Here is a 57,671-nt window from a genome sequence, read left to right as displayed (position 1 = left end):
GCCAGGAACTCCAGCTTGACCGTCAGCCGGGTGCAGCCGTGGAACGTGAACCGCTCGGTGAACCCCGAGTTGCCCGCGAACGACTGGACCTTGGCCACATCGCCGTAGATGAAGACGTTCTCCCAGGGGATCAGCACCTTGTCGAGCACGAAGACGGTGTCGTTCTCGTCGAAGCGTGACGAGAGCGGATAGTCGAACGGGCTGCCGGTCATCGCCGCCGAGGCACCGTACGACGGGCGGCAGATCATCTTCACGCCGGACGCGTCGAGCGGCACGGTGGCCACCAGCGCGAATTCCCGCTTGGCCACCGGCAGCCCGTAGTGGGCCAGGAACGTGGCATGCGACAGCGGCGCGCCGGTGGCGACAACCTTGGCGCCGCTGACCACCAGCCCGGCGTCCGTCTCTTTCTCCACGTGCACGAAGACGTCGCCGACCTCGTCGATGCGCCGTGAGCGATCCACCGGCGGATGCACGATGGCGTGGCTCCAGTAGAGGACCTTCTCCTGCGCACGGCGGTACCAGGCGCGGGCGTTCGCCTCGAACGGGGCGTAGAAATCGGCGTTCGCACCCAGCGTGCCCAGAAACGACGCCTTGTAGTCCGGGCTGCGGCCCAGCCAGCCGTAGCTCATCCGGGCCCACTGCCGAATGGCGACCTGGTCGGCCACCAGGTCTGCGGCGTTGTGCGGCGTGGTGAAGAAACGGTGCGTCCAGCCGGCGCCGCCGCCGTCGAGAGGCGCCGTCAGCAGGTCGCGCTGCAGCGGGTCGTGCAGCGAGTCGTACAGCCGGGCCGTCATCCGGATCGGGTTGTAGAACGCGGGATGGGCGGTGACATCACGCACGCGGTCGCCGTAGAGATAGACCTCGCGGCCGTCGCGCAGGCTCTCGATGTACTCCGCGCCGGTCAGCGGACGGGTGGCGGCCGTCATCGCCCGGTCTCGCGGTAGGTGGGTCCGAGCCGGCGCGGCATGGCGATCTCCTTCAGTCGTGGGTAGGCCGTCGACGACCGCGCACAGGCCGGGCGGGTCCGCGCCGCGGCGTCGACCGGCCCGCTGCCGTTGCCGCGGCGGCGGGCCGGTGGCCCACGTGAATTCTCGTTTCCGCGACACGGCCGGGCACCTTCGCCAGTGCCCTGTCGTCTGCGCCCGCCACGCACACCGCCGTGGTAGAGCAACCTCGGATGCGCTGCGGACAGCCCGGCGACCCGACGATGGCAAGGCGGCGTCGCCGTGCTCCGTTCCGAAGGCGCATTGGGGAGTGTGGATCGAATTGAACGACAACGACGTGTCCGGCGAGCCGACGGCCTGCCGGGTGTGCGGCGGGCCCGTGCGCCGCTGCCTGGATCTCGGGCGCCAGCCGGTGTCGAACGCCTTCCTGCTGCCCGAGCAGATCGCCGATGAGGCGTTCTTCCGCCTGGAGGTGGGCATCTGTACGCGCTGCACGCTGGTGCAGCAGCTGGACGTGGTCGCGCACGAGCGGATGTTCAGGCCGGACTACCCGTACCGCTCGTCGACCTCGGCCCGGCTGCGCCGGCATTTCGCCGATGTCGCGCGGACGCTGCACACCACCGAGCTGACCGGCCCGGACGACCTGGTGGTCGAGGTGGGCAGCAACGACGGGATCATGCTGCGGACGCTGAGTGATGCCGGCGTACGCCACCTCGGGGTGGACCCGTGTGTCGGTGCCGGCGACACCGCGGCCCAGGGCGGGGTCCGCATCCGGATCGACTACTTCAACGAGCGCAGCGCCGCGGAGATCCGTCGTACCGACGGGCCCGCGAAGGTCATCTTCTCGGCGAACACCATCAGCCACATCGCCGACCTCGGGTCCGTGTTCGGCGGTGTCGACGCGTTGCTCACTGCAGATGGTGTCTTCGTCTTCGAGGACCGCTATCTCGCCGACATCATCGCCCACACCACCTTCGACCAGATCTACGACGAACACGTGTACCTGCTCGCGGTGCGCTCCGTCAGCGAGGTGGCCGCGGTGTTCGGCTTCGAGCTGATCGACGCGCAACGGCTGGGCGTACACGGCGGGTCCATGAGGTACACCGTCGCGCGCGCCGGCGCGCGGCCGCGCACCGCCCGGGTGGATCAGCTGATCGGCGAGGAACGCGCGCTGGGGCTGGGAGACCCGGCCACGTTCGCCGGTTTCGGTGCCCGGCTCGACGTCATCGGCAAGGACCTCGTCGCGCTGCTCACCGAGCTTCGCTCGGCCGGCATGCGGGTCGCCGGGTACGGCGCGACGTCGAAGAGCGCGACGGTGACCAACTACTGCGGGATCGGTACCGACCTGGTCCCGGTCATCTACGACACCACTCCGGAGAAGCAGGGCCGGCTCACTCCCGGCGCGCACATCCCGGTGGAGTCGGCGGCGCGTTTCACCGACCCGTATCCGGACTACGCGCTGCTGTTCGCCTGGAACCACGCCGAGGAGATCATCGAACGGGAGCGCGAGTTCCGCGACCGCGGTGGTCGCTGGATCCTCTACGTGCCCGACGTGCATCTGCTGTGAAGCGATAGGAACGGGGCCTCCGAGAATGATTCGGGGGCCCCGTTGCTGTCGTGTGACGGCTCAGGCCACCGTTGCCGGCGATCGCGGCCTGGCGTCGTCGCCGATCCGTGACTCGTGCTCGGTCACGGTCTCCGGGATCCCCCGCATGGCCAGCCGTAGCAGCGGTGCCGCCATCAGCGACGTCACAATGGCCAACAGCACGATCGTGGTGTACGTCGCGACGTCGAGCACCCCCAGGCGCAGCCCGGTGCTCGCGACCACCACCTCGACAACGCCACGCGCGTTCATGCCCGCGCCCAGAGCCAGGCCCTCGCGGCCACCGAGGCCGCCGAATCGCGCGCCGACGTAGGCCCCGGCGAACTTGCCACCGATCGCCACGGTGAGCACCACTGCTCCGGCCAGCGCGACCTTCGGCTCGGCCAGCGCGGTGAGGTCCATCCGCAGCCCGGCCGTGGCGAGGAAGATCGGGGCCAGCACCGCCATCACCATCGTGCGCAGCGCAGCCAGCTTGGTGTGGTCGGCGGCGCCGGGCGCACCGACCAGCAGTCCGGCCACGAAAGCGCCGAAGATCGGTTCCAGGCGCAGGGCGTGGGCGATCGTGGCGCCGCTCAACATCACCAGCACTGCTGCAGCCACGCTCGCCCCGGCGCCGTCGGCCGCCGCCGCGCGCCGCATGATCAGCCTCACCAGCACCCGCCCGAGCGTTGCTGCAGCGGCCGCGAACCCGATCGGAGCGAGCACCGCGAACGTCATCCCGCCGAACGTGACCGCCCCTGTCGCGGCCGCCGCCAGGATGGACAGCAGCAGCCAGCAGACGGTGTCGTCGACGGTGCCCGCGGTCAAGATCACCTGCCCGATCCGCCGGTGCAGCAGGTCCATGTCGGCGAGCGTCTTGGCGATCACCGGCAGGGCGGTGACCCCCATGGCGACGCCCAGGAACAGCGCGTAGATCCACCGGTCGGTGCCGCCTTCGCTGCCCACGGGGGTGGGCAGCAGCAAACCCAACCCCACCCCGAGAGACATGGGGATGGCCAACCCCCACAGACTGACCGACAGCGCCGTGCGGCGGTACCGGCGCATCGTGTCGGCCTGCAGGTGGCTACCCGTGACGCCGACCAGGAGCAGCACGCCGAGCTGGGCGACGCCGTCGATGACGTGCATCGTGGCGGCGTCACCCGGCAACAGCGCATGGGCCACCCCCGGCAGGAACTCGGCCAACAACGACGGGCCGAGCAGCACCCCGGCCATCAGCTCACCGACCACGGCCGGCATACCCAGCCGCCGGGCCAGGGCGCCGAGCAGCCGCGCGGTGAGCAGCAGCACCACCAGGCCGACCAGGAACCGCAGCATCGTGTGCGAGTCCATCGGTGCCGGAAAACCCGCCGTCATCCGGCGGGCTCCTGTGGCACCGCCGGGCAACGCGCTGGGTCTCCGGCGGGGCTGCTGTGCCCGGCCCGCCACACGCCGGCCTGCCGCGCGGCGGCGAAGGCCGACCAGCCGACCAGCTCCACCAACTCCCTGTCGCGGCGTTCCCCGCGGCGGAAGTCGGCCACCATGGCGTCGGAGACCCGGTACGAGGACACGGCGGCTGTCAGCGCGAGACGCCCGGCTGCACGGTCCCAGGGCCGCAGCTCATCGACGGCGTCGTCGCATTCGGCGCCGGTCAGTGGCCGGGCCCGCCCGGCCCACGCCGTCAGCCGCTCGATGACCATGTCTCGTACGTCCGGTGGCACCGCGTGCTCCCCGGCACGCTCGAACGCGGCCGTGGCACGGGCGTACGCCTCCGCCAGGGAAGCGCGCTCGCGCAGCCAGCTCATGTCCGCCGGCAGCAGGGCGGGCGCCAGCAGGTCCAGGTCGGCACCGGGTGGGCCGGCCCGGCGTGCCAGCCGGCCCATCACCCGGGCGCCGACCCAGCGTCCGGCCCGGCCGGATCCGGCCGGCAACGGCGACGGCTGCAGGAAGACGTTGACCATGCGGTTGAGGTATTCGAAGGCCACCGCGACGGCGTTGCCCTCGGCCAGCTGCAACGGAGTCCACCCCGCCGGCGCGGCGTGCGGCCCGCCCTCGTGCGCCCAGCCCGCCACGGACCGCAACTCGCCGTCGGCCACCTCGCGCAGCCGGCCTTCGGCGACCGCACGGGCGTCGGGACCCGACAGCAGGCCCTGCAACGCGCTGCCGTGCACGTCGACGCAGTACGGGCACCGGTTGCGCAGCGACACCCCGGCGGCGATCGCCTCCCGAGCGGCCCGCGGCAGCGCCCCGGTGACCAGCAGCGATTCCCGCAGGACCAGCCAACTGGCGGCGATCAGATCCGGCGCGGGCGAGTGCAGCGCTATCGGCGGGGCCAGCATGCCGAAGTCCTGTTCCACACGCCGGTAGACGTGGCCCACGACGCCACCGGCACCCTGGGGCTTCGTCGCCTGCACGTGCCTGATGTGGGTCATTGTCACGTACCGCGACGCCCCGGCCAGCAGACCCATGGCCGTGGTGGTGCCCCGCTCAGCCACGGCTCGCCACCGCCACGGTGGGTGCCGCGCTCGGCGACGGCGCGCCGTAGGTCACCTTCACACCGCGCTGCTGCGCCGCGCGCACCAGGCCGGGGACGGCTCGCTCGGCCAGCGCGGCGATGGTCAACGCCGGGTTCACGGTCAGCGCGCCCGGCACCGCCGAACCGTCGGTGACGAAGATGCCTGGGTGCCCCCGCAGCTCGTGCCGGTCGTCGAGGGCGGATGTCTGCGGATCGTCGCCGATACGGCACGACGAGAGCGGGTGCACCGTGTACGCGCCCACGAGGTCGTTCGACCACGGCGCGACCCGGGCGATGCCGTCGCGTTCGAGGATCTCCTTCACGTCGGCGTCGGACAGCGCCCAGCCGCGCCGGGTGTTCTCGGTCGGCTGGTAGCTCAGTGCGCCACGGCCCAGCATCTGCTGGGCGATACGTTCGGCGTTGCCGGTTGCGGGCGGCGGGCCGAACACACCCTCGTTGTCGTCCTCGGTCATCGCGAAGACCGTCAGCCAGGACTGCCACTCGCGCAGCATGTCCTTCTTCTCGCGGCCGAACCACGTCGGTCCGCTCGCTCCGGGCGCCTGGGCCAGGATCGTGCCCAGACCCGGCGGGAAATACAGCTGTTCCAGGGAGAAGCGGCTGTACTCGGGCAGCGCCGGGTCGAGCTTGTCCCAGGAGGCGACGCACGGACCCTTGCCGAGCTGGTGTGCGCGGTACGCGAGCCCGTCGCCGCGGTCGAGGCCGAGCACCTCCCGCGCCCGTTCATCGTTGATGACGGCGGTGTTGAGCCGCTCGCCGTTGCCGGAGAAGTAGCGGCCGACCGCGTGCGGCATCGGGCCGAGCTCAGCCTCCGAGCGCTGCAGGATCACCGGAGTTGCCCCGGCGCCGGCGGCCAGCACGACGAGTTTCGCCTCGATCGTGCCGCCCGGGCTGCTGAGCCGGTAGTCGGTGTCGTCGACGAGGTTGTAGTGCACCCGGTAGCCGCCGTCACCGGTCCGGCTCAGCCGCTGCACCTCATGCAGCGGCCGGATCTCGGCCCCGTTGGCGACCGCGGCCGGCAGGTAGTTCAGCAGCAGCGAGCGCTTGGCGTCGAACTTGCAGCCGGCCATCATCCAGTTGCAGTTGGTGCACTTGGGTTTGTCGATGGCCGAGGGCACCGGGTTGGCGGTACGCCCGGCGTGCGCGCAGGCCGCAGCGAACAGCCCGCCGGCGTACGGCACGTCGCGCCAGTCCTGCGCGGTCACCGGCAGCGCCTCACTGACCCGGTCGTACCAGGGATCCATTGCCGTCCGGTCGATCGCGGCGGGCCACATCCGGCGCCCGATGCTGCCGTGACGCTCGAACACGAAACCGGGAGCGCGCGGCATCGTGGCGAAATACACGACGCTGCCGCCGCCCACGCAGTTACCCGCGAGCACACTCATGCCGTCGCCCACGGTGAAGTCGAAGATGCGGGTGTAGGACGAGCCGAGCTTGAAGTCGTGGTCGAAATCGTCTGCGGTCAGCCAGGGCCCGCGCTCGAGCACCAGCACGCTGGCACCCCCGGCGGCCAGGTGGTAGGCGGTGATGGCGCCGCCGAAGCCGCTGCCGACCACGACGACGTCGAACTTCTGCGTGGCAGTCATGCCGGGCTCCCGGTGGAGGTGGTGTCGGGGTGCGGGTCGGCCAGCGCCCGCTCGTAGGAGAACCGCGGGAACCGCCAGAGCCCGTCGGGCTCGGGGGCCGCGAACCCGATCAGCGAAAGGCCGGGATGGCCCTGCGCGAGGGCGTCGGTCGTGGACAGGTGCGGTGCGCTGTCGAAGGCCATCGTGCAGAACAGGGCCGCGCCGAACCACACCTCGCGCTCAGGGTGCCCGGGATCGGTCAGGTCCTGCACCAGGGCGGTGCGCTCGTCGAACGACAGCGCGACGAATGCCGGGACCGTCGGGTCGAGGCGCACGTCATGCTTGCGGGCGTAGTCCCCGGCGTGCATGTTGAGCAGGCCGGCCATCCCGTTGAGCGCATCGGCCAGGCCCAGCGCAGGATCGGCGAGGACAGCCAGCGCGCCGGCAGCCACCGCGCCGTCCTCCGCGGTGACCCCGCTGATCGCGCGGTCACCGGGGAACCGCTGTGCACCGGGGATGATGGTGTCGGCGAACGCCTCCAGGGTCTGTGTCGGTACCGAGTCGACCGGTCGGTCGTCGTCCATGGCAGGTCTCCTTCCTCCGGAAACGGGTAGGTCAGCGGCCGGCGGCCGCGGCGAACTGGCCGGGGCGGCGGCCCTCGCCGGCCGGGCCGCGATAGGCCTGGGCCACGCTGAGCCAGTGCTCCGCGAGCGGGCCGGACGCGAACAGTCCCAGGTCGTCGCGGTGTCGGCGGCGAGTCACCAGCAGGCACAGGTCGACGGCCTCGCCGGTGATCGTCTCGGCGTCGTCGGCGCCGATGACCCAGCGGTCGCCGGAGGGCGCCAGCAGTTCGAAGCGTGGGCCGGCCGCCGGCACCAGCAGACCCCGCGCGTGATAGCCGAAGTCCCAGGTGAGCGCGGCGAACTCGGCGATGTGCCGCAACCGGTCGGTGTGCCGGCGGGTGACGCCGAGCGCGTCGGCGATGTCCTGGCCGTGGGCGAAGATCTCCATCATCCCGGCGGCGGCCAGGACGCGGGCCGGCAGTGGGCGGACCAGCCACGGTACGACGCTGTCCGCGGGTACGGCCGCGAGTGCCTGCACGGCCGCCGCCGACTCCACCCGCCAGCGGTTGAGCAGGGCGTCGGGCTCGTCGAGGAAACGCTGCAGTGCGGCGCTCACGTTGGCATTGAAGTCCGGTCCGAGGTGCGCCATCGAGTCGCGGAAGGCCTGCGGGCTCGCGGCTGCGGTGGCCGCCATGCGGAAGACCGCGCACAGATGGGCCACCTGGTGGCGGATCGTCCAGCCCGGCGCCGGGGTGGGCTCGGCCCAGCCCGCGGGTGTCAGATCCGCCATCAGGCTGGTCAGCTCTGCGCTGTCGGCGGCCAGATCGTCGAACACAGTCGTCTTGTCGGTCATGGCGTCAGCGTGCCCAGGACGCCGATTCGGCGTCCTCTCTCACAGTGCGCCGGGGCTGCACTACGCACGGATGGAGAAGATTCGCCGACCGGGTTGCCACACGATGAAACGGCCGCGGACCCGTGGTGATGCCCTACTCGGTGAGGTTGGTCGATGCCCACGGTTGTCGGATCCTTACGCAGGCTGGCGCTGACGCCCGCATTCGAGGCAGTCGGTTTCGCCGCGAGGAAGTTCCCGGTGGCGCCCTCTCCCACGGTGACCGCCCTCGAACGGATTCCGCAGGCCGTCGTGTGCGGCTTCGAGTGGGGGATCGAGACCCGCGGCCAGCACGAACTGGAGCGCCGGCTCGACCTGCTGGAGGCCGGGGTGCGCGGCTTCGGCTACGAGGGCGCCACCATGGCCCTGACGGTCCGCGACGCGATGGCCGGCGGACGTGGCCGCCGCGCGCAGGCGCTGCTGACGGGGCCCGGTGTGCCGCACACGTTCCTCAACTACATCGGGATCGGCTTCGCCATGGCCCGGCTGCCGCGGGTGCTGTGGCGCGGTGTGCTGCCCGATCTCGGCGGGACCCCGTACTACCCGACGATGAGCTGGCTGGCCGTCGACGGTTACGGCTTCGACCGTGCCTACTTCGACACGCCGCGCTGGGTCGACGCCCAGCACCGGCCCCGGCCGTACCCCTGGGAAGGCGCACCCGGCTACTTCCTGCGTGCGGTCGACCAGGGCATCGGCCGTGCGCTGTGGTTCATCCACGGTGCGGCACCGGCTGCGGTCGCTGCCGCAGTCGCTCGTTTCCCCGGCGACCGTCGCGAGGACCTGTGGAGCGGCGTCGGCCTGGCGGCGACCTTCGCCGGGGGCAGCGACCTCACGGGGCTGACGGCCATGCGGCACGCCGCCGGGTCGCACGCGGCCGCCGCCGGGCAGGGCGCGGTCTTCGCTGCCCGTGCCCGGACCTTTTCCGGCACCGTCCCCGAGCACACCCACGCTGCCGTGAGTGCGCTGGCCGGGCTGAGCGTCGACGCGGCGTCCGCGCTGGCCGACGACGTAGCGGTCGGTGGTCTGGCGGCGGAGGGTCCCGACGTGCCGGCCTACGAGGTGTGGCGGCGACTGATCCGCACGCGTCTGCACGTTCCGACGGCGACATCACACGACGAGGAGCCTTACTGATGGGGTTGATTGCGAAGGTACGGCGGCGGGTGCTCACGCCGAACGTGTCCGACACCAAGATGGCGGTGCGGGGTTTCCACGTGAAGAACCCGGCCGCCTGCGACCTTCTGGAGACGATCGGCGCCAGCTTCGTCGGCGGGTACGCCCGAGCGGCCGAGGCCCGCACGGCCGCCGACGCGGAGCCCGGGTTGGACACCGTGGCGACCCGGTTCCGCGGTTTCGCCTATGAGGGCGCCGCCATGGGATTCGCCGTCCGCGACGCGTTGCCCTTCGGCGGTGGCCTGGTACGGCAGCTGCTCGACGGCGCCGGCGACCGGCACGTCTACATGGCGTACGTCGGCGTCGGCTGGGCCATGGCGCGCCTGCCCCGATTCCGGTGGGCGTCGCTGTACGCACCCGACCCGCTGCTGCACTGGCTCGTGATGGACGGCTACGGCTTCCACCAGGCGTACTTCCGCACCCAGCGATACGTGCACGAGCAGTACCGCGAGACAGACTTCCCGTATCCGCTGGGTGATACGCACCCGTACGCGAACCGCGGCATCGACCAGGGCATCGGCCGCGCGCTGTGGTTCGTGGGCGGAACGTCGGTGGAACACGTGCACCGGTTGATCGAGGCGTTTCCCGCCGAACGCCGGCCGGATCTCTACAGCGGAGTGGGGCTCGCGGCCACCTATGCCGGCGGCGCCGACCGCGGCGAACTGCACGACCTGTTGCGGCGCTCGGAGCAGTACCAGCCGCACCTGTCGCAGGGCTCCGCGTTCGCCGCGTCGGCGCGCGCCCGGGCGGGCCTGATCGTCGCGCACAACGACCTGGGCACCCAGGTGCTGTGCGGAATGTCGGCGGTCGAGGCTGCCGCGATCTGCGACATGACCCGGCCGGCCACCGATGAGGACAACGAGATGCCCGCGTACGAGCTCTGGCGACGGCGGATCCGCCGCGAGTTCGGCGGCGTGCGCTGAAACCGCGCTGCTCGCTTCCGCACGACCGCGGCTGCGAGCTCGAGAACGATATGGAGGCTCGGGGACATATGACGAGGATCGCCGTTGTCGGCATGGCCTGCCGATATCCGGACGCGACGTCGCCCAGGGAGTTGTGGGAGAACGCCCTCGCCGGGCGCCGCGCTTTCCGGCGGCTACCCGACCAGCGCATGCGGCTCGCTGACTACTGGTCGCCCGATCCCACGGCTCCGGATCGGTTCTACGCCCGCAACGCCGCCGTGCTCGAGGGCTGGACGTTCGACCGGGTGGCGTACAAGGTCGCCGGCAGCACCTACCGGGCCACGGATCTCACCCATTGGCTGGCGCTGGAGGTGGCCGCGGCGGCATTCGCCGACGCGGGCTTCCCGATGGCGGCCGGCCTGCCGCACGAACGTACCGCCGTGATCGTGGGCAACAGCCTCACCGGCGAGTTCTCCCGCGCCGGGCAGCTGCGGCTGCGCTGGCCGTACGTGCGGCGCACCGTGGCGGCCGCGCTGACCGAACAGAAGTGGGAAGAGGATCGCCTCGCGGAGTTCCTGGACCGGCTGGAGGCCGATTTCAAGGCGCCGTTCCCGCCGGTCGACGAGGACTCACTGGCCGGCGCGCTGTCCAACACCATCGCCGGGCGGATCTGCAACTACTTCGACCTCAAGGGCGGCGGATACAGCGTGGACGGCGCCTGCTCGTCGTCGCTGCTGTCCATCATCACCGCCTGCCGCGCCCTGGCCGACGACGACGTCGACGTGGCGGTCGCGGGCGGTGTGGACCTGTCCATCGATCCGCTGGAAACGGTGGGCTTCGCCAAGACCGGTGCGCTGGCCACCGGGGAGATGCGCGTTTACGACCGCAAGTCCAGCGGCTTCTGGCCGGGCGAGGGCTGCGGCATGGTCGTGCTGATGCGCGAGGACGAGGCCCGCGCCGCAGGGCACCGCGTGTACGCCACGATCGCCGGCTGGGGCATCTCGTCGGATGGCAAGGGTGGCATCACCCGGCCCGAGGTCGACGGCTACCGGTTGGCACTGCGCCGCGCCTACGAGCGCGCCGGCTTCTCGATCGACACGGTCGCCCTGTTCGAAGGGCACGGCACCGGCACCAAGGTTGGGGACGCCACCGAACTGGCGGCGCTGGCGGACGCACGACGCGCCGCCGAGCCGAACACCGGCCCGGCAGCGATCAGCTCCGTCAAGGCGATGATCGGGCACACCAAGGCCGCGGCCGGGGTTGCCGGATTCATCAAGGCGGTGCTGGCGGTGCACCACGAAGTGCTCCCGCCGGCCGTGGGCTGTCCCGACCCGTTGGAGCTGCTGACCGCGGACGACGCCGTGCTGCGGGTGCTGCGCCACGCCGAGGCCTGGCCGGCCGACCAACCGGTCCGCGCGGGTATCACCGCCATGGGGTTCGGCGGCATCAACACCCACGTCGTGGTGGAGAACGCACAGCCCACACGGCGCGCAGGTCTGGACGCCCGGACCACGGCGCTGACCGGCTCCATCCAGGACGCCGAGCTGCTGGCCTTCGACGGAGACAGCTGGCCGGCCGTACGGGACAAGGTGAGCCGGCTTGCCGACGCCGTGGGACGGGTCTCCTTCGCCCAGCTCGGCGACCTCGCCGACGCGCTGCGCCGGCAGACCGGCGACCGGCCGTTCCGGGCGGCAGCGGTGGTCACCTCCCCGGAGGACGCCGAAGCCCGGCTACGCCGCATCTGCGAGCTGCTCGACGCCGGACAGTACAGCCTGCTCGGCGGTGACGGACCCGTCTTCCTCGGTCACGTCACCCGGCCGGGCCGGCTGGGGCTGCTCTTCCCCGGCCAGGGTTCCGGCACCGGCATCAGCGGCGGTGTCCTGGCCCGCCGCTTCACCGAGGTCCGCGACGTCTACGCCGCTGCCCGGCTGCCCACTCGCGGCGACGTGGTCGCCACCGAGGTCGCCCAGCCGCGGATCACCACGGGTTCGGTGGCCGGACTGCGCACGCTGGATCTGCTGGGGCTCTCCGGCACGGTCGCGATCGGTCACAGCCTCGGCGAGCTCACCGCACTCCGCTGGGCCGGCGCGATGGACGACGACACGCTGCTGCGCGTCGCCACCCGGCGTGGCCAGGTGATGAGCCGGCACGCCGCGTCCGGCACGATGGCCGGCATCGCGGCCCCACCGGAGGTGGTGGAGTCACTGATCGCGGAACTACCCGCGGTCATCAGCGGCTACAACGGTCCCGCGCAAACCGTCGTCGCAGGGCCGGAGGACGCCGTGCAGGAGGTCTGCCGTCGCGCCACTCATGCCATGCTGCGCGCCGTACCGCTCGCGGTCTCGGACGCCTTCCATTCGCCGCTGATGGCCCCGGCCGCCGGCCAGTTCGCCGCGGCACTGGCCGACATCACGTTCGGTCACCTCGACCGGCGGGTGATCTCCACGGTCACCGGCACCGACCTTCAGGCCGGTACCGACCTGGGTGATCTGCTCCGTCGCCAGATCACCCAGCCGGTGCTCTTCCACCAGGCCGTGACTGCGGCCGCCGCCGACGTCGACATGTTCGTCGAAGTCGGCCCCGGCCAGGTCCTCTCCCGGCTGGCCGAGGCCGCGACGGGTGTACCCGCGGTGTCACTGGACACCGATGACGAGTCGCTGCGCAGCCTGCTGCGGGTGGTCGCCGCCGCGTTCGTACGCGGGGCCGCCGGCCTGCCCGACGTGCTCTTCGACGACCGGCTGGTCCGCGCGGTGCAGGTCGACCAGGAGCTCGACGTGCTCGGCAACCCCTGCGAGAGCGCCCCCAGGGTGGACGTGCTCGGTGGTGTCGGCCAGGGCGCCTGGTCGGCGCCGGTGGGCACGACCGCCGGCCCGGGCCCGGCGGACACGGCGGCTGATTCGGTGGCGGCGGACGACGCACAGGTCGTCGAGTCGACCGCCGACCTGCTGCGGCGACTCGCGGCGGCCCGCGCCGAGCTACCCGTGGAGATGGTCCGCGAGGACAGCATGCTGCTGGACGAGCTGCATCTGAGCTCGATCACGGTGGGCTCGATCGTCAACGAGGTGGCGGCCCGGCTCGGCATCCCGCCCGCCAGTACGCCGCTGAACTTCGCCACCGCTTCGGTGCGTGAACTCGCCGACACCCTCGACGGGCTGCGGGCCGCCGCGGCGGCAGGCACCCTCGACGTCACGGACACCGTGGCGGGCGCGAGCAGCTGGGCCCGGGCCTGGACGGTCGATCTGGATCCGCGCCTGCTGGCCGGCAGCGGCGACGAGAGCGGCGTCAGTGGCCGGTGGCGGCTCTACAGCGATCCCGGCCACCCGTTCGCCGAGGAGCTGCGACACCGGCTGGAGAACGCCGGCATCGGCGCGGGCGTGCTCGTCTGCCTGCCGGCCGAGTGCGAGGAGGAGCATCTGGAGTTCGCGCTGCGCGGAGCTCAGGAGGCCATGACCGGGGGCGCGGGGGAGCGCTTCGTGCTCGTCGAACACGGCCGCGGCGCGGCCGGGCTGGCGAAAACACTGCGCCTGGAGAGCCCTGGGACGCGCGTCACGATCGTGCACACCCCGCCGACTGCTGACGCGGTCACGCGCGTGGTGAACGAGGTGCGCGCCACCCGGGACTTCGTCGAGGCAGTCTACGACGCAGACGGCGTGCGCCGGGTGCCGACGCTGCGAGCCATGCCGTATCGCGCGTCGCGAGCGGCCACGCCACTCGAGCCCACCGACGTTCTCCTGGTCACCGGTGGCGGCAAAGGCATCACCGCCGAGTGCGCTCTGGCCATCGCCGTGGACACCGGCGCGAAGATCGCGGTGCTCGGCCGCTCGGACCCTGATCATGATCCGGAGCTGGCCGCCAACCTGGAGCGGATGGCCCGCCACGGCGCGACAGTGCGCTACGCGCGGGCCGACGTCACCGACCGGGCACGGCTCGCCGGCGCGGTGGCAGAGCTCAGCGCTCAGCTGGGCCCGATCACCGCAGTGCTGCACGGCGCCGGCCGCAACGAGCCGGCCGGGCTGCCGAGCCTGCGCACCGACGAACTGCGCCGCACCTTCGCCCCGAAGGTCGACGGTCTGCGCAACGTGCTCGACGTGCTCGACCCGCAGCAGCTGCGACTGCTGGTCAGCCTGGGCAGCATCATCGGCCGCTCCGGGCTGCGCGGCGAGGCACACTACGCCGTCGCCAACGACTGGATGGCGGGGCTCACCCGCGAGTTCGGCGAACGTCACCCCGGGTGCCGCAGCCTGTGCCTGGAGTGGTCGGTGTGGTCGGGCGTCGGTATGGGTGAGCGGCTGTCGGTCATCGAGAACCTGACCCGGGAGGGCATCACCCCGATCACCCCGGCCCAGGGCGTCGACGTGCTGCGCCGGCTGCTCGGCGACGCCGACGCGCCGCCGGTGGTGGTGATCAGCGGGCGCACCTCAGGCATCGACACAATTCGATATGCTCGGCCCGAGCTGCCGATGCTGCGCTTCGTGCAGCAACCGCTGGTCAGTTACCCCGGCGTGGAACTGGTGACCGAGACCGAGCTCAGTGTCGGCACCGACCCGTATCTCGGCGACCACCTGCTCGACGGCAGCCTGCTGTTCCCGGCGGTCATGGGCATGGAGGCCATGGCCCAGGTGGCTGCCGCGGTCACCGGTCAGCACCAGGCCCCGGTCATCGAGGACGCGGAGTTCCTGCGCCCGATCGCGGTGGCGCCGGACGGTTCAACGCGAATCCGCATCGCCGCGGTGGTCACCGATACCAACACCGTCGAGGTCGTCATCCGCAGCGAGGAGACCGCGTACGCCGCCGACCACTTCCGGGCCCGGCTGTGCTTCGTCGCCGAGAAGGTCCCGCAGGGCCCGCCCGAGCAGGCCGTGGAACAGCTCCCGGAGGTGCCGCTGGACCCGCAGACCGAGCTGTACGGCGACATCCTGTTCCAGGGCGGGCGGTTCCAGCGGTTGCGTCGTTACCACCGGGCCGCCGCCCGCGAGGTGGACGCGACCGTGCAGCTGGGTCCGGCAGGCTGGTTCGCCGGCTACCTGCCCGACCGGCTGCTGCTCGGCGACCCTGGGGTACGGGACGCGCTGATGCACGGCAACCAGGTCTGCGTCCCGCACGCCACGCTGCTGCCCTCGGGCATCGAGCGGGTGTATCCGGGCGGAGCGGCGATTTCGGGCACCGGTGAGTTGCGCTATTGCGCGAGCGAGCGGCTGCAGGACGGCGACACCTACGTCTATGACATCGCGGTCCGCGACGCCGACGGTCAGGTCGTCGAGCGGTGGGAAGGACTCACACTGCGGGCCGTGCGCAAGAACGACGGCTCCGGCCGGTGGGCAGCACCCCTGCTCGGCACCTATCTGGAACGCGTCGGCGGGCAGCTCACCGGTGGCAGCGCGCAGGTGGCCGTGGAGCCGGACGAGGTGGCCGACCCGCAGCGGCCGCTGTCGTACGTCGAGACGAGGCGATCCCGCTCAGCCCGGGCACTTTCCCGGCTCACCGGGCAGGTGACGCCCGTGCGGCACCGCACGGACGGGCGCCCCGAGATCGACGGTGGCACGGTCTCCATGGCGCACGGTGCCGGGGTCACCCTCTGCGTGCTCGGCACCGGCGCCGTAGGCGCCGACATCGAAACGGTCACTGAACGGTCGCTGACCGAATGGCGGGGATTGCTCGGCACGAACGCCGCCCTGCTGGCCCAGCTCGCTGACGGGCCGGGCCTCGATGTCACCGGCACCCGGATCTGGGTGGCGCTGGAGTGCCTGCAGAAGGCCGGGCAGCCGCCGACGGCGCCGCTGACGGTGCTGCCGGCGCATCAGCCGGGATGGCTGGTGTTCGCCTCGGGCCGGCTGCAGATCGCCACGTTTGTCGCCGCCCTGCGCGGCGGGCCGGACCAGACCGTCTTCGGGATCTTGTCGGAAGGACGTCGAGCAGGATGAACCGTCACTTCGAGTACCGGCACGTGGTGGGTTTCGAGGAGACCAACCTTGTCGGCAACGTCTACTACGTCAACTATCTACGCTGGCAGGGCCGCTGCCGGGAGATGTTCCTCAAGGACCGGGCCCCGGAGATCCTGGCCGACCTGCAGGACGACCTCAAGCTGTTCACCCTGCGGGTCGACTGTGAGTTCTTCGCCGAGCTGGCGCTCTTCGACGAGCTCTCCATCCGGATGCGGTTGGTGGACCTGGCACAGACCCAGATCGAGTTCGGGTTCGACTACGTGCGTCTGGACGACGGCAGCGAGACCCTGGTGGCCCGCGGCGCCCAGCGGATCGCCTGTATGCGCGGTCCCAACACCCGTACGGCACCCAGCCGCGTGCCGGACGCGCTTGTCGAGGCCTTGGCCCCGTACACGGCGGTGCGAGCCTGATGACGTCCTCCGACGACGATGCGGTTCAGGCCACCCTGCTCGACGAGCGCCGGCACCTCAGGCGTGCGTTCGGCGCCTTCGCCACCGGGGTCACCGTGGTGACCATCGGCGGCGGCAACCCGCACGGCATGACCGCCAACTCGTTCACCACGGTGTCCTTGGATCCGCCCTTGGCGCTGGTGTGCGTCGACCGCCTGGCCGTGATGCACGCGCGGCTGGAGGTGGCGTCGGTCTTCGGTGTCTCGGTGCTGGCGGCCGGGCACGAGAAGGTGGCCCGCTATTTCGCCGACGGCGACCGCCCGACCGGTCCGGCGCAGTTCGCCGACGTGGACTGGGAGCCGGGGCAGCGCACCGGCGTGCCGATGATCTCCGGGGCGCTCGCCTGGTTCGAGTGTGAGGTCTGGCGTCAGTACCACGGCGGCGACCACACCATCTTCGTCGGCCGGGTGCTCACCGCGGAGCGGCACGGCGACGACGCGGGACTGCTCTTCCACTACGGGGAGCTGTGCTCATGACGGGCGCCCGGGCCCCGGGTCCGCCACGGTGGTCAGCGCTGCGGCAGCTCGTGGTCATGTCTCGCGACCGGCTGGGGATGATGACGGCCGCCGCGGCCGGCTACGGCGACGCCGTGCGCATCCCGGTCGGTCACAAGACCCTGCATTTCTTCAACCACCCCGACACCGTGAGGCACGTGTTGGCCGACAACGCCGGTAACTACCGCAAGGGCATCGGTCTGACCCACGCCAGGCGTGCCCTGGGCGACGGGCTGCTGACCAGCGAGGGCAAGCTCTGGCACAAGCAGCGCCGGGTGGTCCAGCCCTCGTTCCAGGCCAAGCGCCTGGCCCGGCAGGCCGGCACGGTCGCCGAGGAGGCGGATCGGCTGGTCCGCCGGCTGCGCAAGCAGATCGGCGGCGATGCCATCGACATGGCGCCGGCAATGACCGACCTCACGCTCGGCATTCTCGGCCGTACTCTGCTGGACGCCGATCTGACCCCCTTCGACGGGCTGGGTGCCGCGTTCGACGCGGTGCAGAACCAGGCGATGTTCGAGCTGACGTCGTTGAGCACGGTACCCATGTGGGTACCGCTGGCGCACCAGCGGCGGTTCCGCCGGGCCCGCAACGAGCTGCAGATGGTTGTCGACCACCTGGTGGCGGGGCGACGCGAGGACGCGGCCGGCCGCGATGACGTGCTGTCCCGGCTGATCGTCTCGGCCGGGCAGGAGAGCGACCCGCGGGTGGTACGCACCCGGCTGCGCGACGAACTGGTGACGCTGTTGCTCGCCGGTCACGAGACTACCGCGAGCACGCTCAGTTGGACGCTGGCGATGATCGATCAGCATCCGCAGGTCGGCGAGCGGCTGCGTGAGGAGGCGGTCGCGGCCCTCGGGAGCCAGCTTCCGACGCATGCGGACCTGCGCCGGCTGCCGTACACCACCATGGTGGTGGAGGAGGCGATGCGGCTCTATCCGCCGGTATGGTTGCTGCCGCGGCAGGCGCTGGCGGCGGACGAGATCGGAGGCTTCCACGTGCCCGGGGGTGCGGACGTGCTCGTGTGCCCGTACACGCTGCACCGGCACCCGGCGCTGTGGGACGACCCGCAGCGTTTCGATCCCGAGCGTTTCGACCCGGCGCGGGCGCGCAGCCGGCCCCGCTACGCCTACATCCCATTCGGCGCCGGGCCGAGGGTCTGCGTCGGTAGCAACCTCGCGATGATGGAGGCGGTCTTCGTGATCGCGATGCTGTCGCGTGAGTTGCGGCTGGTGACCGCTACGGGACACCACCTCGAGCCGGAGCCGATGCTGTCGCTGCGCATGCGCGGCGGCCTGCCGATGACAGTGCACTCGGCGTGAGGGGTGTCTCGCGGATCATGGGAATGATCCGCGAGACACCCTCGTCGGTGGGTCTAGGCGGCCCGCGGGGCCGATGGCAGGACCGGAGCGAGTGACCGCGGCAGCGACAGCACCACCGGCGGATCGAAGGTGCGCAGGGGCCGAAGGTTGACGTCGATCGTCCGCAGGGACGGCCGTTGGTGCAGGACGAGCGGCCCCGAGCGGGCCGCGCAGTCGTGTCGAGCCATGGGCCGTCCCGTGTCGACCGGATGCACGACGATGTGCCAGGTTCCGGGCCGTATGCCGTCCAGTCGGTAAGGCCCGGGTGCCGATGTGACGGTCCAGCTTTCCGGGAGCCCCTCCGCTATCGACTCCGGAAATAGTCCGACGAATACGGCGTCACCGTCATGCGCACATAGAGTGTGCAAGCGGCCACTGATCGTTGAAAGTTGCGCAGTGGGTGAGGCGCGGGAGAGGGGAGCCTCGCCGCGCCGGCGAAAGGCCATCGGGGTGAGCCCGACGCTGCGGTTGAAGCGCCCACTGAAGGTGCTCACGCTGGTGTAACCCACCGAGGTGCCGATGTCGGCGACCGTGCGGGTGGTTGAGCGCAGCAGTCGCTTTGCTTCCTCCATCCGCAGCGACGTGAGAAATCTCCCCGGTGATATCCCGGTGACTTTCTGGAACACCCGAGTGAAATGGAATTTGCTGAACATGGCGGCGCGAGCCATGTCATCCAAGGATAGATCGTCGCCCAAATTGCTCCGCATCATGGAAATGGCTCGACCCACCGCCTCTTCCGTCGACAAATCAATTCCTCTCGGTGCATCGGTGTTGCGGATGCCGCACGTCAGTTGCCAAGCCATTCTCAGGTCGAGAAAATGGTCGGCAAGATCATCTCGACGAGTGCGGATCAATGCTAGCGGTGTGTTATGGAGCGAGCAACACCCCGTTACCGTCGGCATCGCGTCTCAATACCGGCCGGTAACGCCGCTGCGGGGTGGATATTTGCGCTATCCGCTCTTGGGCTGTGTTATGGGTCAGGCCGTCGAATGGAACCAATGTCCAGCGTCAACGGTGAATGCGTGTACCTGTGGTGCGGATCTCCGCCTGGCCGTCGGGCCGCCGGGGACCGGTGTGCCGAGGGTCGGCCGTGCATCGCTTCAGCACTATGGGGGAGTGCTGCCCGGAAGCTCCGGGTGACCGATTGACCCGATAAGAACCCTGGAGGCACCCAAATGCGCATATCGGAACTGAGCGGCAGGAGCGGTGCTTCGATTCCGACGATCAAGTTCTACGTGCGCGAGGGCCTGATGGCTCCCGGCAGAGTGATGAACGGCCGGCATGCCGAGTATGACGACGACCATGTGGCGCGCATTCACCTCATCAAGACCCTGACCGTCATGGGCAGGATGACCATTTCGGCGGCCCGCGACGCGCTGCGAGCCATCGACGAGCGTGGCATCGAGGTGCGTGGGCTGTGCAGCGTCGTCAACGACGCGCTCTTCGGTGAGCCGGCCGGCACGGCGGATCTCCCCCTGCGAGGAGGTGTCCGGCAGCGCATCGACGCGTTCATCGCGCAGCTCGGTTGGCAGGTGGACGACGACTCGCCCAGCCGGGTCACCCTTTCTCAGGTCTTCACCGCCCTGGAGCGCCTCGGCGGTGACGGCGCCCATGCCGACGTGGAGGCACTGGCGCCGTACGCGCTCGCGGCTGCCCGCCTCGCCGATCTCGAGAAGCGGGCGCTGCCTCGCAGCGTCGACTCCACTCAGGAAGCCGGGCGCGCCGTCGCCCGTGCGGTCCTGCATGAGGTCGCGCTTTCCTCGTTGCGGCGGATGGCGCGTGAGCACCTGATCGCCTCCTGGGACGAGGAGCAGGGGGTGCGGCCCGTCCGGCCGGATGACGCCCCCACCATCCGAACGGTCATATGACTTTCTGTGATCATGGCAGAGCAATTGGTGAGAAGACATGTGGCACCCGGCTCCGTGATGATGACTGTGGTTCGGGATCGCGTCCCGGCGGGATTACCGTCGGGCCGAACCCGGTCAGCGATCCGGCAGCGCGAATGTCTTATCGGGCGCACGTTGGGAAAAGGGTCGTGATATCACCGCGGCGCGTATGCCGGCGATCACCGTCCCGGGCGGGAGTGCCGATTGCCGCATTCGTGCCGCGGGTGAACGGCAAGCAGTCCTTCCTTCGCCGATCATCGGCCATGGACGCTGATCTCGAACCGCCTCATGTCCGAATGCGGTGCTGAGCCCCGGCGTCGCCGCGCGGCGACGGGCCGAAAAGTATCGCCGCTGAAAGGGAGACCTCTTGTCCTCGCAACCGGTCGGCGTATTGCGTCGGCTCATACCCGCGATCGCCGTCCTGCTTCTGCTGACCGGCGCCTATGGACTGGCCCGGCTGCCCTCGGCTTCGAGCGCCGACCGCGCATCGCTGGCCTCGCATTTCGGGTTCACCGAACTGCCGATCGCGATGCCCGAGGGACTGACCTACCGCACCGTCCGTGACGTCAATCCGGAATACGAACACATTCGTTCCTGGATCTCCTCGGTCGGCGCCGCGATCGCGGTGAACGACCTCGACGGCGGCGGCCGTGCCGACGATCTCTGCCTGGTGGACTCGCGCAGCGACGCCACGATCGTCACCCCGGCGCCCGGCACCGGCGGCACCTACCGCCCGTTCGTGCTCGACCCGGCGCCGCTGCCCGTGCACGACGCGATGGCGCCGATGGGCTGCCTGCCGGGCGACTTCAACGAGGACGGCCGGATGGACCTGCTCGTGTACTACTGGGGACGAACGCCGGTCATGTTCCTGCACCGTTCCGCGACGGGACCACTGAGCAACGCCACGTACCAACCGACGGAGCTCATCCCGCAGGCCACGACGCCCGGCTACCAGGGCGCGCTGTGGAACACCAACGCCGTCACCGCGGCGGACTTCGACGGCGACGGCCACGTCGACCTCGGCATCTTCAACTACTTCCCCGACACCCAGGTGCTCGATGAGCAGGGCCTGGCCAACGTCCAGATGAACGACTCCATGTCGCACGCCCGCAACGCCGGCGGCGCCCACGTGATGCGCTGGACCGCGGCCGCAGGCGGGAACCGCCCGTCGGCCACATTCACCGAACAGCAGGCACTCGACCCGGCCGTCGCCACCGGCTGGACCCTCGGTTCCGACACCGCGGACCTCGACGGCGACCTGCTGCCGGAGCTCTACCTCGCCAACGACTTCGGCCACGACCGTATGTTCCACAACATCTCCACGCCCGGGCAGATCCGCTTCCGGCTCGTCGACGGCGAACGCGACGCGGTGACCCCGAAGTCGCTGGTGCTGGGACACGACTCCTTCAAGGGTATGTCGGTGGAGTTCGGCGACCTGCTCGGTGCTGGCCGCTACGACGTCTTCGTCAGCAACATCACCACCTCGTGGGGGCTGGAGGAGAGCAACTTCGTCTGGCTCAACGCCGCCGCGAGCCCCGCAGAGGCGAGGAGAAGCCTGGCAAACGGCGACGCGCCGTTCCGTAACAAGGCGGCGGACATGAACCTGGCATGGGCCGGATGGGGCTGGGACGCCAAGATGGCCGACTTCGACAACGACGGCGATGTCGAGGTGGTGCAGGCGCTCGGCTTCATCAAGGGCACCATCAACCGCTGGGCGTGGCTGCAGGAACTGGCCATGAGCAACGACCTCATGCTGCGCAACCCGGCGATGTGGCCCAAGGCCGAACCCGGCGACGACGTCGCGGGCTCGCAACCATTCGCGTTCTGGGCCGCCGAGGGCAACGGCCGCTTCGCTGACATCGGCGCCGAGCTCGGCATGACCGACTCGACGCCCAGCCGCGGCGTCGCGGTCGCCGACATCGACGGCGACGGTGCCCAGGACTTCGCCGTGGCACGTCAGTGGGGCGCACCGGACTTCTACCGCAACACGACGACCGACACCGGCGACTTTCTCGGCCTGCGGCTCTACCGGCCGGCGGTCGGCGGCGCCGCGGACGTCATCGGGACTCCGGCGTACGGCGCTCAGGTGCGGGTCACCACCGCCGACGGACGCGTGCGGGTGGCGCAGGTCAACGGCGGCGGCGGTCACTCCGGCAAGCGCAGCTTCGACGTGGTCGTCGGGCTTGGTGACAACGGCGACCAGCCGGTCACGGCCGAGATCACCTGGCGCGACCTGCAGGGCACGCCGCACACCCGGTCGCTCCCGCTCGGCACCGGCTGGCACGACCTCATGCTGACCGCTGACATCGAGGAGCTGACGTCATGACCACTGTGCAACCCGCGCGCACCGAGCTCCTCAACTCGGCCGCACCACCGGACGACACCGGCCCCGTGGCGCCGACCGTCGCTCCGAAGGCCAAACCGGACCCGCGCTACCTGGCCCTGCGCAACTTCGCCATCTCAATGTCGGTCTTCAACATCCTGGGCTACGCCGTCCTCGGCTTCGAGCAACCGTGGTCGTGGCCGTTCTTCGCGCTCGCGATCGGCTACTCGGCCGAGATCCTCATCGAGGCCATCACCGCCAAGGTCCACAACCGGGCCCCCGCGTACGCCGGCAACGGCTTCCGCGGCTGGTTCACCTTCCTGCTGCCGGCGCACATCACCGCGCTCGCTGCCAACATGCTGCTCTACGCCAACGACCGGTTCTGGCCGATCGGGTTCGCCGTGCTCGTCGGCATCGGGCAGAAGACGCTGTTCCGGGCGCCGGTCAAGGGCCGCATGCGCCACTTCATGAACCCGTCGAACCTCGGTATCTCGGCCGCGCTGCTCTTCTTCCCGTGGGTCAACGTGGCGCCGCCGTATCACTTCACCGAGAACGTACCGGCTATGATCAGCATTCTGATTCCGGTCGTCATCATCACCTCCGGCACGGTGCTCAACGCCATGCTCACCAAGAAGGTACCGCTCATCGTCGGCTGGCTCGGTGGTTTCGTCATTCAGGCTTTGTTGCGCTGGTGGATTTGGGACGTGGCGATCTGGGCGGCGCTGATCCCGATGACGGGTGTCGCATTCGTCTTGTTCACCAACTACATGATCACTGATCCGGGAACCACGCCGTCACGAGCCAGAAACCAATTCATGTTCGGCGCCGGTGTGGCCATGGTCTATGGCCTGCTGCTGGTTTTCAACATCGTTTACACATTGTTTTTCGCGGTGACCATCGTCTGTCTAATCCGCGGCGTCAGCCTGTGGGTCCTGTGGTGGCGCGAACGTCGTGACTCGGCCGTCGCACACACCGTAGAGGCTCCGACGATCGCACTTGCTGGTACTGCCGCAGTCCGCTGATTCATAGCGCTGGCTGCGCGAATGGCTCCCATACCTGGCCGGTTCGGACTTTGTCCGGGCCGGCCAGGAGTGTGTGGCGCGCCCGCAGCCGGGCTAGGCACCGCTGCGGGCACGACCTCTCGCAACATGCGGTATTGAGGGCAATCTCTGAGATGCCCGGCACGTTCAGTACCGAGAAGATTACCCGAGTCAACGCATCGTTAAAACGAGCGTTCAGCATCCGAAAAAGCATCGACTTTGCCCGATTCGCCGGTGAGCGACGCATCTTCACGCTGGGGAGAATTGATGGTCAGTCACTTCGAGAATGCCGTCGTACGCGCGGTAGAAATGATGCGCGCCAACATGGGTGAACCAGTCACCGTGGACGACATGGCCCGGGCGGCGATGTTCAGCAAGTTCCACTTCACGCGGATCTTCCAGCGGGTCACCGGGATCTCCCCGGGCCGATTCCTTTCCGCCATGCGTTTGCAGGAGGCCAAGGACCTGCTGTTGTCCACGAGCATGAACGTGGCCGACATCAGTGTGCATGTCGGCTACAACAGCGTGGGGACCTTCAGTTCCCGCTTCACCCGCAGCGTGGGGCTCCCCCCGACCGAGTACCGCCGCAGCCGCGGCGTCAGCCACATGGTGCTCAGCGCCGAGCCCGAGGAAAACAGCTCCGAACACTCCGAGGGCGTGGTAGCGGGCTACATCTCCGTGCCGTCCTCCGCAGAGGTCGACGTCACCTTCATCGGCCTTTTCAACACGTGGGTACCCGAGGGCCGGCCGGTCCGCTGCGCCATCCAGCGGGGCTCCGGACGCTTCATCCTCGACAAGGTTCCGGACGGAATCTGGTATCTGCTCTGCCAAGGCGTCGTCAAGGACGCACCCGAGGCCGGTCCCGACAGCCTGATCCCGCCCGCGTTGCGCGTCGGCAGCTTCGGTCCCATCCGCATCCATCAGGGCAACGCGGTCCACGCCAACGTCCGGCTGCGCACCGCACGCGTCTACGACCCGCCGCTGCTGCTCGCCCTGCCCGATGAGCGGACCGTGACGCCGATCCGCCCGCACCGCCAGCACGTCGGGCTCGTCGGCCGCGCCGCGTGAGTCGGCCCTCGCGCTTTACCCGGTCGCGGCGGCGTGCCGCGCACCGGTCGATCCCGCTACGAGGAGGCATCTGATGACCAACGAACCACCCACGCATCCGGAGCTGGTCCAGCGTGCACGCGATCTCGTACCGCTGATTCAGAAGTTCGCCGGCTGGTCGGAAGAGAACCGGCGGGTGCACGACGAGGTCATCGACGCGATGTCGGACGCCGGCATCTTCCGGATGCGTACCCCCGCCCGTTACGGCGGGTACGAGTGCGACACCAGGACCCTCGCCGAGGTCGCCACGGAGCTCGCCCGAGGCGACGGCTCGGCGGCGTGGGTGGCCTCCGTGCACTGGATCCCGACGTGGATCGCCTCGCTGTTCCCTGCCGAGGTACAGGCCGAGGTCTTCGCCGACCCCGACGTGCGGATCTGCGGCACGCTCAGCCCGACCGCGATGGCCGCGGCCGCACCGGGCGGTGTGGTCGTGAACGGTAAGTGGGGCTTCATCACCGGCGCCATCCACAGCCAGTGGCAGGAGATCATCGCGGTACAGGTGGGGCCGGACCGAGAGCCGGCACCGATCGTGGCGTTGGTGCCGATGTCCGATCTGCAGATCGTCGACGACTGGCAGACCTCGGGGCTGCGCGGCACCGGCAGCGTCAGCACGATCGCCCAGGACGTGTTCGTACCGCAGCAGCGCATCATCCCCCTGGGCGCCGCCATCCAGGGCCTCACCGGCGCGGGCGGCACCGACGGGGCCATCTACCGCGCGCCCTTGCTGCCCGTGGCATCCGCCTCATCCGCAGGCACGACCCTGGGACTGGCCAAGGCGGCGTACGCCGCCTTCCTCGAGCGACTCGAAGGCCGGCGCATCACCTATACCGACTACACCAGCCAGCAGGAGGCGCCGCTGACCCACCTGCAGGTCGCCGAGGCCGCCACGAAGATCGACCAGGCCGAGTTCCACGTCCACCGGCTCACCTCGACGGTGGACACCAAGGCCGCCCGGGCACACCTCTGGACGCTCGAGGAGCGGGTGCGGGCACGCGCCGACATGGGCGCCGCCGTGCGGCTCGCCCGCGAAGCCGTCGACATCCTGGCCGACGCCAGCGGCGGTTCCTCCATCTTCACCGACGTGCCCATCCAGCGAATCCGTCGCGACATCCAGGCGCTGAGCCTGCACGCGCTCATGCATCCCGACACCAACGCGGAACTGTACGGCCGCATCCTCTGCGGCCAGCCGCCCAACACCCAGTACCTGTGACCGTCCCGCAGACCGGCGCCCTCCGCCGGCCACGAGCAAGGAGCAGACCATGACGAACCCCAGCGTGGCCGACCACGCCGCCGTCGCCACCCTTCCCAACCGGATCGTGCAGGCGTGGGCCGAGCAGGACCCCGACAGCTTCGCCGAGGTGTTCACCGACGACGGCACAATGATCCTGCCGGGCGTGTTTCTGCGCGGACGCGATGAGATCCGGACCTTCATGGGCGAGGCGTTCGCCGGGCCGTACAAGGACACCAAGGTGACCGGCGACCCGATCGGCCTGCGCTTCCTCGGCGGTGACGTCGCCATCCTGCACACCGACGGCGGTTTCCTGATGGGCGCCGACACCAAGGTTTCCGACAGCAACGCCGTCCGGGCAGCCTGGCTCGTGGTCAAGCAGGACGGCACGTGGCGTCTCGCCGCCTACCAGAACAGTCCGAAGTTCGCCGCCTGACGCACCCATTCGGCACCGGCCCCCCACCACCACGGTGGGGGGTCGTGCCGGTGTGTGCGCCGCCCTGCGCGCACCGGGCATGAAGGAGGGGACGGTCGGCAGCTCCGTCCCCTCCGCACCCACCGCTGCCAGTCATCTACCAGCAATGAGGCCCACCACCATTGGGCGCTTGAAGCCCGAACCCGGTCCACCTCTGGAGTGCGACGGCCCGCTTGCCCAGGCCGCATCCGCAGAGGTGCCGCCGCTGCCGCGGCGATGACAAGGTCGGGACATCGGACGCCACCGGAAGACATCGAGGACATCGTGACTGGTTACGACATCAACCGGATCCGCGGCGACTTCCCGATCCTCAGCCGCTCGATCCACGGCCAACCCCTGGTCTACCTCGATTCGGCCAGCACGGCGCAGACGCCACGCCAGGTGCTCGAGGCGATAGACGCGCACCAGCGTGGCCACCACGCCAACGTCGGGCGCTCAGCACACACGCTGGCGACCGCGGCGACGGCGGCCTACGAGGACGCCCGCGCACAGGTGGCCGGCTTCCTCGGCGGGCACGATCCGGACGAGGTCGTCTTCACCAAGAACGCGACCGAGGCGCTGAACCTTGTCGCCGGGGCGTTCCGTCCCCGCAGTGAGGACACCGGCGGCGATCCGCGCTTCCTGCTCGGTCCCGGTGACGAGATCGTCGTGACCGAGATGGAGCACCACTCCAACCTGCTGCCGTGGCAGCAGCTCTGCGAGCGCACCGGTGCCACGCTGCGCTGGCTGTCGTTGACCGACGACGGCCGGCTCGACCTCTCCGACCTGGACGCCGTGATCGGGCCGCGCACCCGGCTGGTGTCCTGGGTGCACGTGTCCAACATCCTCGGCACGGTCAACCCGACACAGTGCATCGTCGCGCGGGCACGGGCCGTCGGAGCGCTGACGGTGCTCGACGCCTCCCAGTCCGTGCCGCATCGCCCCGTCGACGTCGGCGTGCTCGACGTGGACCTGCTCGCCTTCAGCGGACACAAGATGTGTGGCCCGACCGGCGTGGGCGTGCTGTGGGGACGCGCGGACGTGCTCGCCGCCATGCCGCCGTTGCTCACCGGCGGCGGCATGGTCGCCGACACCTCGATGATCGGCGCGGCGTTCCGGGCCGCGCCGGCGTGCTTCGAGGCCGGCACTCCGCCGATCGCACAGGCGGTCGGCCTCGGCGCGGCGGCGCGCTACCTCACCGACGTGGGCATGACCGCCGTCGCCCGGCACGAGCAGCGACTGGTCGGGCACGCCGTCGACGGCCTCGCCGACGTTCCTGGGCTACGCCTGTTCGGCCCACCGGATCGCGCCGGGGTCATTGCGTTCGTCGTCGCGGGCGCCGACGCACACGACGTCGGCGCGTACCTCGACCAGGCCGGTGTGCAGGTACGTGTCGGCCGGCACTGCGCCGGGCCGGTCTGCGCCCGCTTCGGCGTGCCGGCCATGGTGCGCGCCTCGTTCCACCTCTACACGACGATCGCGGACGTGGAGGCCCTGGTCAAAGGCGTCGACGCGGCCCGCCGGCAGCTTTGCTGAGATTGGAGTCCCGTGGCAGACATGCTGCTCATTCCCGGTGCGCTGTTCGACCAGGGCTCGCCGCCGGCGGCGCTGGACTGGTTGATGAGCCAGGATCAGCCGCTGCCGCGGATCTGGTTCGCTGACGAGACGCCGCAGCGGCCGGTGGCGCTCGCCCCGTACCGAATCGACCGGTACCCCGTCACCGTCGCCCGATTTCGTGCGTTCGTACAGGCCACGGGATTCCGCACCGACGCGGAGGACCGGGGCTTCGGCCTGGTCTACGACGAACACGGCTGGATCGAGCGCTCCGGCGTTCACTGGCAGGAGCCGGGCGGACCCGGCACGGGCAGCGTCGCTGCCGACAACCATCCCGTCGTGCACATGTCCTGGCGCGACGCCAGCGCCTACGCGCAGTGGGCCGGTAAGCGCCTGCCGACCGAGCCCGAGTGGGAGTACGCGGCGCGCGGCGCGGAGTTCCGGCTGTGGCCGTGGGGCGACGACTGGGACGACAAGCGCGCCAACACCGCCGAGCTGCACGCCACCAACGGACTCACCACGCTCGAGGCGTGGCAGCAGTGGTGGCAGACAGTGTGCCGCCGGGACGGACCGCTGCCCCAGACCACCGCCGTCGGCAGTTTCTCCCCGCAGGGCGACAGCCCGTTCGGCTGTGCCGACATGGCCGGCAACGTCTACGAGTGGACCTCGACGCTGTCGCAGCTCTACGACGAGGCGACCGTGTGCGACCCCACCGTGCGCAAGGCCATGGGTACCTACCGGGTGATCCGTGGCGGGTCGTGGATGAACTTGCGATACCAGGTGCGCTGCAGCGAGCGCATGCACGGCGACCCGCTCGGCTGGTCAAGTTTCGCGCACGGTTTCCGGTGCGCACAGGACGCCTGAACACCCTGGAGGAATCGTGGTGAGGATCCAAGTGCCCTCGGTCTGGAATCCGGAGGGGCGCACCGATTTCGAAGCCGACGAGGGTCCGCTTCCCGAGGTCATCCGGCGCTTCGCCGAAGCGTATCCGGTGATGCGCCGCCGCCTGCTCGACGCGGCCGGCGAGCCGCTGCTGTACGTCAACGTCTGCGTTGGTGACGAGCTCATCCCTCGACATCTGCGCCGGGACACGGTCGTGCCGGCGGGGGCGACCGTCACCATCATCGCGCCGATGGCGGGCGGGTGATGCCGGCGTTGCGCCAGATGCGTTTCGTGCGTCAGGGCCCGCCCGAGGTCCTCACCGCGTGGTCGGGCCGGCTGAGGCCGCCGGCTGCCGGTGAGGTCGTGGTTCGGCTCGCCGCGGCCGGGGTCAACGTCGTCGACCTGCACCAGCGCAGCGGGGCCTACCGGGTGCCGCTGCCGATGGTTCCCGGCATCGAGGGCAGCGGCACGGTGGTGGACATCGGCCCAGGCGTTTCCGGCGTGGCTGCGGGGGACCGGGTCGCCTGGTTCGGGGTCGCGGCCTCGTACGCCAGCCACTGCCTGGTACCGGCCGATCGGCTACTGCCGGTGCCGGACGAGGTCGGGCTCGTCGACGCGGCCGCCGTGCTGGTGCAGGGGATGACCGCACACCTGCTCGCCATCGACGTCGTGGCGCTGAACAAGTCCTCGACGTGTCTCGTGCTGGCCGCCTCCGGTGGCGTCGGCGGCCTGCTGTGCCAGCTCGCCGCCCGGGCCGGTGCCACCGTCATCGCAGCGGTGGGCAACGCGGACAAGGCGCACGCCGCGCGTGCCGCGGGAGCCGCCCACGTCGTCACCTACGGCAACGGCACGTTGGCCGCCGAGGTGCGGACACTGAACGGCGGTGTCGACGTGGTCTACGACGGCATCGGCCACGACATGGCAGCCGACGCGCTGCCGTGTCTGCGCCCGCGGGGCAGCTACGTCCTCTACGGCGCAGCCGGCGGCCGCGCCGTGCCGCTCGATCCGCAGACACTCAGGGCCGCAGGGTCGCTGTTTCTGACCGCCCCCTCACTGGCGCACTACGACGACACCCGTGCGGCGGTGCTGCGTCGCGCTGCCGCCGTGTTCGCTCTGGTCGCCGACGGGACGCTGCGAGTTCGGGTGCATGCCAGCTATCCCCTCGAACAGGCCGCCGACGCGCACCGTGCGCTCGAGTCCCGAGCCACGATCGGCAAGATCCTGCTCGTGCCCTGAGGTTCGTCCCCGCGACGGCGGTCCGGTTCCCACCGGGCCGCCGCCGCTATCCCTTTTTCCGAGAGGACGTCGTCATGAAGGCACTCGTACTGGCGGGCGGATCCGGCACCCGGCTGCGGCCCTTCAGCCACTCCTTGCCCAAACAGCTGATCCCGGTGGCGAACCGGGCGGTGCTGTCCTACGTGCTCGGCAACGTACACGCGGCCGGCGTGACCGACGTCGGCATCATCGTCAGCAACGGCGCCGAGGCCATCCGCCAGGCGCTCGGCGACGGTGCGGACCACGGGCTGCGTCTCACCTACCTGACCCAGCCCCAGCCGCTCGGACTGGCCCACGCCGTGCGGGTGGCCCGGCCCTTCCTCGGCGTCGACGACTTCGTGGTCTACCTCGGCGACAACATGCTGGCCGACGGCATCGCCGAGACCGTGGCCCGGTTCCGCCGGGACCGGCCCGCCGCCCACCTGGTTGTGCAGAAGGTCGCCGATCCCCGCGCTTTCGGTGTGGTGGAGCTCGACGCGCAGGCCCGGGTACGGCGCCTGGTGGAGAAGCCACCCGAACCACGCAGCGATCTCGCGCTCGTCGGGGTCTACGTCTTCACCGCGGCCCTGCACGCTGCCGTGGACGCCATCACGCCCAGCGCGCGCGGCGAGCTCGAACTCACCGACGCGGTGCAGTGGCTGGTCGACCGGGGCGCGGACGTCCGCGCCGACGAGTACGCCGGCTTCTGGAAGGACGTCGGCACCGTCGCTGATGTCCTGGAGTGCAACCGATACGTGCTGGGCGGCCAACGGGGCCGCATCGACGGCCGCGTCGACACGCACAGCACGATAGGTCCGGGCGTGGTGGTGGAGACCGGGGCGAGGGTCGTGCGCTCCCGCATCCAGGGACCGGCCATCGTCGGTGCCGGCGCTCTGGTCGAGGACAGCCTGCTCGGTCCGCACACCGCCGTCGGCGCCGGCTGCCGGGTGCAGGGCAGCGAGGTCGCCGACTCCGTGCTGCTCGACGGCGCGAGCGTCACCGCGGTGCTACGGCTCGCCGGGTCGATCCTCGGCCGGGGGGCGGTCGTGACCGGTGGCGGATCGGCCGGCCACCGGCTGGTCCTCGGCGACCACGGCGCGGTCACCCTCGATCCGTGACACGACGATGGGGCGCCCGCCGGGCGCCCCATCGTCTGCGTTGCTCTCAGCTCTGCAGCACCGCCTGCTGACGTTCACGCTGGACCCGGGCCTCGGCGCGGTCCTTGCGTGAACGCGACCAGCGGCGCATCGCCGGGCGCTCGACAGTGACGAAGAGCAGCTGCGCGACCAGGACGCACAACACGTAGAGGGCCGCGACGACCAGCACCACGGTGCCGGTACCGAACTGCTTCTGGGTGTACATGCCGACCACACCGTTCTCACCGTTGAGTGCGGCGTGGGCCATGAACAGCACGGTGATGTGGGTGACGAAGAACGCGTACATGCGGTCGCCGAGCCACACCATGAACCGGCTGTTGACCAGGGTGCGGTGCCCGAGCATGTCGGAGTACGCCATGGCCGGGATGAGGATGGCGATCGGGACCAGCGGGATCACCGTGTAACCGTGGAAGATCGGCACGTCCAGGGTGGCCAGGTAGACGCCGGCGGTCAGCAGCGCCGCCGGCAGCGCCGTGATGCCGATCCAGCGGCCCGTGAGCAGGATACGCGCCATCAGGATGCCCAGCACGAACTCGATCGCCCGGGTGAGCGGGAAGTAGAAGCCGAACCAGTGCTGCGGCCAGGAGATGTCGGGCGCGGTCAGCGAAGGCGGCCCACCGGGCAGGAAGTTGTGCGCCACCAGCGGCACCAGCGCGGCCAGCGCGACCATCGCCACGGCCCAGGCCCAGAGCCGGTTCGGCCGGATCTTCTTGATCAGGAAGTACAGCAGCGGGAAGATCGCGTAGGCCAGCACATCGATGTTCGCCGACCACATCGGGCCGTTGAGGTTGCCGAACAGCACGTCCTGCGATGGAGACCACGCGGTCACGAGGAAGAACCCGGCGATCGCGGCGAGGGTGTTGATCGGTACCTCGGTGGGTAGCCACAGCGCCAGGATGATGAGGTAGACCACGATGTGGTTGGGGATGAGCTTGAAGAACCGGCGCCGCCAGAACTTGCCCGCCGTGTCGCCGGTCGCGGCCGTCCAGGTCACCACGAAACCGGTGAGGACGAAGAAGAAACCCACCCCGAAGACACCGCTGTTCGCGGCATAATGGATGTAGCTCATCATCGCCATCGGGTCGGCGAACAGACCCAGCGCGATGATGTGGGTGCTGAAGACGCCGAAGCCGGCGAGAACGCGCATCCCGGTCAGCGACGGCAGTCGCTCTCCCGGGCCACCGGCCGGCGCGCCGCGCCCGTCGGTGGCCGTGGTTGGTACAGCGGTCATGGTTGTCTGCCTCCAGAAGCGATTGCCGTGGGTAGGTGGGTCACGGCCGGATGCGGCCACGGAAAGCCGTTCCGGGCGGCACGGGGCCGCCCGGAACGGCGAGGATCCGAGTTGTGGTGGTGTCGTCGGGTTCAGCGCTGGACGGACTCGGGCTGCCGCGCCGCGCCGGAATTGCGCAGCACGCGCAGCACCATGCTCGGGCGCATCAGCGCCTCGACCGGGTCGACCAGGCCGGCCGAGCGCATGAACGCCTCGGTCACGCCGGAGTCGCGGGTCGCGGCGATCTGTACCCGGTGCATGTACGCCTGCATGATCTTCCAGACCCGGGTGCGTTTGCCCTCGACGCCCGGGAAGCTCAGATTGATGCCTTCGGTCAGACCCCAGGCCGGGTCGATGATCCGCCCGACCGTGCGGGTGAACTCCAGCGCGTCCGGAACCCGTCCGGCCCGGAGTTCGTCGCGCAGCGCCAGGGCCTGCAGTGCGGCCAGGCTTTGCGCCTGGGCGAAGACCGGGTTCGGGGTGCAGACCGCATCGCCGAGCACAAGCAGCCGTTCCGGCATCCTGGCCATCTTGTCGTAGCGGCGGCGCAGTGTCGTCGGGAAACGGAACAGCACCGGATCGTCGATCGGCTCCGCTTCGATGATGGCCTCGTAGATCTCCGGAGCGGCGAGCGTCTTGACGAACGCGTTGAAGCCTTCCGGATCCGTCGGCGGGTGATCACCGAGCAGCCCGTACGTGGTCAGCTCCACCAGCCCGCTGTCGGTCTTGGTGAAGATGGCGCCGCGTGGCAGCTCCGGGTTGGCCACGCAGATGATGGAGTGGTCCTTGCCGAAGGGGTCGGTACGCAGCTTGTAGTGCCGCGTCACGTAGCCCAGTCCGATCTTGGAGCCTTCCTCGGCGACCCGGCCGAATCCCTTGTTCTCCAGCCAGACCGGCGTGCGGGAACCACGCCCTGTGGCGTCCACGACCAGATCGGCCTGCAGGGTCTCCTCGGTGCCGCCGTCCCGGCGCTGAACCCGGGCACCCACGACCCGGGTGCCGGCAGCGTCGAACTCCAGCCCGGTGAGGTCGTAGCGCTGGTAGAACGTGACGTTGCCCAGCGCCTGCACCCGTTCGCGGACATGGTGCTCGAGGATCGGCCGTCGACAGCCCACATTGGTCAGTCCGGCGCGGACCTGCTTGAGCGGCAAGCCGTTGAAGTACCAGCGCACCGTGCCCGACAGGTCCGTCTGTGGGCATCCCGCGGAGATCATCTGGGAGGTGATCTCCGGGAAAAGCTCCTCCATGGCCCGGGCGCCGCGGGCCAGCAGACCGTTGATGTGGCGCGCTTGCGGTGCCCCACGACGTGGTTCCCGGACACCGACGATCTCGTCGCGGTCCACGATGATGACCTCGCGGTAGGCGTCCGACAAGGCGCTGGCGGCGAACAGCCCCGTGATGCTGCCTCCCAGCACCACGACGCGGTCTCCGACTGGTTTACCCATGACGATTGACTCCCTTGGCGGTGACGGATGATCCCAGCAGCGGCGCGTGCAGCGGCCGATCCGGCAGATGCTGCGGTGGTCCGGCCTGGCTGCCCCGGCGATCGGGCACGAGTGGATCGTGTCAGTGGCACGACCGGCCGGGCATCTTCTGAACTGCCCACACCTGAGGTCAGCCCCCGCGGGCTCTGCCGGCGGTGGACAGTGCCAGCAGCCACTGCGCGGTGTCGTCGAGGGTGACGCTCTCCAGCCGGCACGGGCGGCGCTGGGCGTTGCGGGAACGGCTGATCAGGCCGGCTTGCTCCAGGACCTGCAGGTGCCGCCACACCGCCTGGGTGCTGATGGCGAACGACGCCGTGAGATCCGTCAGAGTCGTGTCCCCGGCAACCAGCCGCAGCATGATCTCCCGGCGGGTCGGATCCGCCAGAGCGGCGAAGATGCGGTCGAGTGCGTCCTTGGCCACGCTGCGGTGCCTCCCGGTCTGCCGATCCCGTACCAGATTCGGCTGCGGCCGCGTCCCCGAGCACCTCCGGCTGTGCGCTGCGCACGCCGGCGCGGGCAGCGCATTCGTGGAGATGCACGGCTCGCGTGCTGAGTGCCACCGTCGTGGGCGACGTCCACCAGAAACGACAGACGGAGAACCGCATGCAGCCGTTCCGCGTCACCATCCGGCAGACCGAGCTCGACGACTTGCGCCGTCGCCTGGCGCAGACCCGGTACGCCCCCGACGTACCCGGCGTCGGCTGGACCCGCGGGGTGCCGGCCGACTACCTGCGGCAGCTCGTGCAGCACTGGCTGACCAGCTACGACTGGCGGACCGCGGAGGCGCAGCTCAACCGCTACCCGCAGTTCACCACGACCATCGACGGGGCCAACGTGCACTTCATGCACGTCCGCTCGCCCGAACCCGATGCCCTGCCGCTGGTGCTGACCCACGGCTGGCCCGGCTCGATCGCCGAATTCCTCGACGTCATCGGTCCGCTGACCGACCCCGTCGCCTACGGCGGCCGGGCCGAGGACGCGTTCCATCTGGTGATCCCCTCCATCCCGGGATTCGGCTTCTCCGGCCCGCTGAGCGAGCCCGGCTGGGACATCAACCGCGTTGCCGCTGCCTGGGTGGAACTGATGGCGCGGCTGGGATACGACAGCTACGGCGCCCAGGGCGGCGACTTCGGCTCGCCGATCTCGCTCGCCGTGGGCCGCCTCGATCCCAAACGGGTCGTCGGCGTGCACTGCAACATGCTCACCGTCTTTCCCTCCGGCGACGAGTCGGAGCTCGCCGGGCTGAGCGAGGCGGATCTGTCCCGGCTGGGCGGGCTGGCCCGCTTCGACGCCGACGGCTCCGGCTACCGCAAACTGCTCTCGACCCGGCCGCAGACCGTCGCGTACGCCCTCAACGACTCGCCGGCCGGCCAGCTCGCCTGGATCGTGGAACGGTTCAAGGAGTGGACCGGCGGCGCCGTGCCCGACGAGGTGATCGACCGCGACCAGCTGATCACCAACGTGATGATCTACTGGCTGACCAATACCGCGGGTTCCTCGGCGCAGCTGTACTACGAGATCACCGAGAGCCAGCGCCGGCTGACGGCCGACGCCAACGGCGACATGCTCGACGGCTACCGCGAGCAGCCGCTGACGGTGCCGCTGGGCGTGGCGGTGTTCCCCCACGACTGTTTCAACCCGGTGCGGGCCTTCGCCGACCGTGACTTCGACACCATCACCCACTGGACCGAGTTCGAGCGCGGGGGACACTTCCCCGCCCTCGAGGTGCCTGACCTGCTGGTCAAGGACGTCCGGACGTTCTTCGCCAAGGTACGTCGCGCCGCGGGCTGATCCGTAGCGGTCCGCCGAGCATTTCTCGCCGTGGACCGATGAGTTTGGTGCGCAGGCGCCGTCTCAACAGATGCCCGGCGGATCAGCGAATCCGCCCGGCAGCGCGGGGCCGGCTCCCGCTCTCGCGCGCGCAAGGACACAACGACGTACCCCCGGTGCCGTGCCGGATCGTCGCGGCTCACGACGAGAGGACATAGAACGTGACCACAGAACCCTCGATGCCCATGGCGGGACGGCGGGAGTGGATAGCCCTCGCCGTGCTCTGCCTACCCACTCTGCTGACCACCGTCGACATCAGTGTCCTTGTCCTGGCCCTGCCGCGGCTCAGCGCCGACCTCGGCATGGGAGCGTCCCAGCAGCTCTGGGCCACCGACATCTACGCCTTCATGCTCGCCGGCTTCATCGTGCTGATGGGTACGCTCGGCGACCGGATCGGGCACCGCCGGGTGCTGGTCGCCGGAGCCGGGGCATTCATCGTCGCCTCCCTGGTCGCCGCCTACGCGAGCTCGACCGGGATCCTGCTCGGCGCGCGCGGCGTGATGGGTATCGCGGCGGCGACCGTGATGCCGTCGGTGCTCGCCCTCATCGGCCGGATGTTCCCCAATCCCGCCCAGATGGGCGCGGCGATGGGCATCTGGGGCACCTCCATCATGCTCGGCGTCATCCTCGGCCCGGTGATCGGCGGACTGCTGCTCGGCGCGTTCTGGTGGGGCTCGATCTTCCTGATGGGCGTACCCATCATGGCGTTGGTCGTGGTGGTCGGGCCTCGCTTGCTGCCCGACACTGCGAATCCGAAGGCCGGTGGCCTCGATGTGCTCAGCGCCGTCATGTCGCTGGCAGCGCTGCTGCCGTTCGTCTACGGGCTCAAGGAGGTCGCCCGCGCGGGCTGGGCAGCCCAGCCGGTGGCCGCCATGGTGGTCGGCGTCGCCTTCGCGGTGATGTTCGTACGCCGTCAGCGCCACCTCACCAACCCGATGTTGGACCTGCGCCTGTTCGCGATGCCTGTCGTCGGCACCACCGTGGTGCTCGGTCTGGTATTCGGCTTCATCATGGGCGGCACGGGGCTCATCACGACGCTCTATCTGCAGCTGGTGGAGGGCATGACGCCCGTCAAGGTGGCCGTGTGGATGTTGATCCCCTCGGCGGCGATGATCGTCGGCGGCAACCTCGGCCCCGCCCTGGCCCGCAAGATCAAACCGGGTTACGTGCTGGCCGGCGGTATGGTCATCGCCTCGGTGGGCGCCGTGGTGATGACTCAGGTCAGCGTGGCCGGTGGCCTCAGCACGCTCATCATCGGCCTGGTCATCCTCTATCTGGGTTCCAGCCCGACCGCCACGCTGGCCAACGCCGTCATGATGTCGAACGCCCCGCCGGAGAAGGCGGGCGCCGTCGGGTCGCTCTCGTCGACCGGTGGTGAGCTCGGCGTCGCCCTGGGCGTCGCGCTGCTGGGCAGCGTCGCCAGCGCGGTGTACGGCTCGGCGGTGCAGGTGCCGGCGGCCCTGCCGCCGGAGCAGGCCGTGCCCGCGGGGGAGAGCATCGCCGCGGCCGCCGCGATCGCACCCTCACTGCCCGGGCCGCTGGGCGCCGAGCTGCTCGGCTCCGCTCGCGACGCGTTCACCCAGGCGCTGCACGGCGTCAACGTGATCACCGTGCTGCTGCTGCTCGGCCTCGCCGTGCTGCTCGCGCTCGGGCTGCGGTCGGTCGGCCCCATGGCGGGCCCGCCCGGCATGGGCCACGGCGCCCCGCCGGAATCCACAGGGGACCCGGCCGTCGCCGATCCGGCAACGGGCGACAGCGCCGGCATCCACCCGGACACCGAGGCCCGCGCCGAGGATCTTCGCGACCGGGTCTAGTGCCAGCGGACCAGCCCTCCGGCCGCTCAGCGTGGCGCGGCCGGAGGGCTGGTCCGGCTGAGCACTTCCGGACACTCTGTCCGGGCGAAATGATCCCACCGCACTCGACTGAGGACAGAGCGTCGGTATACTGAGCCCTTCTTCTGCGGCCGACGTGAGGAATGACTGATGGGCAAGGTTGATAACACCGTCAACAAAACCCAGGAAGTCGACGACTTCATGGCGAAGCTCGAGCACCCGTTCGCCGAGGGCATCGAGCTGTTGAGGACGCACATCAAGGAGACCAACAGCGAGATCACCGAGCAGATCAAATGGAAGGCGCCGTCGTTCTCCTACCACGGTCAATACCTGACGACGTTCAACCTGTGGTCCCGCAAGGACGTCTTCCTGGTGTTCCACAACCCGCACATCATCTCCATCCCCAGCGAACACCTCACCGGTGACTACCCCGACCGCCGGCTGTTCTTCTTCACCGATCTGGCCGACGCGAAAGCCAAAAAAGCCGACGTGCGCCGGATCATCGAAGAATTAATCAAGATGATCGACAAGTGATCATTCTCCTGCACTCCTCCAAAGCGATGCGGTTCGCCGCCGACGCCGGGCATCGGCTGACAGTACCGGCGCTGCTCGATCGCGCCCGGGTACTCGCAGCCCAGGTGCAGGCTATGGACGCCGGCCCGCTCGCCGAGATGATGAGCGTGACCGCCGGCGTCGCCGAGAAGACGGCTGCGCAGATGGCCGAATGGAGCGCCGACGGTCCGCAGCGGCCGGCGCTGGACTGCTTCATCGGTGACATCTACAGCGGCCTGCAGGCCAACGAATTCACCGCGGCGCAACGCGCCTACGCCGAGGAAAAGCTTTTCATCCTCTCAGGCATGTACGGCCTGCTGCGCCCCAGCGACGGCATCCGCCCGTACCGGCTCGAGATGGGCTACCGGCTGCCGGGCCCGCGGTTCGCCAGCCTTTACAAATTCTGGGGCGACGCCATCGCCGCGCTGTTGCCCGGCGACGTTCCGATCGTCAATCTCGCAGCGCAGGAATACAGTCGCACGGTAACGCCTTTCGTGGCCGAGAACCGGGTCATCACGCCGAAGTTCCTCACCGTGGACCCCGCCACCGGAAAGACCAAGTTCGTCGTCGTGCACGCCAAGATAGCCCGAGGGGCGTTCGCCCGGTGGCTGATCACCGAAGGCATCGACGACACCGATCGGCTGGCCGATTTCACCGAGGTGGGCTACGAGTTGGACCCCTCGGTCAGCACGGCCGCGCAACCCGTCTTCGTCGCCAAGGAATTCGGCGGAAAAGGGCTGAGCATCCGGCTGAAGTGAGACCTGAGCGCATTCCCGGAGGTGCGGGGTACCGGTGATCCGGCGACGCTGGCTGAGTATTCGCCACGGTCGTCGACCCCGGCGCCGACGTTTCAGGGAGGAACGCTCACGTGAGCCACATCGGACAGCGTGCCGTCGTACTGGGCGCGAGCATGGCGGGTGTGCTGGCCGCCCGGGTGCTTGCCGAGGCCTACGAACAGGTGACGATCGTCGATCGCGACGAGGTCCTCGGTATCGACGTCCCGCGCAAGGGGACACCCCATACGGTGCACGCCCACGGCCTGCACGCGCGCGGCCAGCTCATCCTCGAGGAGCTCTTCCCCGGTTTCACCGACGAACTGCGCGCAGCCGGGGTACCGACCGGCGACCTCGGCGAGATGCGCTGGTTCTTCAACGGTCGACGCATCCAGCCCGCGCACACCGGCCTCGTCTCGGTGACCGCGCCCCGCCCGGTGCTGGAGAACCACGTCCGCGAGCGCGTCGCGCAGCTGAGCAATGTGACCTTCCTTCAGCAGTGCGACGTCCTCGGCCTCGAAGCCACCGATGACCACGAGCAGATCACCGGGGTACGGGTGCAGCGCCGCGCCCCTGGTGCCATGCCCGAGACCCTCGACGCCGACCTGGTCGTAGACGCCACCGGCCGGGGCTCGCGCACACCCGCCTGGCTCGAGGAACTGGGCTATCAGCGCCCGGAGGAGGAACGGGTCAAGGTCGGCCTCGCCTACACCACCCGGCACTACCGGCTGCGCCCGGAGATGTTCGACGGCGTGCAGTCGATCAATCCGGTGGCGTCCCCCGCCCACCCACGCGGCGCGTTCTTCGGCCAGGTCGGACCGGACACCTGCATCCTGTCGTTGACCGGGGTGCTCGGCGACCATCCACCCACCGAGCCGGCCGCATTTCTGGAGTTCGTCCGCTCACTGCCGGTGCCCGACGTGTACGAGGCCGTCCGCGACGCGGAACCGCTGGACGATCCGGTGTGCTTCAAGTTCCCGGCGAGCGTACGCCGCCGCTACGAGCGGCTGCTGCGCTTCCCGGCCCGGCTGCTCGTGACCGGCGACGCGTTCTGCAGCTTCAACCCCGTCTACGGCCAGGGCATGAGCGTGGCGGCGATCGAGGCTATGACCCTGCGCGAGCATCTGCGCCGAGGGGCGACACCGGACCCGCTGCGTGTGCTGGCCGACATGTCCCGCGCCGTGGACACCCCGTGGGACATCTCCGCGGGCGGTGACCTCGACTTTCCCGGCGTGCAGGGCGAACGAACCCTGAAGGTTCTCGTCGGCAACGCCTACATGGCGCGCCTGCAGTACGCCGCCACCAAGGACGCGAAGGTCACCGAGGGCTTCATGCGGGTGGCCGGACTGATCGACCCGCCGCAGGCCCTGATGCGCCCGGCGATGATGTGGCGGGTGCTGCGCCACGCCCTGCGCCGCCCCGGCCCGGGAACATCGTGGCTGACTGACGGCGAACGACCCGAGCCCGTCACCGCACGCCCCACAGTCTGACCCGCCGCGGCCGTTCGCATCCGCATCGCAACTCCCGCCAGGTCACGCACCTCGCACCCGTCCTGACACCTCCGGCCCGGCCCCGCCCGTCGGACTCACGGGCGGGCCGAGGCCAGGCCAGGAAAGGACGCCATGTCCCTCACCCAGCAACCACGTCTGCACCCGGCACCCGTGGATCCTCACTCACCGCTGTCCCGGCTCAGCCGACTGCTCGATCGCGACTCCGTGCTGGCATTGCACACCCCCGACGACAGCGGAGCGCTCGCGGTGACCGGCACCGTGGCCGGCCAGCCCGTCGTCGCGTACGCCACCGACCCCACCGTCAAGGGCGGCGCGCTGGGCGCCGCCGGATGCCGACACATCGTCGGTGCCATCGCCGAGGCGGTCGCGCGGCGGGTCCCGGTGGTCGGGCTGTGGCAGTCCGGCGGTGCCCGCCTCGCCGACGGGGTGGCCTCCCTGGACGGTGTCGGGCGGATCTTCGCCGCGATGACGGCAGCATCGGGACAGGTCCCGCAGCTGTCCGTGGTGCTGGGCCCGGCGGCCGGGGCGGCGGCGTACGGGCCGGCGCTCACCGACATCATCGTCACCACCGCCGAGGCCCGCATGTTCGTCACCGGCCCGGAGGTGATCCGCCGGGTCACCGGCGAGGACATCGAGATGGAGGCGCTGGGCGGCCCCCAGGTGCACGACCGCAAGTCCGGCGTCGCCCACGTGTACGCCGGCACCGAGGCCGAGGCGTACGTGCGTACCCGCGCTCTCATCACCCTGCTCGGGGACCCGGGGATGTTCGACCTGGAGACCGTGCCCCGCCACGGCGACCTGCGCGAGGTCCTGCCGGCCAACAGCCGCAGCGCATACAACGTGAAAGATCTGCTCGGCGCAGTGCTGGATCCGGCCAGATTCGAGGAACTGCAGCCGCGATGGGCGCCGAACGTGGTCATCGGCTTCGGCCGGCTGGCCGGGCACACCGTCGGCGTGGTGGCCAACAACCCGCTGCGCAAGGGCGGCTGCCTCGACGCGCTGGGCGCCGAGAAGGCGGCCCGCTTCGTGCGCCTGTGCGACGCGCTCGGCGTGCCCTTGCTGGTGCTCGTCGACGTGCCCGGCTACCTGCCCGGCGTGGAACAGGAGTGGGCCGGCGTGATCCGTCGGGGCGCGAAGCTGCTGCACGCGTTCGCCGAGGCGCGAGTGCCCCGGGTCAGCCTGATCACCCGGAAGGCGTACGGCGGCGCGTTCATCGCGATGAACTCCCGGGCGCTGGGCGCCACGGCGGTGCTGGCCTGGCCGGACGCCGAGGTGGCGGTGATGGGCGCCGACGCGGCCGTGGGTGTGTTGCATCGTCGACGGCTGAGCGCTGCCCCGGCCGACGAGCGCGAGGCGCTGCGGGCCGAACTGGTCGAGCGGCACCGGGCCACCACGGGCGGCGTGCAGCGCGCCGTTGCGCTCGGCGTGGTGGACGAGGTCATCGATCCGGCGCTGACCCGCATGTCTCTGGCGCGGGCCCTGGCCACGGCGCCAGCACGTCGGGGAGGCCACACCAACATTCCCTTGTGACCCTGTCCAGCCCTGGCTCGCCACCGCGCCCGGAGGGCAGGACCACGTTTCGACATTGGTGCCGAGATCACCGATGACTTTCTCCGCGGGCCGTCGTCTCAACAGGTAGACGGCTGAGGCCGGCCGGGGTTCGCGGCCGGCGGGATTCCATATCGATGAGGTGGACCGGTGACGGTGATCGAAAAGAACGACGTGGCAGTAGCGGCGCGGGCTGGTGACATCTGGAAGGTGTACGGCAGCGGCGCGGCGGAGGTGACCGCCCTGCGCGGCGTGACCGCCGAATTCAGGCGTGGGCAGTTCACCGCCATCATGGGCCCGTCGGGCAGTGGGAAGTCGACGCTCATGCACTGCCTGGCGGGCCTCGACGTCGCCACCAAGGGCACGGTGCACATCGGCGACACCGAGCTCAGCGGTCAGGGCGACAAGGTGCTGACCCGGCTGCGCCGTGACAAGATCGGATTCATCTTCCAGCAGTTCAACCTGTTGCCGACGCTGAGCGCGGCCGAGAACATCCGCCTACCCCTCGACATCGCGGGCACCAAACCGGACCCGCAATGGTGGGACACGGTGATCGACACGGTCGGCCTGCGCGACCGGCTCTCACACCGTCCGAGCCAGCTCTCCGGCGGCCAGCAACAGCGGGTGGCGTGCGCCCGCGCCCTCATCACCCGCCCGGAGGTCATCTTCGCCGATGAGCCGACCGGCAATCTGGACTCCCGCTCCGGCGCCGAACTGCTCAAGTTCCTGCAGCTCAGCGTCCGCGAGCACGGCCAGACCATCGTCATGGTCACCCACGACGCGGTCGCGGCAAGCTACGCCGACCGGGTGGTCTTCCTCGCCGACGGCCAGATCGTCTCCGAGCTGGACAACCCGACCGCCGAGGCGGTGCTGGACACCATGAAGCGCCTCGACGTGCTGGTCGCCGCGCCGCGACAGAGCGACGAGAACGTGACGGCACCCGCGGCGGCCCGCTGATGCTGCGCTCCACACTCAAGAGCCTGCTGGCCCGCAAACTGCGGCTGGTCCTGTCCGGCATCGCGGTGATCCTGGGCGTGATGTCCGTGTCGGGCTCCTTCGTGCTCACCGACACCCTCAGCCGCTCCTTCGACGCCCTGTTCTCCGACGTCTACTCCACGACCGACGTCGGTGTGCTCGCCAAACCGAAGGTCTCCGTCGCCACGGTCGACGGCGTGGAGGTCCCCGGCACCATCCCCGCCGCGACCCTCGACAAGGTGCGCACCGTCCCCGGTGTGGCCACCGCGACCGGCCGGATCGCCGCCGACGGCGCCCGGGTGATCGGCGCCGACGGCAAGGTCCTGGCCAGTGTCGGAACGCCGCGGCTGGGCATCAACTGGGTCGGCGAGGACGACCTGGTCAAGCTCACCGCCGGACGCGGGCCCAACGCCGACGGGGAGATCGCCGTCAACGCCGCGGTGGCCAAGGCCGCCAAGCTCAACGTCGGTGACCAGGTCGGCGTGCTGACCCTGTCCCCGAAGCAGCAGTTCACCGTGGTCGGCGTCTTCGGCTACAGCGGCGATCGAGACAGCCTCGGCGGCGTGCAGGAGGTGGCGTTCACCGAGCCGGTCGCGCAGAAGCTGATGCTCGGCCAGTCCGGTCTCTACAGCGAGATCCGGGTCGCGGCCGCCGACGGCACCACCCCGGCGCAGCTGCGCGACAGCGTGGCCTCCGCGGTGGGAGCCGACTACTCCGTCCTGACCGGCGACCAGCTCAGCGAGGAAGCCGCCGGTGACCTGCAGACCGGGCTGGCGTTCTTCAACAGCATCCTGCTCGGCTTCGCCGCCGTGGCGCTGTTCGTCGGCGTCTTCCTCATCCTCAACACCTTCTCCATCATCGTGGCGCAGCGCACCCGGGAGCTGGCCCTGATGCGCGCCCTGGGAGCGAACCGGCGCCAGCTCATCGGCTCGGTGCTGCTCGAGGCTCTGGTCATCGGCTTCATCGCCGCCGTGGTGGGCCTGATTCTCGGCGTCGGTGTCGGGGCGGCACTGGCGTCGGCCTTCAGCGCGTTCAGCGGCGGCCTCGAACTAGCCGGCGTCGGAGTGCCGCCCAGCGCCGTGATTAGCGCTCTGGTCGTCGGTGTCCTGGTGACGATGATCGCGGCCGTGCTCCCGGCACTCCGTGCCTCGCGCATCCCCCCGGTGGCCGCCATGCAGGACGTGGCCAACCCGGACCGGCCGCTCACCAAGATCACGATTGCCGGCGGGGTGGTCACCGCGCTCGGCGTGATCCTGCTCGGCGTGGGTCTCGCGGCGGCCACCGGCGACAGCGTCCTGCCGACGATCATGGGTGGCGTGCTGGTGACCTTCATCGGGATCGCCATGCTGACCCCGCTGATCAGCAAGCCGGTGGTCTCCGTGCTCGGCCGGATCTTCGCCTGGTCCCTGCCCGGCCGCCTGGGTCGGCTCAATGCCGGCCGTAACCCGCGCCGCACGGCCATCACCGCCGCCGCGCTCATGGTCGGCATCGCGTTGGTCACCGGCATCACCGTGACGATCGAGTCGACCAAGAGCAGCCTGGCCGGCAAGGCCGAGGACACGGTCCGGGCGCAGCTGGTGATCAGCGGCGATCAGAACCCGTCCTGGCCCCCGTCGTTCGACGCCTCCGTGCTCGATCGCGCCGCCACGCTACCGGGCGTGCGCGGCGCGGCCGGCCTGTCGTACGACCTGGCCCAGGTCAACGGGGAACGCCGCCCGGTCAACGCAGCGACCGATCTGGCCCGCCTCGCCGACGTGTACGGGGCTGTCCCGGCCGCCGGGACGCTGACGACACTCCGCCCCGACCAGGCCGTGATGAGCGCGCAGGAGGCGGCAGAGCGCGGGGTCAGCGTGGGCCAGACGGTGAGCGTGCAGCTCTCCCGGGGACCGGTGCACCAGTACACGCTGGTAGGAACGTACGAGGAGGACACGCTGCCGGCCGCCTATGTGTTGCCGGCCGCGGCGAGCGCCGACTTCGGTAATCCCCAGCCGATCTACGGCTTCATCCGCCTGAGCGACGGCGTGCCGGTGGCCCAGGTCCTTCCGCAGGTGCAGGCACTGCTCGCCGACAGCCCGGAGGTCTCGGCCGCCGACCGCAGCGTCTTCATCGAGCAACAGACCAGCGGCTTCGATCAGATCATCATGATGATCCAGCTGCTGCTGGCGCTGGCGATCCTGATCGCGGTGCTCGGTGTGGTGAACACCCTCGCGTTGTCGATGCTGGAACGCACCCGCGAGCTCGGGCTGCTGCGGGCGGTGGGCCTGAGCCGGGCGCAGACGATGCGGATGGTGACCGTGGAAGCGGTGGTCATCAGCGTCTTCGGCGCACTGCTCGGCGTGGTGGTCGGCGCATTACTCGGCACGGCGGTGGTACAGGCGCTCGACGGCGAGGGCATCACCGAGCTGGTCCTGCCCTGGGGTCAGATGATCACGTACCTGCTGGTCGCCGGGCTTGTTGGTGTTGTCGCCGCCATCCTGCCGGCGATCCGCACCGCGCGCCTGAACGTCCTGGGGGCCATCACCCACGACTGATCGGCGCGTTGGGACTGTGGCCGGGACCCCCGCCCGGCCACAGTCCCACCGGCGAGTCCGCGGGCGGCGCCCGCAGCGACGAAGGAGAGGACCTGTGGTGGACGCCGCGAATTGCTGTGCCGCGATTCGCGGCCTCACTGTCAGGTCCTGCAGTAACGAGACGATCCCAGGCCGGCGGGCGTCGGCGGCTCATTCCACGCGTCCGAGCCGCACACGGCTGAACGTGGGCGCCGCGATCTGGGGTCCCGCGGGCAAACCCGACACCACTCGCGAGGAGGGCGCACGATGAAATTCATGCTGCTGATCTACAGTTCAACCGAAGCCGGGGATGCCAGGTCGTGGCCTGAGCAGGATCAGCGATCGAAGGGTCGCGCGGCCCTCGTGGAGGAACTCTTCGACTCAGGCGAATACGTCGACGGCAACATGCTGGCGTCCCTGGACCGATCCCGCACGGTGCAGGTGGACGCGCGGTCAGCGACGGACGGACCGTATCTCGAGGCCGAGGGATACCTGGCCGGATACGACGTCGTCGATTGTGAGAACCTCCACCGGGCCGAAGCCATCGCGGCACGGCTGTCTGATGCGACTTCGTGTGTCGTGGAGATCCGACCGATCATGCATTTCGGTTCCGATCTCGTGACCGGTGTGTAGTCGGTATCCGGTCGTCACCTGCGCGGTTACCAGTGTCCTGTACATGGATGGCATCGCAGCGTTGTCCTGGCGTGAGTGACTGGGCGTTCTGACCCGTCGGCGTTGGCGTCCCGGTGACTTCGCCGACGGTTGGCGGTATGGGGATGATCGGCCACCGCTGTGTGGCCGATCACGCTCGCTGATTGTCTGTTGCGGCCGTCGATGCACTCGCGGACTGTGCCGCTCAAACCGGTGACTCTGAACCGCGGCGACACAACCCCCGTGTCGCCTAGTTGTGCGGCAGGTGCATGACCCGGATGAACGGCACCAGCAGCCACGGACGGGGACCGCTGACGGTAACGTCACGCCGAAGTAGAGCGCGGGCAATGCTGGTTCTGCCGAACAGCATCAGATTGAGCCCGGCCGGCCGGAACGTGATGCGCGCGTCGGCGGGCTCGCCGCGATCGCCGATGCGTACCCGTCGACCCTCCAGGACCAGCAATGTCGGCGCGGTATACGCCGAGCGGAAATCGACGCTGATCGGCCGTGCCGACGTACGGGAACCGGTCTCCAGCAGAATGCCGTGATCGTGGCGGATCATGCCGACGAGGAACTGCTCGAAGAACAAGCCCGCGTCGGCGTCCGGTATCGGCCAGGCACGCCCCAGAGCCTTCGCCATGTCCCAGCCATGCAGCAGGAACTCGTTGACGAGATGAGCGAGCACACCCACCGCCGGCACGCGCGCATCGCCCAACCACGGGATCGGCATTTCGGGATCGCATGCCCGGCTAGCGCTCAACAGACGTGCCAACGCGCTGTCGAGGTCTCGGGCCAGCCGCTCCGGCGAACGCTCGCACAGATTGGCCAGCACGATGGCGTTGGCGCGATTCACGGTATCCACGGTGGTCGCCGAGAGAATGCGGTGCAGATCGGGCACCGGTAGCGTCTCGGCATCCGGATCGAAGAATGTCACATAGAGGGATACCAGAGACAGTACGTGCGCGGCGGAATCCGCGACAGTCCAGGTTCGGGTGGCCATCGCATCCGGCCTTTGTACCGATGCCCGGGTGAGTGCACTGAAGCGCATACCGCTACGCAGTAACGCATCCTGGACCTGTTCCCAACGACTCTCAGCCACACTGCACTGTCACATGATGCGAGGTCCGGACGCATCTTCGGTATTGCTGAACAGATGGGACAGATGCGTCGACGAAGCTAGGCCGCGCTCGGTCGGGCCTCCGCGCCAGACACGGCGACCCAACCGAAGATCCTGCCGGGCCAGGCACTCTGTCGTTCAGTCGGGCGAGTACAGGTAGGTGCGGAGCGGTTAGGCTATGAGCAGTTCGACGTCGACGATCTGCCCTAATAGGTAGTTATTTGTGTCGATCCTCGGATGCAGAACTTCGTCTATGTATTAGGCCGCTGACCAGCGATTATTTGGTCGGTGGCCTTAATCGTTCCGACGCCCAGGTGGGCAGCCATCGGCTGCATCGACTTCCGCTGCCCATCCAGCGTCAACTCACACAGATACCGCACCCCGGTCTCACGCTGATCCACCCGCGGCAACCCCGCGAACACCCCAACAGCAAAATCCTGAAGCTGCTCCCGAACCCGCGCCAGCCCACTTTCATCCACGCGGCGCAGCCGAGCATCATCCTCGTGAAGCTCCAAGCGACACACCGCAACGACCTAACAAAGTCCTATTCAGGTGACCGCTACGCTGTTCATGCCGCCAACCTACTCTTACGTAAGAGTTGATACTTCAATCGTGACGTGTGCCTCGAAAAAGCCGATCGCCTGCCCCGGCGTACCAAGGCAGGCGATGGGTCAGTGGTTGTGCAGGTCGATCTGGTTCTGGATTTGCCGGGCGAACTGTTCTGCCGTGGCCAGTTGTTCGCGCAGGGCTTGGACGCGGGTCTGCGCCGCGGTGTGGAACATGGACAGCCGGTCCTGCAGGGCGGCGCGCTGGTCACCTTGAGTGGTGGCGAGTTCGTCGAGGGTCTGCAGCAGGTCGCGCATCTCTTCGAGGGTGAAGCCGAGCGGTTTCATCTGCTTGATGACCCGGAGCCGGTCGAGGTCGGTTTCGGTGTAGAGGCGGAATCTGCCCTCGCTGCGCGCGGACGGCACGACCAGGCCGACCTCTTCGTAGTGGCGGATGGTGCGGATGCTGAGCCCGACGCGTTCAGCCGCTTCGCCGATCTGCATGTGCCGTCCGGTCATCGTCTCAGTGTGCCGCTTGCTCATCAGTGTCCCGCGCTCAGCTTGCCGGCCAGGTTCTCGTGGAAGTCGGCGCTGGCCGAGTTGAGGCCGACGATCTCCACGCGCTTGCCGCGGGAGGCGTACTTGGTGGTGATGGCGTCCAGCGCGGCGACCGAGGAGGCGTCCCAGATGTGCGCGGCGCTCAGGTCGATGACCACGTGTTGGGGGTCGTCGGCGTAGTTGAACTGGTAGACCAGGTCGTTGCTGGAGGCGAAGAACAGCTCACCGCGCACGTGGTAGATGCGGGTGGTGTCGTCGGGGTCCAGGACGCTGGTGACTTCGGCGAAGTGCGCGACGCGTCGGGCGAAGATCACCATTGCGGCCAGTACGCCGAGGACGACGCCGATGGCGAGGTTGTGGCTGACCAGGGTGGCGATCACGGTGGTGAGCATGACGATGGTCTCGCCCCAGGGCATCCGCTTCAGCGTGGCGGGGGCGATGCTGTGCCAGTCGAAGGTCCCCACCGACACGATGATCATCACGGCGACCAGGGCGGCCATCGGGATCAGCCCGACCACATCGCCGAGCACTACGACCAGGATCAGCAGGAAGACACCGGCCAGGAACGTCGACAGGCGGGTCCGGGCGCCGGACGCCTTCACGTTGATCATCGTCTGGCCGATCATGGCGCAGCCGCCCATGCCGCCGAAGAAGCCGGTGACGATGTTCGCCACGCCCTGCCCCCAGGACTCGCGGGTCTTGTTGGAGTGGGTGTCGGTGATGTCGTCGACCAGCTTGGCGGTCATCAGCGACTCCATCAACCCGACCAGGGCGATACCCAGCGCGTAAGGGGCGATCAGCCGCAGCGTGTCCAGGGTGTACGGGATGGCGGGCAGGCCGAGGGTGGGCAGGCTGTCGGGCAGGGTGCCCTCGCCGGCAACGTTGGGCACGACCACGTGCGCGACGACGGTGAACACGGTCAGTGCGACGATCGCGACCAGCGGCGCGGGCACAGCCGTGGTCAGTTTCGGCAGGAACACCATGATGGCCAGAGCCACGGCGACCATCGGGTAGACCAGCCACGGCACCCCGATCAGCTGCGGCACCTGCGCGGTGAAGATCAGAATGGCGAGGGCGTTGACGAAGCCGACCATGACGCTGCGCGGGATGAATCGCATCAGCTTCGCCACGCCGAGCACCGCCATGACGACCTGGATGGCACCGCCGAGGACCACGGCGGCGATCAGGTAGTCGAGACCGTGATCTCTGGCGAGCGGTGCCACGACCAGGGCGATCGCGCCGGTCGCGGCGCTGATCATCGCAGGCCGGCCGCCGGTGAAGGCGATGGTGACGGCCATCGTGAACGACGCGAACAGGCCGACCCGCGGGTCGACGCCGGCCAGGATCGAGAAACTGATCGCCTCCGGGATCAGCGCCAAGGCGACCACCAGACCGGCCAGGACCTCGGTGCGCAGCACCTTCGGCGAGGACAACCAGTCAGGACGGGACAGCCGCGGCGGACGGACCGCCGACAACAGCGAAGACATACAACTCATTTCCACTCGAACCGCACGCCAACGGGCGTACGCCGACACACCCGTCCGGGTGTGCTGCTGAACTACGGGTCACCGCGCGCGAAGTGTCACCGTGGCGCCGGCGGTAGGCGTCTTCGCCCACGAGACTCGTGGCCGAGGGGCTAGGAACGCCGCACCCCGACAACGCCCATGACTCTACTCTTCGGTGAGAAGAGAGTTGAACTGAGGAGTGCGTGGCGATCATCACCGTCACCCGGACGCGTCGTGACAGGGCACGTGGACACTGCGTCTTACCGCAGGCCTCACCTGCCCCGGGCCGGATCGCCGCTGCCCGGCCCGACATGCGGCGATAGTTCTTCAGGGTCGCTCATGCCTGCCGATGTTCTGCGCTGTCAACACCCGGTCCAGGCGCGCGGAAGGAGATCTAGTGCGTCCTCGACATATGGGCCTGTGGCTGGCTGCCGCAGTGTTCTTCTCCCTGGCCCTCGGCGGCTGCGAACTACCAGCCGCCTCAGTCGACAAGGACCACAAAGTGGCCGCGCCGCCCGCGAACCAGCCCGGGAACAGCTGGCTGATCGTCCAGCCAGGCGACCGGCGAGAGCCTGAACCCTTGCCCGCAGCCTTGCCTGACGAGGCTGAGATCCCCGAGGCGCTGCACGTTCCCAAGCTCCCGCACGTCGTGCACGCCGAGCCGGTTGACCCGCGCTGTACCGGTAGCGTCACACCCGGCGAGATCAACGTGCTGGAGGTCGAGCCCGGCGCCACGACCGCGACGGTCAGCTGGTACCACCCCGGAGATCCCTCGGTGGTGCGCTACCGGATCACCAGCATCTCGCAGAAGCTCGTCGTCGGCCGCCAAGCCGAGCTCGAATGGCAGGAAGCCGAACCCGGCGAGGGATGCCACACCCTGACCGCGACGGTCAAGAACCTGCAACGCGACACCCCGTACGTGTTCTCCGTCGACGTGGTCCGCACCGCCACCTGGCAGAACACCACCCACGCCGTCACGAGCGCCCGATCCGGTCCCGTCTTCACCCGCTGACCCACTGGCGATGCGGGCAAGGTCGCTCACCTGAGCCGACCAGGCGCTGGTCTACTCGGCTGCCCGTCGCTTGAGGGGCATGCGGGGCTATGGGCAGCCGCTGCTTCGCGAGGGGCTGTCTACTGCTGGTCCTGCGCGGATTGCTCCGGGGGGCAGCAGCAGGCCAGATACCCCTGCAGTTCGGCCAGGCGTGCGTCCATCGTGACGGGGTCGGCGCGGTAGCGCACGAGCTTGCCGTCGCGGGTCGCGGTGACCAGTCCGCCGCGGCGCAGGATGGCCAGGTGCTCGCTGGCGGTCGACTGGCCGAGCCCGCAGCAGTAGGCGACCTCGCCCACGGTGAGCTGTCTGCCGCCGGCGAACGACGTCATGATCTGTTGGCGCGTCTCGCTCGCGAGGGCCTTGAGGAAGTCTTGGACGGGCCCGTCGAGGGCCAGGGGTGTGGTACTACGACAGCCTGACGCTGTTCTCGCCGGCTCGGTTCTCGTCGCTGCCCGGCTTGCGGTTCCCGGGCGACCCCCAGCGGTACCCGCTGCGCGATGAAGTGATCGACTACCTCGCCACGGACACCGCGCACCTGCAGGCCGAACTACGCTTCGCCACCCCGGTCGACCAGGTGCTGCCCGACAACGCCGGATTCATCGTCACCACGGCGGACGGCTCGGTGACCAGGACACGAACCGTGGTAGCGGCGACCGGCGGATTCGGTGTCCCGTACCGGCCGCCGTTGCCCGGCCTGGACGCCTTCACCGGCACGGTGCTGCACTCATCGCAGTACCGCAACCCAACGCCCTTCACCGGCTCTCGAGTCCTGGTGGTCGGTGGCGGCAACTCCGCGGTGCAGATCGCCGTCGAGCTGGCCGCCGTGGCGCAGACCAGCCTCACGACCCGCGGCCCGCTGCGCTTCCAGCCACAGCACATCCTCGGCCGTGACTTCCACTGGTGGCTCAACCGCACCGGCCTGGATTCCTCCCGGCTGGGCCCGCGCCTGATCAAGGGATCGGTGTCGGTGATTGACGACGGCCGGTACCGAGCGGCGATCGAAGCCGGGCGGCCCGATCATCGCCCGTTGTTCACCCGGCTCGACGGCAACCGAGCGGTGTGGCCCGACGGAACCTCCGAACGCGTTGACGTGGTGCTGCTGGCGACCGGCTACCGCCCGCATCTGCCCTTCCTGTCCGATGCCGGGGCGCTGGACGCCTATGGTGTGCCGATGCACGACGGTGGCGTGTCGACCGCCGTACCCGGCCTCGGTTTCGTGGGGCTCGAGCGGCAGCGTAGCTTCGCCTCGGCCACCCTGCGCGGTGCCGGCCGCGACGCGGCCCACGTTCTCGACGCTCTGCTGCGCCGGCCGGCGGCAAGCGCGGTGGCGCGCGGGTGAGCACGGTCGCGGTCGCTGCGCTGCTGGTCGCGTCGATGCTGGCGATCGGTACGGCGTTGACGGCCGGGGATTTCCGGATGCTCCTACGACGACCCGCGGTTTTGGTCGGTGCGGTGGCGCTCAATGTCGTCGTTGTGCCGGGGTTGGCCGTAGTGCTGACATGGCTGGCGGATCTCGGACCGGACGCGGCGCTCGGCATCGTGCTGGCTGCCGCCGCATCGGGCGGCGGTACAGGTGCGTTACTGACGCTCTACGCCCGCGGGGATCTGGCCATCAGCGCGGCGCTGCAAGGCATCCACGCTCCGCTCGGCCTGGTCAGCGTCCCGGTCTGGGCAGCGGTGGGAGGGCACGATGTTCTTCCCGCCGGCGCGGGCGGGATCCTGCTGGTCGGGGTGGCTTTGGTCGGTCAGGTTGTGCCATTGGCCGCAGGCATGTGGCTGTTGCAGCGTCGGCCTGATGTCGCCCGCCGGGTACATCAAGGTGCGCGGCGCGTTGCCGACGTGCTGCTGGCGGTGCTGGTGGCGTTCTTCGTCGTGACCGGCGCCGGCCGGCTGCCGCAGCTGGGGTGGAGGACCGTCGCTGTCGTCGCCGTGGTCGTAGCGGCGTGCCTGGCGCTCGTGCTGCTGCCCTGGCCTGTTCCGGCGGCGGTGCGCCGGGCCGTCGCGATGACGACCACCGTGCGGAACCTGTCGTTGGCTCTGTTCGTGGCTTCCGTCGCCTCGACCACGGTGGTGCTGACCCTCTTGGCGTATGGGTTGGTGATGTACGGGCTGTCGCTGCCGGTCGCGTGGTGGCTTGCCCGCGGCACGTCACCGGTAGCGAAGTCTTGACGGCCCGTTGCGAGCGGTCAACAGCAGGCGCCGCCTGCTGCGGGCGCCAGGCTGATCAATCCGGTGACGCTGGGCAGCGCACCGGGTTCTCCGGTGAGAGTGGCGATCTCCAGCGCGATCTCGGGGTCGAGGCCGACTTCGGCTGCCGCGGCACGGACAGCATCGCTGGTGCTCGCCGACGTGGGTAGCAGGGCCATGGTTGCAGCGGCGAGCTTGGCCGGCACGTCGGGGGAGAGGCCGAAGCGATCGGCGATCTTGCCGGAGGCGGCTACGGCGGCGAGGTTGGAGCCGCACACGCCGGTCTCTGGCAGGTCGAGCTGGACATCCTCGGCAGCGTCGAAGTCACCGGCCAGCGCGGCAACAATGGACCGGACCTGCTCGTGGCCGGTGGCCATCAGGAACGTCGGCGCCCGGCCGTAGGACTTCATGCCCACGGCGTAATAGTTCGGCTCCGGATGCGACAGCTCCCGGTATCCGTGCGGCTCGACGGTGCCGCACGAGTGTTCGTTGGGGTCGATCAGGTCCGCCAGCGCGCGGGTGCAGCCGAGGATCGGGTCCAGGTCCAGGCGCAACTCGGTGGCGATGCTGTGGTCCGGGCGGAATCCGGTGGCGGACACGACCCGGTCGGCAGTGATCGTTCGCCCGTCCGCCGCGAGGAGCTCGATACCTTCGCCGCTGCGGCGCACGGTGTGTACGCCGAACGCCTCCGCCAGGGTGACCCTGCCGGTCTCCACCAGGGCTCGCAGCCCGCTACCGAGCGCCCCGCGGGCGGGCAGCTCGTCGTCGTCCTCGCCGCCGAACGCGCGCTCCACGGACCCGCTACGCACGGCCCAGGTGATCTGGGTGCCGGGCGCAATGTCGGCGAGGTGGGCGAGATCCAGCAGTGTGTTGGCTGCAGAGTGCCCGGAGCCGACGACGATGGTGTGTCGACCGGCATGTGCGTCTCGGTCGGCGCCGAGCACGTCAGGCAGGGCGCGGTCGATCACGTCGGCGAGGTCCGTCTCGCCGTGAGCGGGAAGGCCGTTGAGTCCCAGCGGGTTCGGGGTGCACCACGTGCCGGAGGCATCGATGACCGCACTGGCGATGATGTCGGTGCCGTCGGCCAGGCGGACGATGAACGGCTGGTCGACGCGGCCGTCGGTGCGGACGCGGTCGACAGCCACCCGTGTCATGGCGACAACGCGGGCACCGAAGCGCAGGTGGCCTGCGATCGCGGGTAGCTTTGCGAGGGGTTGCAGGTAGTCCTCGATCAGCTGCGCGCCGGTAGGCAGTGTCTCGTCGTCGGGGGCGGCCCAGCCGGCGGCGTCCAGGAGTCTGCGAGCGGCGGAGTCGATGTTGTAGCGCCACGGGCTGAACAGGCTGACGTGGGCCCATTGCCGCACCGATACGGCGACCTCGGTGCCTGCTTCCAGAACGAGGAAGGCCATGCCCTGCTCGTGCAGGTGCGCGGCGGCAGCCAGCCCGACCGGCCCGGCACCGATGACGACGACCGGCGGGTCCTGTGGCTGCTGCGGAGCCGTATCGCTGGTGTCGCTACTCATGGGCGCAAGCTCCTTCGTGTCGGCAGACGAACGTTATGAGCCGCAGGCAAGCTCTCCGCGGCGGTTTTGCGTTCGACCTGTCTTCTCCGACCATCTCACATCGACGTGCGAGCGGACGGAGCGCCGGCGGAGGGTTTGTCAGTGTGGCAATGCGGCTGCCTGCTGGTGGTGCGCCTGTTCCACCAGCACAGATGGCCATCAGGTGAACAGCCGCCGGAACTCTTGCAACCATAGACAACCTCAGTGAGCATTGAGTCAATGGACACTGAGCGGACCTCATTGAGGGAGCGGGCGCGGATCCACGCCGCGCTCGGCGACCCGGCACGCCTCGCGATCGTGGACGCGCTGAGCCTCGGCGACGCCTCGCCGGGTGAGATCGCTCATGACCTCGACATGCCGACAAACCTGGTCGCGCACCACGTCAAGGTTCTGGCCGAGGCCGGGCTGCTGGAGCGCACCCGCTCGGAAGCCGACCGGCGCCGTACCTACCTGCGGCTGCGTCCCGACACCCTCACTCTGCTCATCCCACCTCGGCTGCCGGACTCCGCACGGGTCGTCTTCGTGTGCACCCACAACTCGGCCCGCTCGCAGCTGGCCGCCGCACTTTGGGCGGACCGTACCCACCGGCCCGCCGCATCCGCCGGCACCCACCCGGCGCAGCGGGTGCATCCCCGGGCGGTCCAGGTCGCCGGCCGGCACGGCCTGCGACTGAACCCGACCGGCACCGCGCACATCGACGACGTGGTCACCGACCAGGACCTGGTCATCGCGGTCTGCGACAACGCCCACGAAGACCTGACCAGCACTGTCCGGCCACGGCTGCACTGGTCGGTTCCCGACCCGGTACGGGCCGACACCGATGCGGCCTTCGAAGCCGCCTACACCGACCTCGCCGGGCGCATCGACCGTCTCGCGCCCACTCTGACCGGAGACCCGTCATGACCGACACCACCGCGTACTGGCGTGCGGACCTGTCCATCGACCAGACTCTCGCCCTGAAGACCGCCGCAGCCCGGCTCGCCGCCGAGTTCGACGGCACCTACGGGACCGAGACGATCGAACGGTTCCTGCACTCCAGCTACGACCAGTTCGCCACCATCGGCAGCATCCCCAACTACCTGCCGCTGCTCGCCGAACGCTTCGCCCGGCAGCGGTTGCAGGCCCTGGCCCGTGTGGAAGGCCACCACCGTGACGGCAGGCCCGTCGTGCTGTTCCTGTGCACCCACAACGCCGGCCGTTCGCAGATGGCACTCGGCTTCTTCACCCACCTCGCCGGTGACCGGGCCGTCGCCTGGTCCGGTGGCTCCGAGCCGAGCACCGAGGTCAACGCCGCCGCGGTCGCGGCCATGCGCGAGCGCGACATCGACATCTCCGGTGAGTACCCCAAGCCGTGGACCGATGAAGTCGTCCGGGCCGCCGACGTGGTGATCACGATGGGCTGCGGCGACGCCTGCCCGGTCTTTCCCGGCACCCGGTATGAGAACTGGGACCTGGAAGACCCCGCCGGCATGGACGTCGCCGATGTACGGCCCATCCGCGACGACCTCGAACGCCGCGTCCGCCGGCTCCTGGACGACCTGCACGTCCCCGCCTGACCTGTCTGCCCATCACCTGGAGAACCTCTACTCATGAACACTGTTGCGACCTGGCGGCGTCTGCTGGCCGAGTTCGTCGGTACCGCGCTGCTGGTGACCGCCGTCGTCGGCTCCGGCGTCATGGCGAGCACCCTGTCGCCGGACGACGTCGGCCTGCAGCTGCTGGAGAACTCGGTCGCGACCGCGTTCGCCCTCGGCGCGTTGATCCTGACCTTCGGGCCGGTGTCCGGGGCGCACTTCAACCCGGTGGTCTCGGCTGCGGACTGGTTCCTCGGCCGCCGGACCCGGACCGGTCTGACCGCGGGCCAGCTCGGGGGGTACGCCGTCGCACAGACGCTGGGGGCGATCGCCGGGTCGGTCCTGGCGAACCTGATGTTCGACTTGGCCGCGGTGGACTTCTCCGGCAAGGACCGGGCCGCCGGCCATTTGTGGCTGGGCGAGGTCGTCGCCACCGCCGGGCTGGTCATGCTGATCTTCGCCCTGGCCCGGTCCGGCCGGGCGGCGGTTGCTCCGGCTGCGGTCGGCGCGTACATCGGCGCGGCGTACTGGTTCACCAGCAGCACCAGCTTCGCCAACCCCGCGGTGACGGTCGGGCGGGCGTTCACCGACACCTTCGCCGGGATCGCCCCCGCTTCGGTGCCCGGCTTCATCGTCGCCCAACTCATCGGTCTCGCGGTCGGAGTGGGTCTGCTGCTGGCCCTTTATCCGGGCGTGGGAGAGGCGGCCGACGAGGTCGTCGTGGCGCACGACAGCACCGACGCATCGGCATCTGCGGGCCGCCGATGACCGAACCACTACGCCGGACGGACACGTTCGGTGGGCTGATCAACTCCGGCCGTACTACCGGCCATCACCAGATGCTCGACCTCAACACGAACCGACACCACCAGGAGACACATCCGATGAGCAAGCCCAGCGTCCTGTTCGTCTGCGTGCACAACGCCGGCCGTTCCCAGATGGCCGCCGGCTGGCTGCGCCACCTGGCCGGCGACACCGTCGAGGTCCGCTCGGCCGGCTCCGCGCCCGGCAAGACGATCAACCCGGCCGCAGTCGAGGCCATGGCCGAGGTCGGTATCGACATCACCGACCAGACGCCGAAGAAGCTGGAATGGGAGACCGCCGAAAGCTCTGACGTGATCATCACCATGGGTTGCGGCGATGCCTGCCCGATTTTCCCCGGCAAGCGTTACGAGGACTGGAAGCTCGAGGACCCGGCCGGCAAGGGCGTCGAATCCGTGCGCCCGATCCGCGACGAGATCAAAACCCGGATCGAGAAGCTGCTCACCGAGCTGGTCCCGGCGGCCTGACATGGACGAGGTCGGAAACCTGATCATCATCGGCT

At 69.7% G+C, this 57,671-nt stretch carries 49 protein-coding genes and 1 pseudogene (1 of these 50 running past the window's edge); 34 read left to right on the top strand and 16 right to left on the bottom strand.

Features of this window, described 5'->3' with window-relative positions; genetic code table 11:
- Positions 1-926: the 5' portion of a 4-hydroxyphenylacetate 3-hydroxylase family protein gene (locus Aau02nite_RS30260; protein WP_212992004.1), read on the bottom strand. It extends 619 nt beyond the left edge of the window; 926 of the gene's 1,545 nt are visible here — the first part of the coding sequence; the start codon lies at positions 924-926; the stop codon falls past the left edge of the window.
- 328 nt (positions 927-1,254) lie between these two features.
- Between Aau02nite_RS30260 and Aau02nite_RS30255 the strand changes: the two genes are divergently transcribed.
- Positions 1,255-2,511 (top strand): class I SAM-dependent methyltransferase, encoded by a 1,257-nt coding sequence (locus tag Aau02nite_RS30255; RefSeq protein WP_246595557.1) that lies wholly within the window; start codon positions 1,255-1,257, stop codon positions 2,509-2,511.
- A 60-nt stretch (positions 2,512-2,571) separates the two neighbouring features.
- Here the strand turns inward: Aau02nite_RS30255 and Aau02nite_RS30250 are convergent, their stop codons facing one another.
- The 5 genes from Aau02nite_RS30250 to Aau02nite_RS30230 are packed head-to-tail and all read right to left on the bottom strand — an operon-like array spanning position 2,572 to position 8,037.
- Complete coding sequence (locus Aau02nite_RS30250) at positions 2,572-3,900, bottom strand: cation:proton antiporter (protein WP_212992002.1); 1,329 nt, start codon at positions 3,898-3,900, stop codon at positions 2,572-2,574.
- Positions 3,897-5,018, bottom strand: coding sequence for a carboxymuconolactone decarboxylase family protein (locus Aau02nite_RS30245; RefSeq protein WP_212992001.1), 1,122 nt, complete (start codon positions 5,016-5,018; stop codon positions 3,897-3,899). Before Aau02nite_RS30245 ends, Aau02nite_RS30250 begins: the two co-directional genes overlap by 4 nt.
- Positions 5,011-6,642, bottom strand: a complete 1,632-nt coding sequence (locus Aau02nite_RS30240; protein WP_212992000.1) for an FAD-dependent oxidoreductase — start codon at positions 6,640-6,642, stop codon at positions 5,011-5,013. Before Aau02nite_RS30240 ends, Aau02nite_RS30245 begins: the two co-directional genes overlap by 8 nt.
- Entirely contained in the window at positions 6,639-7,205 is a 567-nt protein-coding gene (locus Aau02nite_RS30235; protein ID WP_212991999.1) for a DUF5987 family protein, read from the bottom strand. Before Aau02nite_RS30235 ends, Aau02nite_RS30240 begins: the two co-directional genes overlap by 4 nt.
- A 31-nt stretch (positions 7,206-7,236) precedes the next feature.
- A complete protein-coding gene (locus Aau02nite_RS30230; protein WP_212991998.1) occupies positions 7,237-8,037 on the bottom strand; it encodes a TIGR03084 family metal-binding protein in 801 nt (266 codons plus the stop codon).
- Positions 8,038-8,190: 153 nt separating this feature from the next.
- Between Aau02nite_RS30230 and Aau02nite_RS30225 the strand changes: the two genes are divergently transcribed.
- From Aau02nite_RS30225 to Aau02nite_RS30200, 6 genes are all read left to right on the top strand, one after another.
- Positions 8,191-9,204, top strand: coding sequence for a DUF1702 family protein (locus Aau02nite_RS30225; protein ID WP_212991997.1), 1,014 nt, complete (start codon positions 8,191-8,193; stop codon positions 9,202-9,204).
- Positions 9,204-10,166 carry a DUF1702 family protein gene (locus Aau02nite_RS30220; protein WP_212991996.1) on the top strand — a complete coding sequence of 321 codons (963 nt, stop codon included), beginning with the start codon at positions 9,204-9,206 and terminating at the stop codon, positions 10,164-10,166. Before Aau02nite_RS30225 ends, Aau02nite_RS30220 begins: the two co-directional genes overlap by 1 nt.
- Positions 10,167-10,234: 68 nt before the next feature.
- Entirely contained in the window at positions 10,235-16,066 is a 5,832-nt protein-coding gene (locus Aau02nite_RS30215) for a polyketide synthase family protein (protein ID WP_212991995.1), read from the top strand.
- Entirely contained in the window at positions 16,063-16,497 is a 435-nt protein-coding gene (locus Aau02nite_RS30210; protein WP_212991994.1) for an acyl-CoA thioesterase, read from the top strand. The genes Aau02nite_RS30215 and Aau02nite_RS30210 overlap by 4 nt, the downstream gene beginning before the upstream one ends.
- Positions 16,497-17,012 (top strand): flavin reductase family protein, encoded by a 516-nt coding sequence (locus Aau02nite_RS30205; protein WP_212991993.1) that lies wholly within the window; start codon positions 16,497-16,499, stop codon positions 17,010-17,012. Before Aau02nite_RS30210 ends, Aau02nite_RS30205 begins: the two co-directional genes overlap by 1 nt.
- Positions 17,009-18,349: a cytochrome P450 gene (locus Aau02nite_RS30200; RefSeq protein WP_212991992.1), complete on the top strand. Its 1,341-nt coding sequence runs from the start codon at positions 17,009-17,011 to the stop codon at positions 18,347-18,349. Before Aau02nite_RS30205 ends, Aau02nite_RS30200 begins: the two co-directional genes overlap by 4 nt.
- Positions 18,350-18,402: 53 nt before the next feature.
- On the opposite strand, the gene Aau02nite_RS30195 is transcribed toward Aau02nite_RS30200, so the two are convergent.
- Positions 18,403-19,098, bottom strand: a complete 696-nt coding sequence (locus Aau02nite_RS30195) for a helix-turn-helix domain-containing protein (protein ID WP_438841185.1) — start codon at positions 19,096-19,098, stop codon at positions 18,403-18,405.
- 465 nt (positions 19,099-19,563) lie between these two features.
- On the opposite strand from Aau02nite_RS30195, the gene Aau02nite_RS30190 reads away from it, so the two are divergent.
- The 11 genes from Aau02nite_RS30190 (at position 19,564) to Aau02nite_RS30140 (ending at position 31,234) form a co-directional block, all read left to right on the top strand.
- The gene (locus Aau02nite_RS30190; protein WP_212991990.1) at positions 19,564-20,256 is read left to right on the top strand and encodes a MerR family transcriptional regulator; all 693 of its coding nucleotides are present in this window, start codon (positions 19,564-19,566) and stop codon (positions 20,254-20,256) included.
- Positions 20,257-20,641: 385 nt separating this feature from the next.
- Positions 20,642-22,600: a CRTAC1 family protein gene (locus Aau02nite_RS30185; RefSeq protein WP_212991989.1), complete on the top strand. Its 1,959-nt coding sequence runs from the start codon at positions 20,642-20,644 to the stop codon at positions 22,598-22,600.
- Positions 22,597-23,619, top strand: coding sequence for an enediyne biosynthesis protein (locus Aau02nite_RS30180; protein ID WP_212991988.1), 1,023 nt, complete (start codon positions 22,597-22,599; stop codon positions 23,617-23,619). Before Aau02nite_RS30185 ends, Aau02nite_RS30180 begins: the two co-directional genes overlap by 4 nt.
- Before the next feature lie 285 nt (positions 23,620-23,904).
- On the top strand, positions 23,905-24,705 hold the full coding sequence (locus tag Aau02nite_RS30175; RefSeq protein WP_212991987.1) for a helix-turn-helix domain-containing protein: 801 nt from the start codon (positions 23,905-23,907) through the stop codon (positions 24,703-24,705).
- A 73-nt stretch (positions 24,706-24,778) separates the two neighbouring features.
- Complete coding sequence (locus Aau02nite_RS30170) at positions 24,779-25,954, top strand: acyl-CoA dehydrogenase family protein (protein WP_212991986.1); 1,176 nt, start codon at positions 24,779-24,781, stop codon at positions 25,952-25,954.
- 49 nt (positions 25,955-26,003) lie between these two features.
- Positions 26,004-26,408, top strand: coding sequence for an SgcJ/EcaC family oxidoreductase (locus tag Aau02nite_RS30165; RefSeq protein ID WP_212991985.1), 405 nt, complete (start codon positions 26,004-26,006; stop codon positions 26,406-26,408).
- 255 nt (positions 26,409-26,663) lie between these two features.
- Positions 26,664-27,962, top strand: a complete 1,299-nt coding sequence (locus Aau02nite_RS30160) for an aminotransferase class V-fold PLP-dependent enzyme (protein WP_212991984.1) — start codon at positions 26,664-26,666, stop codon at positions 27,960-27,962.
- A gap of 21 nt (positions 27,963-27,983) precedes the next feature.
- Positions 27,984-28,844: a formylglycine-generating enzyme family protein gene (locus tag Aau02nite_RS30155; RefSeq protein ID WP_438841184.1), complete on the top strand. Its 861-nt coding sequence runs from the start codon at positions 27,984-27,986 to the stop codon at positions 28,842-28,844.
- A 31-nt stretch (positions 28,845-28,875) separates the two neighbouring features.
- On the top strand, positions 28,876-29,127 hold the full coding sequence (locus tag Aau02nite_RS30150; protein WP_246595556.1) for a ubiquitin family protein: 252 nt from the start codon (positions 28,876-28,878) through the stop codon (positions 29,125-29,127).
- A gap of 17 nt (positions 29,128-29,144) precedes the next feature.
- Positions 29,145-30,098, top strand: coding sequence for a quinone oxidoreductase family protein (locus tag Aau02nite_RS30145; RefSeq protein WP_212991981.1), 954 nt, complete (start codon positions 29,145-29,147; stop codon positions 30,096-30,098).
- A gap of 74 nt (positions 30,099-30,172) precedes the next feature.
- A complete protein-coding gene (locus Aau02nite_RS30140) occupies positions 30,173-31,234 on the top strand; it encodes a glucose-1-phosphate thymidylyltransferase (RefSeq protein ID WP_212991980.1) in 1,062 nt (353 codons plus the stop codon).
- 46 nt (positions 31,235-31,280) lie between these two features.
- On the opposite strand, the gene Aau02nite_RS30135 is transcribed toward Aau02nite_RS30140, so the two are convergent.
- The 3 genes from Aau02nite_RS30135 to Aau02nite_RS46780 form a co-directional block, all read right to left on the bottom strand.
- Positions 31,281-32,504, bottom strand: coding sequence for an acyltransferase family protein (locus Aau02nite_RS30135; protein ID WP_212991979.1), 1,224 nt, complete (start codon positions 32,502-32,504; stop codon positions 31,281-31,283).
- Between the two features lie 131 nt (positions 32,505-32,635).
- Positions 32,636-33,988, bottom strand: a complete 1,353-nt coding sequence (locus tag Aau02nite_RS30130) for an FAD-dependent oxidoreductase (RefSeq protein WP_212991978.1) — start codon at positions 33,986-33,988, stop codon at positions 32,636-32,638.
- 169 nt (positions 33,989-34,157) lie between these two features.
- Positions 34,158-34,448, bottom strand: a complete 291-nt coding sequence (locus Aau02nite_RS46780; protein ID WP_212991977.1) for an ArsR/SmtB family transcription factor — start codon at positions 34,446-34,448, stop codon at positions 34,158-34,160.
- Between the two features lie 182 nt (positions 34,449-34,630).
- Between Aau02nite_RS46780 and Aau02nite_RS30120 the strand changes: the two genes are divergently transcribed.
- From Aau02nite_RS30120 to Aau02nite_RS30080, 9 genes are all read left to right on the top strand, one after another.
- The gene (locus Aau02nite_RS30120) at positions 34,631-35,818 is read left to right on the top strand and encodes an epoxide hydrolase family protein (protein WP_212991976.1); all 1,188 of its coding nucleotides are present in this window, start codon (positions 34,631-34,633) and stop codon (positions 35,816-35,818) included.
- 200 nt (positions 35,819-36,018) lie between these two features.
- Positions 36,019-37,671 (top strand): MFS transporter, encoded by a 1,653-nt coding sequence (locus Aau02nite_RS30115; protein WP_246595555.1) that lies wholly within the window; start codon positions 36,019-36,021, stop codon positions 37,669-37,671.
- 168 nt (positions 37,672-37,839) lie between these two features.
- Complete coding sequence (locus tag Aau02nite_RS30110; protein WP_212991975.1) at positions 37,840-38,223, top strand: DUF1801 domain-containing protein; 384 nt, start codon at positions 37,840-37,842, stop codon at positions 38,221-38,223.
- Positions 38,220-38,999, top strand: a complete 780-nt coding sequence (locus Aau02nite_RS30105) for a YaaA family protein (RefSeq protein WP_212991974.1) — start codon at positions 38,220-38,222, stop codon at positions 38,997-38,999. The genes Aau02nite_RS30110 and Aau02nite_RS30105 overlap by 4 nt, the downstream gene beginning before the upstream one ends.
- Positions 39,000-39,109: 110 nt before the next feature.
- The gene (locus Aau02nite_RS30100) at positions 39,110-40,504 is read left to right on the top strand and encodes an FAD-dependent oxidoreductase (RefSeq protein ID WP_212991973.1); all 1,395 of its coding nucleotides are present in this window, start codon (positions 39,110-39,112) and stop codon (positions 40,502-40,504) included.
- Positions 40,505-40,636: 132 nt separating this feature from the next.
- Entirely contained in the window at positions 40,637-42,055 is a 1,419-nt protein-coding gene (locus Aau02nite_RS30095; RefSeq protein ID WP_212991972.1) for an acyl-CoA carboxylase subunit beta, read from the top strand.
- Positions 42,056-42,223: 168 nt separating this feature from the next.
- On the top strand, positions 42,224-43,030 hold the full coding sequence (locus tag Aau02nite_RS30090) for an ABC transporter ATP-binding protein (protein ID WP_212991971.1): 807 nt from the start codon (positions 42,224-42,226) through the stop codon (positions 43,028-43,030).
- On the top strand, positions 43,030-45,579 hold the full coding sequence (locus Aau02nite_RS30085; RefSeq protein ID WP_212991970.1) for an ABC transporter permease: 2,550 nt from the start codon (positions 43,030-43,032) through the stop codon (positions 45,577-45,579). The genes Aau02nite_RS30090 and Aau02nite_RS30085 overlap by 1 nt, the downstream gene beginning before the upstream one ends.
- A gap of 294 nt (positions 45,580-45,873) precedes the next feature.
- Positions 45,874-46,230 carry a YciI family protein gene (locus tag Aau02nite_RS30080; RefSeq protein WP_212991969.1) on the top strand — a complete coding sequence of 119 codons (357 nt, stop codon included), beginning with the start codon at positions 45,874-45,876 and terminating at the stop codon, positions 46,228-46,230.
- A 268-nt stretch (positions 46,231-46,498) separates the two neighbouring features.
- On the opposite strand, the gene Aau02nite_RS30075 is transcribed toward Aau02nite_RS30080, so the two are convergent.
- The 4 genes and pseudogenes from Aau02nite_RS30075 to Aau02nite_RS30060 all read right to left on the bottom strand — a co-directional run bounded on the left by Aau02nite_RS30075 (position 46,499) and on the right by Aau02nite_RS30060 (position 49,955).
- Positions 46,499-47,296, bottom strand: a complete 798-nt coding sequence (locus tag Aau02nite_RS30075; protein ID WP_281421060.1) for a maleylpyruvate isomerase N-terminal domain-containing protein — start codon at positions 47,294-47,296, stop codon at positions 46,499-46,501.
- 374 nt (positions 47,297-47,670) lie between these two features.
- Positions 47,671-47,844: pseudogene (locus Aau02nite_RS30070) on the bottom strand (transposase); the annotation flags it as partial.
- Positions 47,845-48,036: 192 nt separating this feature from the next.
- The gene (locus Aau02nite_RS30065; protein WP_212991967.1) at positions 48,037-48,429 is read right to left on the bottom strand and encodes a MerR family transcriptional regulator; all 393 of its coding nucleotides are present in this window, start codon (positions 48,427-48,429) and stop codon (positions 48,037-48,039) included.
- Positions 48,430-48,452: 23 nt separating this feature from the next.
- On the bottom strand, positions 48,453-49,955 hold the full coding sequence (locus Aau02nite_RS30060) for a SulP family inorganic anion transporter (protein ID WP_212991966.1): 1,503 nt from the start codon (positions 49,953-49,955) through the stop codon (positions 48,453-48,455).
- A 520-nt stretch (positions 49,956-50,475) separates the two neighbouring features.
- Between Aau02nite_RS30060 and Aau02nite_RS30055 the strand changes: the two genes are divergently transcribed.
- On the top strand, positions 50,476-50,985 hold the full coding sequence (locus Aau02nite_RS30055; protein ID WP_212991965.1) for a fibronectin type III domain-containing protein: 510 nt from the start codon (positions 50,476-50,478) through the stop codon (positions 50,983-50,985).
- A gap of 119 nt (positions 50,986-51,104) precedes the next feature.
- Here the strand turns inward: Aau02nite_RS30055 and Aau02nite_RS30050 are convergent, their stop codons facing one another.
- Positions 51,105-51,419 carry an ArsR/SmtB family transcription factor gene (locus tag Aau02nite_RS30050; protein ID WP_281421069.1) on the bottom strand — a complete coding sequence of 105 codons (315 nt, stop codon included), beginning with the start codon at positions 51,417-51,419 and terminating at the stop codon, positions 51,105-51,107.
- A gap of 2 nt (positions 51,420-51,421) precedes the next feature.
- Between Aau02nite_RS30050 and Aau02nite_RS30045 the strand changes: the two genes are divergently transcribed.
- Both Aau02nite_RS30045 and Aau02nite_RS30040 read left to right on the top strand, forming a co-directional pair.
- Positions 51,422-52,363: a flavin-containing monooxygenase gene (locus tag Aau02nite_RS30045; RefSeq protein ID WP_212991963.1), complete on the top strand. Its 942-nt coding sequence runs from the start codon at positions 51,422-51,424 to the stop codon at positions 52,361-52,363.
- Positions 52,360-53,193 (top strand): hypothetical protein, encoded by an 834-nt coding sequence (locus Aau02nite_RS30040; RefSeq protein ID WP_212991962.1) that lies wholly within the window; start codon positions 52,360-52,362, stop codon positions 53,191-53,193. Before Aau02nite_RS30045 ends, Aau02nite_RS30040 begins: the two co-directional genes overlap by 4 nt.
- A 17-nt stretch (positions 53,194-53,210) precedes the next feature.
- On the opposite strand, the gene Aau02nite_RS30035 is transcribed toward Aau02nite_RS30040, so the two are convergent.
- Positions 53,211-54,734, bottom strand: a complete 1,524-nt coding sequence (locus Aau02nite_RS30035) for an NAD(P)-binding domain-containing protein (protein ID WP_212991961.1) — start codon at positions 54,732-54,734, stop codon at positions 53,211-53,213.
- Positions 54,735-54,992: 258 nt separating this feature from the next.
- Between Aau02nite_RS30035 and Aau02nite_RS30030 the strand changes: the two genes are divergently transcribed.
- From Aau02nite_RS30030 to Aau02nite_RS30015, 4 genes are all read left to right on the top strand, one after another.
- Positions 54,993-55,676 (top strand): arsenate reductase/protein-tyrosine-phosphatase family protein, encoded by a 684-nt coding sequence (locus Aau02nite_RS30030; protein ID WP_212991960.1) that lies wholly within the window; start codon positions 54,993-54,995, stop codon positions 55,674-55,676.
- A complete protein-coding gene (locus Aau02nite_RS47740; RefSeq protein ID WP_212991959.1) occupies positions 55,673-56,329 on the top strand; it encodes an arsenate reductase ArsC in 657 nt (218 codons plus the stop codon). The genes Aau02nite_RS30030 and Aau02nite_RS47740 overlap by 4 nt, the downstream gene beginning before the upstream one ends.
- A 33-nt stretch (positions 56,330-56,362) precedes the next feature.
- Positions 56,363-57,115 (top strand): aquaporin, encoded by a 753-nt coding sequence (locus Aau02nite_RS30020; protein WP_212991958.1) that lies wholly within the window; start codon positions 56,363-56,365, stop codon positions 57,113-57,115.
- Between the two features lie 116 nt (positions 57,116-57,231).
- The gene (locus Aau02nite_RS30015; RefSeq protein ID WP_212992020.1) at positions 57,232-57,636 is read left to right on the top strand and encodes an arsenate reductase ArsC; all 405 of its coding nucleotides are present in this window, start codon (positions 57,232-57,234) and stop codon (positions 57,634-57,636) included.
- Positions 57,637-57,671 lie beyond the last annotated feature (35 nt).

Origin of the sequence: Actinoplanes auranticolor (assembly GCF_018332655.1) — a bacterium.
GTDB lineage: Bacteria > Actinomycetota > Actinomycetes > Mycobacteriales > Micromonosporaceae > Actinoplanes > Actinoplanes auranticolor.
The sequence above is the reverse complement of the archived record's forward strand: the minus strand, read 5'-3'. Positions and strand labels throughout refer to the sequence as shown.

Excerpts from the sequence above, each read along its gene's own strand:
- Aau02nite_RS30250 (WP_212992002.1), bottom strand. The coding sequence starts at position 3,900 with ATGACGGCGGGTTTTCCGGCACCGATGGACTCGCACACGATGCTGCGG.
- Aau02nite_RS30240 (WP_212992000.1), bottom strand. The coding sequence starts at position 6,642 with ATGACTGCCACGCAGAAGTTCGACGTCGTCGTGGTCGGCAGCGGCTTC.
- Aau02nite_RS30235 (WP_212991999.1), bottom strand. The coding sequence starts at position 7,205 with ATGGACGACGACCGACCGGTCGACTCGGTACCGACACAGACCCTGGAG.
- Aau02nite_RS30230 (WP_212991998.1), bottom strand. The coding sequence starts at position 8,037 with ATGACCGACAAGACGACTGTGTTCGACGATCTGGCCGCCGACAGCGCA.
- Aau02nite_RS30225 (WP_212991997.1), top strand. The coding sequence starts at position 8,191 with ATGCCCACGGTTGTCGGATCCTTACGCAGGCTGGCGCTGACGCCCGCA.
- Aau02nite_RS30220 (WP_212991996.1), top strand. The coding sequence starts at position 9,204 with ATGGGGTTGATTGCGAAGGTACGGCGGCGGGTGCTCACGCCGAACGTG.
- Aau02nite_RS30215 (WP_212991995.1), top strand. The coding sequence starts at position 10,235 with ATGACGAGGATCGCCGTTGTCGGCATGGCCTGCCGATATCCGGACGCG.
- Aau02nite_RS30210 (WP_212991994.1), top strand. The coding sequence starts at position 16,063 with ATGAACCGTCACTTCGAGTACCGGCACGTGGTGGGTTTCGAGGAGACC.
- Aau02nite_RS30205 (WP_212991993.1), top strand. The coding sequence starts at position 16,497 with ATGACGTCCTCCGACGACGATGCGGTTCAGGCCACCCTGCTCGACGAG.
- Aau02nite_RS30200 (WP_212991992.1), top strand. The coding sequence starts at position 17,009 with ATGACGGGCGCCCGGGCCCCGGGTCCGCCACGGTGGTCAGCGCTGCGG.
- Aau02nite_RS30195 (WP_438841185.1), bottom strand. The coding sequence starts at position 19,098 with ATGATGCGGAGCAATTTGGGCGACGATCTATCCTTGGATGACATGGCT.
- Aau02nite_RS30190 (WP_212991990.1), top strand. The coding sequence starts at position 19,564 with ATGCGCATATCGGAACTGAGCGGCAGGAGCGGTGCTTCGATTCCGACG.
- Aau02nite_RS30180 (WP_212991988.1), top strand. The coding sequence starts at position 22,597 with ATGACCACTGTGCAACCCGCGCGCACCGAGCTCCTCAACTCGGCCGCA.
- Aau02nite_RS30175 (WP_212991987.1), top strand. The coding sequence starts at position 23,905 with ATGGTCAGTCACTTCGAGAATGCCGTCGTACGCGCGGTAGAAATGATG.
- Aau02nite_RS30170 (WP_212991986.1), top strand. The coding sequence starts at position 24,779 with ATGACCAACGAACCACCCACGCATCCGGAGCTGGTCCAGCGTGCACGC.
- Aau02nite_RS30165 (WP_212991985.1), top strand. The coding sequence starts at position 26,004 with ATGACGAACCCCAGCGTGGCCGACCACGCCGCCGTCGCCACCCTTCCC.
- Aau02nite_RS30160 (WP_212991984.1), top strand. The coding sequence starts at position 26,664 with ATGACAAGGTCGGGACATCGGACGCCACCGGAAGACATCGAGGACATC.
- Aau02nite_RS30155 (WP_438841184.1), top strand. The coding sequence starts at position 27,984 with ATGCTGCTCATTCCCGGTGCGCTGTTCGACCAGGGCTCGCCGCCGGCG.
- Aau02nite_RS30145 (WP_212991981.1), top strand. The coding sequence starts at position 29,145 with ATGCGTTTCGTGCGTCAGGGCCCGCCCGAGGTCCTCACCGCGTGGTCG.
- Aau02nite_RS30140 (WP_212991980.1), top strand. The coding sequence starts at position 30,173 with ATGAAGGCACTCGTACTGGCGGGCGGATCCGGCACCCGGCTGCGGCCC.
- Aau02nite_RS30135 (WP_212991979.1), bottom strand. The coding sequence starts at position 32,504 with ATGACCGCTGTACCAACCACGGCCACCGACGGGCGCGGCGCGCCGGCC.
- Aau02nite_RS30130 (WP_212991978.1), bottom strand. The coding sequence starts at position 33,988 with ATGGGTAAACCAGTCGGAGACCGCGTCGTGGTGCTGGGAGGCAGCATC.
- Aau02nite_RS30120 (WP_212991976.1), top strand. The coding sequence starts at position 34,631 with ATGCAGCCGTTCCGCGTCACCATCCGGCAGACCGAGCTCGACGACTTG.
- Aau02nite_RS30110 (WP_212991975.1), top strand. The coding sequence starts at position 37,840 with ATGGGCAAGGTTGATAACACCGTCAACAAAACCCAGGAAGTCGACGAC.
- Aau02nite_RS30095 (WP_212991972.1), top strand. The coding sequence starts at position 40,637 with ATGTCCCTCACCCAGCAACCACGTCTGCACCCGGCACCCGTGGATCCT.
- Aau02nite_RS30085 (WP_212991970.1), top strand. The coding sequence starts at position 43,030 with ATGCTGCGCTCCACACTCAAGAGCCTGCTGGCCCGCAAACTGCGGCTG.
- Aau02nite_RS30080 (WP_212991969.1), top strand. The coding sequence starts at position 45,874 with ATGCTGCTGATCTACAGTTCAACCGAAGCCGGGGATGCCAGGTCGTGG.
- Aau02nite_RS30075 (WP_281421060.1), bottom strand. The coding sequence starts at position 47,296 with ATGCGCTTCAGTGCACTCACCCGGGCATCGGTACAAAGGCCGGATGCG.
- Aau02nite_RS30065 (WP_212991967.1), bottom strand. The coding sequence starts at position 48,429 with ATGACCGGACGGCACATGCAGATCGGCGAAGCGGCTGAACGCGTCGGG.
- Aau02nite_RS30060 (WP_212991966.1), bottom strand. The coding sequence starts at position 49,955 with ATGTCTTCGCTGTTGTCGGCGGTCCGTCCGCCGCGGCTGTCCCGTCCT.
- Aau02nite_RS30035 (WP_212991961.1), bottom strand. The coding sequence starts at position 54,734 with ATGAGTAGCGACACCAGCGATACGGCTCCGCAGCAGCCACAGGACCCG.
- Aau02nite_RS30030 (WP_212991960.1), top strand. The coding sequence starts at position 54,993 with ATGGACACTGAGCGGACCTCATTGAGGGAGCGGGCGCGGATCCACGCC.
- Aau02nite_RS47740 (WP_212991959.1), top strand. The coding sequence starts at position 55,673 with ATGACCGACACCACCGCGTACTGGCGTGCGGACCTGTCCATCGACCAG.
- Aau02nite_RS30020 (WP_212991958.1), top strand. The coding sequence starts at position 56,363 with ATGAACACTGTTGCGACCTGGCGGCGTCTGCTGGCCGAGTTCGTCGGT.
- Aau02nite_RS30015 (WP_212992020.1), top strand. The coding sequence starts at position 57,232 with ATGAGCAAGCCCAGCGTCCTGTTCGTCTGCGTGCACAACGCCGGCCGT.